The 56139-nt window shown below is 66.7% G+C and carries 53 protein-coding genes (2 of these 53 only partly in view); 18 read left to right on the top strand and 35 right to left on the bottom strand.

What is annotated here, in order from left to right:
- From oxc to WDC82_RS22080, 5 genes are all read right to left on the bottom strand, one after another.
- Positions 1–1534, bottom strand: the 5' portion of a protein-coding gene (oxc, locus tag WDC82_RS22100) for an oxalyl-CoA decarboxylase (protein ID WP_340119583.1). The gene continues 218 nt to the left of window position 1, outside the view; the window shows 1534 of its 1752 coding nt (coding positions 1–1534); the start codon lies at positions 1532–1534; the stop codon falls past the left edge of the window.
- Between the two features lie 127 nt (positions 1535–1661).
- On the bottom strand, positions 1662–2351 hold the full coding sequence (locus WDC82_RS22095; RefSeq protein ID WP_340119582.1) for a GntR family transcriptional regulator: 690 nt from the start codon (positions 2349–2351) through the stop codon (positions 1662–1664).
- Between the two features lie 348 nt (positions 2352–2699).
- Positions 2700–4070 (bottom strand): glutamine synthetase family protein, encoded by a 1371-nt coding sequence (locus WDC82_RS22090; protein ID WP_340119581.1) that lies wholly within the window; start codon positions 4068–4070, stop codon positions 2700–2702.
- A 223-nt stretch (positions 4071–4293) separates the two neighbouring features.
- Positions 4294–5805 (bottom strand): xylulokinase, encoded by a 1512-nt coding sequence (gene xylB / locus WDC82_RS22085; RefSeq protein WP_340119580.1) that lies wholly within the window; start codon positions 5803–5805, stop codon positions 4294–4296.
- Positions 5805–6602 carry an SDR family oxidoreductase gene (locus WDC82_RS22080; RefSeq protein WP_340119579.1) on the bottom strand — a complete coding sequence of 266 codons (798 nt, stop codon included), beginning with the start codon at positions 6600–6602 and terminating at the stop codon, positions 5805–5807. Before WDC82_RS22080 ends, xylB begins: the two co-directional genes overlap by 1 nt.
- A 181-nt stretch (positions 6603–6783) precedes the next feature.
- Between WDC82_RS22080 and WDC82_RS22075 the strand changes: the two genes are divergently transcribed.
- Positions 6784–8112 (top strand): glutamine synthetase family protein, encoded by a 1329-nt coding sequence (locus WDC82_RS22075; RefSeq protein ID WP_340119578.1) that lies wholly within the window; start codon positions 6784–6786, stop codon positions 8110–8112.
- Positions 8113–8121: 9 nt separating this feature from the next.
- On the opposite strand, the gene WDC82_RS22070 is transcribed toward WDC82_RS22075, so the two are convergent.
- Entirely contained in the window at positions 8122–9297 is a 1176-nt protein-coding gene (locus tag WDC82_RS22070) for a serine hydrolase (protein ID WP_340119577.1), read from the bottom strand.
- 251 nt (positions 9298–9548) lie between these two features.
- On the opposite strand from WDC82_RS22070, the gene WDC82_RS22065 reads away from it, so the two are divergent.
- Complete coding sequence (locus tag WDC82_RS22065; protein WP_340119576.1) at positions 9549–9932, top strand: HU family DNA-binding protein; 384 nt, start codon at positions 9549–9551, stop codon at positions 9930–9932.
- A 191-nt stretch (positions 9933–10123) separates the two neighbouring features.
- Here the strand turns inward: WDC82_RS22065 and WDC82_RS22060 are convergent, their stop codons facing one another.
- The 3 genes from WDC82_RS22060 to WDC82_RS22050 are packed head-to-tail and all read right to left on the bottom strand — an operon-like array spanning position 10124 to position 12114.
- Positions 10124–10552, bottom strand: a complete 429-nt coding sequence (locus WDC82_RS22060; RefSeq protein ID WP_340119575.1) for a hypothetical protein — start codon at positions 10550–10552, stop codon at positions 10124–10126.
- Between the two features lie 45 nt (positions 10553–10597).
- Complete coding sequence (locus WDC82_RS22055; protein ID WP_340119574.1) at positions 10598–11452, bottom strand: DeoR/GlpR family DNA-binding transcription regulator; 855 nt, start codon at positions 11450–11452, stop codon at positions 10598–10600.
- Complete coding sequence (locus tag WDC82_RS22050; protein WP_340119573.1) at positions 11449–12114, bottom strand: hypothetical protein; 666 nt, start codon at positions 12112–12114, stop codon at positions 11449–11451. The genes WDC82_RS22055 and WDC82_RS22050 overlap by 4 nt, the downstream gene beginning before the upstream one ends.
- Positions 12115–12409: 295 nt before the next feature.
- Between WDC82_RS22050 and WDC82_RS22045 the strand changes: the two genes are divergently transcribed.
- The 8 genes from WDC82_RS22045 (at position 12410) to WDC82_RS22010 (ending at position 20491) form a co-directional block, all read left to right on the top strand.
- The gene (locus WDC82_RS22045) at positions 12410–13558 is read left to right on the top strand and encodes a PotD/PotF family extracellular solute-binding protein (RefSeq protein ID WP_340119572.1); all 1149 of its coding nucleotides are present in this window, start codon (positions 12410–12412) and stop codon (positions 13556–13558) included.
- Positions 13559–13669: 111 nt separating this feature from the next.
- Positions 13670–14731, top strand: a complete 1062-nt coding sequence (locus WDC82_RS22040) for an ABC transporter ATP-binding protein (protein ID WP_340119571.1) — start codon at positions 13670–13672, stop codon at positions 14729–14731.
- On the top strand, positions 14731–15636 hold the full coding sequence (locus WDC82_RS22035) for an ABC transporter permease (protein ID WP_340119570.1): 906 nt from the start codon (positions 14731–14733) through the stop codon (positions 15634–15636). The genes WDC82_RS22040 and WDC82_RS22035 overlap by 1 nt, the downstream gene beginning before the upstream one ends.
- Positions 15636–16445, top strand: coding sequence for an ABC transporter permease (locus tag WDC82_RS22030; RefSeq protein WP_340119569.1), 810 nt, complete (start codon positions 15636–15638; stop codon positions 16443–16445). The genes WDC82_RS22035 and WDC82_RS22030 overlap by 1 nt, the downstream gene beginning before the upstream one ends.
- Positions 16442–17488 carry a 2-oxoglutarate and iron-dependent oxygenase domain-containing protein gene (locus WDC82_RS22025; protein ID WP_340119568.1) on the top strand — a complete coding sequence of 349 codons (1047 nt, stop codon included), beginning with the start codon at positions 16442–16444 and terminating at the stop codon, positions 17486–17488. The genes WDC82_RS22030 and WDC82_RS22025 overlap by 4 nt, the downstream gene beginning before the upstream one ends.
- Positions 17485–18123, top strand: a complete 639-nt coding sequence (locus tag WDC82_RS22020; RefSeq protein ID WP_340119567.1) for an isochorismatase family cysteine hydrolase — start codon at positions 17485–17487, stop codon at positions 18121–18123. The genes WDC82_RS22025 and WDC82_RS22020 overlap by 4 nt, the downstream gene beginning before the upstream one ends.
- Complete coding sequence (locus WDC82_RS22015) at positions 18120–18860, top strand: gamma-glutamyl-gamma-aminobutyrate hydrolase family protein (protein WP_340119566.1); 741 nt, start codon at positions 18120–18122, stop codon at positions 18858–18860. Before WDC82_RS22020 ends, WDC82_RS22015 begins: the two co-directional genes overlap by 4 nt.
- A gap of 83 nt (positions 18861–18943) precedes the next feature.
- Positions 18944–20491 carry a S41 family peptidase gene (locus tag WDC82_RS22010; protein WP_340119565.1) on the top strand — a complete coding sequence of 516 codons (1548 nt, stop codon included), beginning with the start codon at positions 18944–18946 and terminating at the stop codon, positions 20489–20491.
- A gap of 10 nt (positions 20492–20501) precedes the next feature.
- On the opposite strand, the gene WDC82_RS22005 is transcribed toward WDC82_RS22010, so the two are convergent.
- On the bottom strand, positions 20502–21107 hold the full coding sequence (locus WDC82_RS22005; RefSeq protein WP_340119564.1) for a superoxide dismutase family protein: 606 nt from the start codon (positions 21105–21107) through the stop codon (positions 20502–20504).
- 233 nt (positions 21108–21340) lie between these two features.
- Between WDC82_RS22005 and WDC82_RS22000 the strand changes: the two genes are divergently transcribed.
- Complete coding sequence (locus WDC82_RS22000) at positions 21341–22972, top strand: S41 family peptidase (RefSeq protein ID WP_340119563.1); 1632 nt, start codon at positions 21341–21343, stop codon at positions 22970–22972.
- A gap of 177 nt (positions 22973–23149) precedes the next feature.
- Here WDC82_RS22000 and WDC82_RS21995 read toward each other — a convergent pair whose 3' ends face one another.
- From WDC82_RS21995 to hmgA, 6 genes are all read right to left on the bottom strand, one after another.
- Positions 23150–24031, bottom strand: a complete 882-nt coding sequence (locus WDC82_RS21995; RefSeq protein WP_340119562.1) for a polysaccharide deacetylase family protein — start codon at positions 24029–24031, stop codon at positions 23150–23152.
- Positions 24032–24089: 58 nt separating this feature from the next.
- On the bottom strand, positions 24090–25415 hold the full coding sequence (locus WDC82_RS21990) for a TRAP transporter large permease subunit (RefSeq protein WP_340119561.1): 1326 nt from the start codon (positions 25413–25415) through the stop codon (positions 24090–24092).
- Positions 25412–25933 carry a TRAP transporter small permease subunit gene (locus WDC82_RS21985; protein ID WP_340119560.1) on the bottom strand — a complete coding sequence of 174 codons (522 nt, stop codon included), beginning with the start codon at positions 25931–25933 and terminating at the stop codon, positions 25412–25414. Before WDC82_RS21985 ends, WDC82_RS21990 begins: the two co-directional genes overlap by 4 nt.
- A gap of 31 nt (positions 25934–25964) precedes the next feature.
- A complete protein-coding gene (locus WDC82_RS21980; RefSeq protein ID WP_340119559.1) occupies positions 25965–27059 on the bottom strand; it encodes a TRAP transporter substrate-binding protein DctP in 1095 nt (364 codons plus the stop codon).
- 237 nt (positions 27060–27296) lie between these two features.
- On the bottom strand, positions 27297–28322 hold the full coding sequence (locus tag WDC82_RS21975) for a fumarylacetoacetate hydrolase family protein (protein WP_340119558.1): 1026 nt from the start codon (positions 28320–28322) through the stop codon (positions 27297–27299).
- Positions 28323–28334: 12 nt separating this feature from the next.
- Positions 28335–29648: a homogentisate 1,2-dioxygenase gene (hmgA, locus tag WDC82_RS21970; protein ID WP_340119557.1), complete on the bottom strand. Its 1314-nt coding sequence runs from the start codon at positions 29646–29648 to the stop codon at positions 28335–28337.
- A 126-nt stretch (positions 29649–29774) separates the two neighbouring features.
- On the opposite strand from hmgA, the gene WDC82_RS21965 reads away from it, so the two are divergent.
- From WDC82_RS21965 to WDC82_RS21950, 4 genes are all read left to right on the top strand, one after another.
- The gene (locus WDC82_RS21965; RefSeq protein WP_340119556.1) at positions 29775–30239 is read left to right on the top strand and encodes a MarR family transcriptional regulator; all 465 of its coding nucleotides are present in this window, start codon (positions 29775–29777) and stop codon (positions 30237–30239) included.
- Positions 30240–30364: 125 nt separating this feature from the next.
- Entirely contained in the window at positions 30365–31177 is an 813-nt protein-coding gene (locus tag WDC82_RS21960) for a transglutaminase family protein (protein ID WP_340119555.1), read from the top strand.
- 148 nt (positions 31178–31325) lie between these two features.
- Positions 31326–32234 carry a transglutaminase family protein gene (locus tag WDC82_RS21955; RefSeq protein ID WP_340119554.1) on the top strand — a complete coding sequence of 303 codons (909 nt, stop codon included), beginning with the start codon at positions 31326–31328 and terminating at the stop codon, positions 32232–32234.
- A 114-nt stretch (positions 32235–32348) separates the two neighbouring features.
- Entirely contained in the window at positions 32349–32702 is a 354-nt protein-coding gene (locus WDC82_RS21950; RefSeq protein WP_340119553.1) for a hypothetical protein, read from the top strand.
- 250 nt (positions 32703–32952) lie between these two features.
- Here the strand turns inward: WDC82_RS21950 and WDC82_RS21945 are convergent, their stop codons facing one another.
- From WDC82_RS21945 to hemP, 11 genes are all read right to left on the bottom strand, one after another.
- Entirely contained in the window at positions 32953–33639 is a 687-nt protein-coding gene (locus WDC82_RS21945) for an ABC transporter ATP-binding protein (RefSeq protein ID WP_340119552.1), read from the bottom strand.
- A complete protein-coding gene (locus WDC82_RS21940) occupies positions 33639–34421 on the bottom strand; it encodes an ABC transporter ATP-binding protein (protein WP_340119551.1) in 783 nt (260 codons plus the stop codon). Before WDC82_RS21940 ends, WDC82_RS21945 begins: the two co-directional genes overlap by 1 nt.
- Positions 34414–35406 (bottom strand): branched-chain amino acid ABC transporter permease, encoded by a 993-nt coding sequence (locus WDC82_RS21935; protein ID WP_340119550.1) that lies wholly within the window; start codon positions 35404–35406, stop codon positions 34414–34416. Before WDC82_RS21935 ends, WDC82_RS21940 begins: the two co-directional genes overlap by 8 nt.
- Before the next feature lie 3 nt (positions 35407–35409).
- On the bottom strand, positions 35410–36330 hold the full coding sequence (locus WDC82_RS21930) for a branched-chain amino acid ABC transporter permease (protein ID WP_340119549.1): 921 nt from the start codon (positions 36328–36330) through the stop codon (positions 35410–35412).
- A 177-nt stretch (positions 36331–36507) separates the two neighbouring features.
- Positions 36508–37680, bottom strand: a complete 1173-nt coding sequence (locus WDC82_RS21925) for an ABC transporter substrate-binding protein (RefSeq protein WP_340119548.1) — start codon at positions 37678–37680, stop codon at positions 36508–36510.
- Between the two features lie 182 nt (positions 37681–37862).
- Positions 37863–38651 carry a heme ABC transporter ATP-binding protein gene (locus tag WDC82_RS21920; RefSeq protein ID WP_340119547.1) on the bottom strand — a complete coding sequence of 263 codons (789 nt, stop codon included), beginning with the start codon at positions 38649–38651 and terminating at the stop codon, positions 37863–37865.
- Positions 38651–39739: an iron ABC transporter permease gene (locus tag WDC82_RS21915; RefSeq protein ID WP_340119546.1), complete on the bottom strand. Its 1089-nt coding sequence runs from the start codon at positions 39737–39739 to the stop codon at positions 38651–38653. Before WDC82_RS21915 ends, WDC82_RS21920 begins: the two co-directional genes overlap by 1 nt.
- A gap of 7 nt (positions 39740–39746) precedes the next feature.
- A complete protein-coding gene (locus tag WDC82_RS21910) occupies positions 39747–40664 on the bottom strand; it encodes an ABC transporter substrate-binding protein (RefSeq protein ID WP_340119545.1) in 918 nt (305 codons plus the stop codon).
- A complete protein-coding gene (locus tag WDC82_RS21905) occupies positions 40661–41731 on the bottom strand; it encodes a ChuX/HutX family heme-like substrate-binding protein (RefSeq protein WP_340119544.1) in 1071 nt (356 codons plus the stop codon). Before WDC82_RS21905 ends, WDC82_RS21910 begins: the two co-directional genes overlap by 4 nt.
- Before the next feature lie 35 nt (positions 41732–41766).
- A complete protein-coding gene (locus WDC82_RS21900; RefSeq protein WP_340119543.1) occupies positions 41767–43956 on the bottom strand; it encodes a TonB-dependent receptor domain-containing protein in 2190 nt (729 codons plus the stop codon).
- A gap of 148 nt (positions 43957–44104) precedes the next feature.
- Positions 44105–44212 carry a hemin uptake protein HemP gene (gene hemP, locus WDC82_RS21895; protein ID WP_370661573.1) on the bottom strand — a complete coding sequence of 36 codons (108 nt, stop codon included), beginning with the start codon at positions 44210–44212 and terminating at the stop codon, positions 44105–44107.
- Positions 44213–44585: 373 nt separating this feature from the next.
- On the opposite strand from hemP, the gene WDC82_RS21890 reads away from it, so the two are divergent.
- Positions 44586–44966 carry a carboxymuconolactone decarboxylase family protein gene (locus WDC82_RS21890; RefSeq protein WP_340119542.1) on the top strand — a complete coding sequence of 127 codons (381 nt, stop codon included), beginning with the start codon at positions 44586–44588 and terminating at the stop codon, positions 44964–44966.
- Positions 44967–45112: 146 nt separating this feature from the next.
- Positions 45113–46072: an EamA family transporter gene (locus tag WDC82_RS21885; protein ID WP_340119541.1), complete on the top strand. Its 960-nt coding sequence runs from the start codon at positions 45113–45115 to the stop codon at positions 46070–46072.
- An 8-nt stretch (positions 46073–46080) separates the two neighbouring features.
- On the opposite strand, the gene WDC82_RS21880 is transcribed toward WDC82_RS21885, so the two are convergent.
- The 8 genes from WDC82_RS21880 to WDC82_RS21845 all read right to left on the bottom strand — a co-directional run bounded on the left by WDC82_RS21880 (position 46081) and on the right by WDC82_RS21845 (position 55770).
- The gene (locus WDC82_RS21880; RefSeq protein ID WP_340119540.1) at positions 46081–47199 is read right to left on the bottom strand and encodes an FAD-binding oxidoreductase; all 1119 of its coding nucleotides are present in this window, start codon (positions 47197–47199) and stop codon (positions 46081–46083) included.
- A gap of 10 nt (positions 47200–47209) precedes the next feature.
- On the bottom strand, positions 47210–47782 hold the full coding sequence (locus tag WDC82_RS21875) for a hypothetical protein (RefSeq protein WP_340119539.1): 573 nt from the start codon (positions 47780–47782) through the stop codon (positions 47210–47212).
- Between the two features lie 69 nt (positions 47783–47851).
- Entirely contained in the window at positions 47852–48172 is a 321-nt protein-coding gene (locus tag WDC82_RS21870) for a hypothetical protein (protein ID WP_340119538.1), read from the bottom strand.
- Positions 48173–48230: 58 nt separating this feature from the next.
- Positions 48231–50681 (bottom strand): FAD-dependent oxidoreductase, encoded by a 2451-nt coding sequence (locus tag WDC82_RS21865; RefSeq protein WP_340119537.1) that lies wholly within the window; start codon positions 50679–50681, stop codon positions 48231–48233.
- 17 nt (positions 50682–50698) lie between these two features.
- Positions 50699–51574 carry a choline/ethanolamine kinase family protein gene (locus WDC82_RS21860; protein ID WP_340119536.1) on the bottom strand — a complete coding sequence of 292 codons (876 nt, stop codon included), beginning with the start codon at positions 51572–51574 and terminating at the stop codon, positions 50699–50701.
- Position 51575: 1 nt separating this feature from the next.
- Positions 51576–53606 (bottom strand): ABC transporter permease subunit, encoded by a 2031-nt coding sequence (locus tag WDC82_RS21855; RefSeq protein ID WP_340119535.1) that lies wholly within the window; start codon positions 53604–53606, stop codon positions 51576–51578.
- Positions 53603–54652, bottom strand: coding sequence for a betaine/proline/choline family ABC transporter ATP-binding protein (locus tag WDC82_RS21850; RefSeq protein WP_340119534.1), 1050 nt, complete (start codon positions 54650–54652; stop codon positions 53603–53605). Before WDC82_RS21850 ends, WDC82_RS21855 begins: the two co-directional genes overlap by 4 nt.
- A 152-nt stretch (positions 54653–54804) precedes the next feature.
- Positions 54805–55770: an ABC transporter substrate-binding protein gene (locus tag WDC82_RS21845; protein ID WP_340119533.1), complete on the bottom strand. Its 966-nt coding sequence runs from the start codon at positions 55768–55770 to the stop codon at positions 54805–54807.
- Between the two features lie 272 nt (positions 55771–56042).
- On the opposite strand from WDC82_RS21845, the gene WDC82_RS21840 reads away from it, so the two are divergent.
- A protein-coding gene (locus WDC82_RS21840; RefSeq protein ID WP_340119532.1) for a DeoR/GlpR family DNA-binding transcription regulator crosses the window boundary here: on the top strand, positions 56043–56139 show its 5' end (the start). The gene runs 677 nt beyond the window's last position; only the first 97 of its 774 coding nucleotides appear in the window; the start codon lies at positions 56043–56045; its stop codon lies off the right edge, out of view.

Genomic DNA, 56139 nt, shown 5'->3' with positions numbered 1-56139 from the left:
TCGTCGCCACGTCGGAACTGCCCGAGGGGTTGACGTCGGTGCCGCGGTAGATGCCGCCGTTGTTGAAGACAACCACGCAGATCGGCAGGTTGTAACGACAGATCGTCTCGATCTCCATGCCCGAGAAGCCGAAGGCGCTGTCACCCTCGACGGCGACCACGGGACAGCCCGTCTCCACCGCCGCAGCGACGGCCTGGCCCATGCCGATGCCCATGACGCCCCAGGTGCCGACGTCCAGGCGCTTGCGCGGCTTGTACATGTCGATGATGGAGCGCGCGAAGTCGAGGGTATTGGCACCCTCGTTGACCAGGATGACGTCCTGGTTCTCCGCGAAGATCTCCTTGAGCGCACCCAGCGCGCCGTGGAAGTCCATCGGCACGTTGTTGTTGCGCAGGCGCGGCGCCATCTTGGCGATGTTGCCGTCCCGCTTTTCCTTGATGGTGGAGGTCCAGTCCGTTGGCGGCTGCTTCCAGTTGCCGCCCATGCCGTCCAGCAGGGCCTTCACGCAGGAGCCGATGTCGCCGACCAGGGGTGCGACGATCTCGACGTTGCTGTCCATCTCGCGCGGCTCGATGTCGATCTGGATGAACTTCTTCGGCGCGGAGCCCCACTGCTTGCCCTTGCCGTGCGACAGCAGCCAGTTGAGGCGGGCGCCGATCAGCATGACGACATCGGACTCCTTCAGCACCAGCGAGCGCGCCGGGCCGGCCGACTGCGGATGGTCGTCGGGCAGCAGGCCCTTGGCCATGCTCATCGGCAGGTAGGGGATGCCGCTCTTTTCGACCAGCGCCCGGATGGCGTCGTCCTCCTGCGCGTAGGCGGCGCCCTTGCCGAGAATGATGAGCGGCCGCTTAGCGCTCTTCAGCACATCGAGAGCGCGCGCCACGGCGTCCGGCGACGGGATCTGGGCCGGCGCCGCGTCGATCACCTTGACCAGCGACTTGGCGCCCGCCTCGGCCTCCATGACCGAACCCAGCAGCTTGGCCGGCAGGTCCAGATAGACGCCGCCGGGGCGCCCGGAGACCGCCGCGCGGATGGCGCGGGCGATGCCGATGCCGATGTCTTCGGGATGCAGGACGCGGTAGGCGGCCTTGCAGAGCGTCTTGGCGACGGCCAGCTGGTCCATTTCCTCGTAGTCGCCCTGCTGCAGATCGACGATCTCGCGCTCGGACGAGCCGCTGATGAGGATCATCGGGTAGCAGTTGGTCGTGGCATGGGCCAGCGACGTCAGGCCGTTGAGAAAGCCAGGCGCCGAAACCGTCAGGCAAACGCCAGGCTTCTTGGTGAGGAAGCCGGCGATCGCCGCGGCGTAGCCGGCGTGCTGCTCGTGCCGGAACGACAGCACGCGCATGCCCTCGGCCTGCATGTAGCGGCCCAGGTCCGTGATCGGAATCCCCGGCACGTTGTAAATGGTGTTGATGTCGTTGAGCTTAAGCGCGTCGATGACGAGGTGAAAACCGTCGGTAAGCTCTTGCGGTGCGGCTTCGCCCGATCGGTTGTCCTGATCGAGCGTCTTCACTGCCGGATCGCTCATGCGTATCTCCATAGTTCCATGTTGCCTCCCAAGCGCACCGCTATTGACTGCGGCTTCCTGCCAATCGGACCGATCGGTCCACCTAACTCCGGGGGCCAAAGGCCCCTTATCTCAATCCAAGCGGTTCCTAATCCAGATAGTCGACGTTCGCTTCGATGTGCGCCGCCAGGTTCAGGGTGTGCTCGCGCGACAGGCGTTCCGCGAGTGTCGCGTCGCGCGCCTCGAGCGCTTCGATAATGTGCATGTGATCGATGATCGATCGGTTGGCGCGGTCCAGCTCGCTGATGGTGCGCGCGCGGATGCCCTTCATGTGCAGGAACAGCCGGTCGGCGGTCTCCTTCAGCAGCGAGCAGCCGCTGAGCTCCAGGATCTTCTGGTGAAACTCGATGTTGCGGTCGGAATACTCGTCGATGTGGGCCTGCACCTGGCCGTTGTTGAAGGAGACGAAGATCTTGCGCAGCGAGGCGATGTCCTCGTCGCTGGCGTGCTCCGTGATCAGGCGGCAGGCCATGCTTTCCAGCGCCGCCCAGAGGGTGATCATCTCCAGGATTTCCTTGCGCGTCTTGCGGACGATGAAAACGCCGCGGCGCGGAATGACCTGGACCAGTCCCTCCTGCTCCAGCCGCGCCAGCGCCTCGCGGATCGGCGTGCGGCTGATGCCGAGCTGCTCCGAGAGCTGGCGTTCGTCGAGCTTCAGCTCGGCGTCGTCGGCATAGATGTTCATCGAGGTGATGCCTTCACGCAGCGTCTCGTAGATATGCCCCTTCAGGCTGAAGGTGTTCTCGATCGGCTTGAATTCGAGCTTGCTTGGCAGCATGGCGATCTTTGTGGCGTGCAGCGGCATCTGAGCGGAATATGGATGTCCGCCCGCGAGGGCGTCTGGTTCTTGGTATACATTAGCCCAGAGACAGAGGGCCGACAACAAGAATCCCGTTACGGTCGAACCGGTAAGTTATCCACAACGCTGAGAATAAACCTCAGAATCACTCCACAACTCCTTGTTCCATTTGTTGTTAATTGGCATTTCCGTCGTATGGACGAACGGAAACGATAACGGCGGTGCCCCCGCTATTTCGGAGACCCCGCCGTCATCATTGCACCCATTGATAGGGTACGTCCCCTCGCATGCAGGCGTACAGCCGCCTGCCCCTCGTCGATGGAAGGCTCAATAACGCTCGAAGCCGCGCTTCAGCTCCCAGTCGGTGACGCGGCGGTCGTACTCGAACTGCTCCCAGCGCGCGGTGTGCAGGTAGTGCTCGACAACCTTGTCGCCCAGCGCGTCGCGCAGCATCTTCGACTTCTCCAGCGCCTTGATGGCCTCGCGCAGGGTCTTGGGCACGTCGCGCAGCTTCTTACCGCTGTAGGCATCGCCCATGTAGGGCTCCGGCAGCTCCAGCTTCTCCTCGATGCCGGCCAGGCCCGCCGCCAGCAGCGCCGAGAAGGCGAGATAGGGGTTCACGTCACCGCCACCGATGCGGCACTCGATGCGGATCGCCTTGGTGCCCTCGCCGCAGAGGCGGAAGCCGGCGGTGCGGTTGTCGAGGCTCCAGATCGCCTTGGTCGGCGCGAAGGTGCCGGCCTGGAAGCGCTTGTAGGAGTTGATGTAGGGCGCCAGGAAATAGGTGATCTCCTCGGCGTACTTCAGCTGCCCGGCGACGAACTGGCACATGGTCTTCGACATGCCGTGCTTGGCCTTGGGGTCGAGGAACAGCGGCTTCTTACCCGCCTTGTCCCACAGCGAAGCGTGGATGTGGCAGGAGTTGCCCGCCAGCTCGTAGTTCCACTTGGCCATGAAGGTCAGCGCCTTGCCCTTCTGGTGGGCGATCTCCTTGCAGGCGTTCTTCAGGATCACGTGGTTGTCGGCCATCGGCAGCGCTTCGTCGTAGCGCACGTTGATCTCTTCCTGGCCGGGGCCCCACTCGCCCTTGGAGTTCTCCACCGGGATGCCGCAGCCCTGCAGGCCCTTGCGGATCGCCCGCATCACCTCTTCCTCCTTGGTGGTCTGGAAGATGTGATAGTCCTCGATGTAGTAGCCCTCGGTCTTGAGATCCTGGTAATGCTTCCGGTGGGCGGTCTCGTAGGTCTCGTCGAACAGGTAGAACTCCAGCTCCGAGGCCAGGAAGGGCTTGTAGCCCTTGGCGTCGAGGCGCTCGATCTGGCGGCGCAGCATGGCGCGCGGCGAATGCGGCACCGGGGCATGCTCGTGGTGGTCCAACACGTCGCAGATCACCATCGCGGTGCCTTCCAGCCACGGCAGCAGCCTGAGGGTCGAGAGGTCCGGCTTCAGCACGAAGTCGCCGTAGCCGGTCGCCCAGCTGGTCGCCTCGTAGCCGGGCACCAGCTCCATATCGATGTCGTTGGCCAGCAGGTAGTTGCAGGCGTGGGTTTCGTCCTCCGCGGTCTGCAGGAAGAACTCCGCCTGGAAGCGCTTGCCGACGAGGCGGCCCTGCATGTCGACCATGCAGACGAGAACGGTATCGATGCTGCCGTTGGCGACGTTTTCCTTCAGCTGCGCAAGACTCAAAAGACCAGACATCGGAAAAGAACTCCGGTTCGGGATGATCCGGAAGGCGGACGCCCCCCGTTCGGGCTGTCCCAGCGGAGCCCCCCGGCCCCGGCGCGCCCCGCCAAAGCGTCAGGCCCGCCGACTGGAACAGAAATGACACCGCACAATAATCTGCCCTTCCGCGCCGGTCGAGGCCCGTTACGGAACGATCACCATGCCGGTTGCAACCCGGCGAGGCAGGCAGCGGGCGGCGCTAAACCGACTCGTGTTGTTGGGCGTGCAACCGGTGGCTCACCGGGGTGAGGCCCCGCCGCGCGGCGTCATAGAGGTCGAACATCCGGGCATAGGTCGCGTGGCGCCCCGCATCCGGGCGATTCTCCTCGAGGATCCTGGCGCAGCGCGCGACCGCCGCCTGCGGCGAGGCGAAGACGCCGCCGCCGACGCCGGCCACAAGGGCGGCGCCGAAAGAGGCATCGCCGTTCGCCGGCACCTTCACGGTCAGGCCGGTCACGTCGGCGATGATCTGGCGCCAGGTGGCGCTGCGCGCGCCGCCGCCCAGCAGGCGCATGTCGCCGAAACTGGCGCCCGAGAGATCCTTGGCCGTGCGCAGCACGTCGTTGAGAGCATAGGCGATGCCCTCGTAGCAGGCGCGCGCGAAGTGGGCCCGCGTGTGGCCCAGGGTCAGGCCGATGAAGGCAGCGCGCAGCTTGGGGTCCCAGTGCGGCGCCCGCTCGCCCATCAGGTAGGGGTGAAAGATGAGGCCGTCCGAACCGGGCGCGACGGTGCCCGCCAGGCGGTCCATCTCGGCGAAGGCCGTCTCCTTGGGCAGGTCGGCGAAGAAGGTGTCGCGCACCCAGCGGTGCGCCGTGGCGCAGGCATTGATGCCGGAGGCCATGTACCACAGCCCCGGCATGATGTGCGGATAGCAGGACACCGGCGGATGCACCTCCGGCCGGTCGCAGGCGAGGAACACCACCCCCGCGGTGGCCAGCTTGATGGCGCCCTGCCCGGCTTCTATGGCGCCGGCGCCATAAAGTTCTACCGTCGTGTCGTTGGAGCCGATGACCACCGGCGTGCCGGCCGCGAGGCCCGTCGCCCTGGCGGCAGCCTCGGTCACCTCCCCGGCGATCGCCTCCGGCGCGCCGACCGGCGGCAGGGTCGCCATGTCCCAGCCGATGAGGCCGCAGATGTCGGGCGACCAGCCGCGCGTCTCCACGTCGGACATGAGCGCGCCCAAGGCATCGGAATAGTCGGTCGTCCAGTCGGCGGTGAGACGGCTGCGCAGCCAGTCCTTGGCGATGTAGAGGCGCTCGGTCCGCGCGAGGACTTGCGGCTCGTGCTTCTGCAGCCAGGCGAGCTGACAGAGGGTCCAGGTCGGGTTGGCGCGGTTGAGACCGGTGGCGATGATCATCTCGCCGGCGCGCTCGTGCAGCTCGGCGGCCTCGGCGGTGCTGCGCTGGTCGTTCCACATGATGGCCGGGCGGAGCACCTCTCCCTTGGCGTCCTCCAGCACGGCGATGTGGGCGCCGGCAGAAATGCCGACGGCGGCGATGTCGCCGGCCGCGATGCCCGCCTTCTCCAGCACCTGCGGCACCGCCGTGCACAGCGCCTGCCACCACTCGGCCGGATCCTGCTCCGACCAGCCGGGCTTCGGGTTGTGGGTGGTGATCGGCGCCGCCGCCTCGGCCAGCGTGGCGCCGGTCTCATCGATCAGCGTCGCCTTCAGGCTGCCGGCCCCGAGGTCGATGCCCAGCAGGGCGGCCATCAGTGCGCACCCTCATCCAGGGGTGTCACATAGGCAGCGTGGATCCCGCCATCGACCGAATAAGCCGAGCCCGTCACGTAGCTGGCGGCGTCGGAGCAAAGGAACAGCGCCACCTCCGCCACCTCGACCGCCTGCCCGAAGCGGCCCATGGGCATGTGGACGCGGCGGCGCTCCAGCTTCTCCGGCGTGTCGAAGAGCTGCGCGGCCAGGGGCGTCGCGATGGGGCCCGGCAGCAAGGCGTTGGCGCGGATGTTGCGGCGGCCGTACTGCACGGCGATCTCCCGGGTCATGGCCAGCACGCCGCCCTTGGAAGCGGTGTAGGCCAGCTGCGGCACCGCCGCGCCCATGATCGCCACCAGGGAGGACATGTTGAGGATGGCGCCGCCGCCGGCGCGAAGCAACGCCGGCACGCCGAAGCGGCAGCAGTGGAAAACGCCGGTCAGGTTGATCGCGATGGTGCGGTCCCAGATCGCCTGGTCGGTGTCCTCGGGCCCGTTGTCGCCGGCCAGCATGACGCCGGCGTTGTTGAACAGAATGTCGACGGCACCGAGGCCGGCCTCAGCCTTGGCGATCATCGCCTCGACCGACGTGGGATCGGCGACGTCCACCGAGATGGCGACGGCCGTGCCGCCGGCCGCGGCGATGTCGCCCGCCGTCGCCTCGGCGGCCCCGGCATCGATGTCGGCCACCGCCACCGCCGCGCCCTCGCGTGCGAACAGCAGCGCGGACTCGCGGCCGATGCCGGCGCCGCCCCCGGTGATCACCGCATGCTTGCCTGCCAGGCGTCCCTTGCTCATTCGCTTCTCCTGCTTGCCGGATGATGGCGGCTGGACCGCCCGCGAGCGGCCGCTATGGTGTCTGCCGAAGTAGAGTCCGGCGCCAGAAAGAAGCGAAGGTAGCTTGCGCCACTTGGCAACTGCAACATAATGTTGGCAGTTGCCAACCTAAGAACGATGCAATGAACGAGGAGGTTTGACGATGGCGGGGGATGGGGTGAAGGAGATGATGGCGGCGCTGAAGAAGATGGGCGCGCGCTACGTCCGCTTCGAGTTGCCGGACCTGCACGGCACCAGCCGCACCAAGGTGATCCCGGTGGGCAAGGCGGAGAGCTACGCGCGCAAGGGTCTGAACTTCTACGGCGGCACCATCGGTCTCGACACCGCCTCCAACGTCATCGGCGGCACCGGCGTGAACGAAGAGGTCAGCTACCGCGACCAGATGCTGTTTCCCGATCCCGACACCCTGCGCGTGGTACCCTGGCTGGAGGACACCGCCAAGGTGATCTGCGACGCCTACTGGGAGCCCGGGGTGCCGGTCGGCGGCACGCCGCGCACGGTGCTGGCCAGCGTCCTGAAGAAGGCCGACAAGCTCGGCTACGACGTGATGATGGGCCACGAATTCGAGTTCTACCTGCTGGACCCCGAGACCAGGCAGCCGCTCTTCGGCGGCACCCACATCTTCAACGCCGTGCGCAACCAGTACGTCCCCTTCCTCGACGTCCTGCTGGACGTGCTGGAGGAAGCCGGCATCGACATCATCACCCACAACTGCGAATACTCGCCCTCGCAGTTCGAGATCAACTTCGGCCCCGGGATCGGCCTGGCCGGCGCCGACAAGGCCTTCACCTTCAAGAACGCAGTCAAGGAACTGGCGCACCGCAGCGGCTACCTCGCCACCTTCATGACCAAGCCGGCCAGCGACATGGCCGGCTGCGGCTGCCATGTCCACGTCAGCCTGATCGACCGCAAGACCGGCAAGAACGCCTTCTACACCAAGGGCGCCAAGGGCGGCATGAACCCGCTGATCCGCCGCTTCTCGAATGGCCTCCTGACCCACGCCAAGGCGATGCAGGCGGTGATCAACCCGACGCCCAACTGCTACCACCGCCTGAAGCCGCACACCTTCGCGCCGTCGAACATCTCCTGGGGCGTCGAGGACCGCACCGCCATGGTGCGCATCAAGGACGCCGGACAGGACAACTGCCACATCGAGATGCGCGCCGCCTCCGGCCTCTCCAACCCCTACCTCTCGATCGCCGGGGTGGTCGCCGCCGGCCTCTTGGGCCTGGAGGAGAAAAGCGACCTGCCGACGCCGTCCGAAGGCCCTTCGGAGGAGGATCCCAAGCACGAGAAACTCGCCGGCAGCCTGGAGGAGTCCCTCGCCGCCCTGAAGAAGGACAAGGCGATGCGGGAGATGCTGGGCGAAGATTTCGTGAAGGTCTTCACTGCCGTGAAAGAGGCCGAACTCGCGCGCTTCCGCAGTCACGTAACGGACTGGGAGCGCAACGAATACCTGGAACTGTACTGAGCGAAGCTTCTACGGCGTGCCCGCGGCCAGGCGTGCCAGCAGGCCGCGGTAGGGGCCGAAGAGTCTCTGTTCGTCCAGCGGCCGTTCGTCGTTCCACGTCGCGACGACGCAATGCACCCGTCCGTCCCGGCCGACCACGCGCGTCGAGAGGTTCAGCACGCCAGGCTCCGAGCCGCCCTTGTAGGCCACCGCCTGCCAGTCCTCGGCGTCGGCCAGGCCGGGATTGATGCCGACGCTCGGCAGATCGGCCGTGGCGTCCAGCAGGGTGCAGAGTTCTTTTGCCGACAGGAACCACTCGATCTCCGGCGTGGGCGTGGCGGTGAGGTCGCCGGCCGCCGGCAACGGCGCCTCGGCCAGGGTAGCCAGCAGAGCCCGGCGCGCCGGCGCATCGCCCGCGGTCCACTGCCGCCGCAGGGCCGCGCCCTTCGCCGCTTTCAGCACAAAGGCCTCTCGCGTGGTGAGAAAGGGTGCATTGCGCGGCGTCACCGCCTCGACCTGTTCGCGGCCCGCCAGCCGGATCAGCGCATCGGTCGCGGTGTTGTCGCTGATCGAGATCATGAGGTGCGCGAGGCTGGCGATCGTCAGCGGTGTACCCGCCGGCCAGGCCTGCAACTGGCCGCTCGGCAGCGAGCGCCAGGCGGGATCCAATTCGACGACCTGAGACCACGAGAGGCGCCCGTCGGCCACCGCGCGCCGCAGCGCGTCGAGCACCGCCAGTTTCATCGCCGAGCCGACGGCCAGGGGCGTTTCCGCCTGCTGGCTCTCGACGGCCTTGCCGTCCGACACGACGAGGAGAGACGTGCGGCCCGGCAACGCGCGGATGGCCGCGGCAAGGCTGGCGATACCGCCCGCCGGCGTCGCCTCGCCGAACCACAGTCCGGCGATCCGCCCGTCCCCGTCCAACGAGAGGCGCGCCCGCACCGTCCCCTTCGTGAAGTGCAGCGTGAAGTCCGTGCCGCGCGCTTCGGTGCGTTCCAGCAGGCCCAGATCCCGCTTCAGCGCGGCGACGATCTGCGCCACTTGAGCGGCCGGGACCTGCGCCAGAAACGACTCGGCGAATCGGTCTTCGGCGACCGATTCGTCACGAAACAGCGCTTCCAGAGTGGATTCCGGTGTCGCAGAGACTGCCATGGCCGAAGCAAGAGTGAACATCATCCCGACGACGAGAAGCAACGTCCGTAACATCATCACCTCTGCGCCGCGGCGCATTTTCGCAAGAAAAACATCATTAGATAACAACCAGATACATGACACAGTAACGCGAAAACCCCTATGAACAAAGGGAAGCGGCGCAGGGCGCCCTGGCGTCGCCGCATCGGCCCGGCCGCATCCGCCGCGTCCAATCCCTTGATTCCACGGCACACCGCATTTGACGTTCTCGCCGGGCCTGGCGTATCAGGCTAGACATTCCCTGCGCTTTTTAAGGACAGATTACGATGGCTAAAAAGCCCGCCAAGAAGACCCCGGCTAAGAAATCCGCCGCCAAGAAGTCGACTGCGAAGAAGACCGCTGCCAAGAAGGTGACCGGCAAGGCGACGCCGAACGGCATGAGCGACCGCCAGCAGCTGATGGACATCGTCCAGTCCGGCACCGGCTGCACGGTGGCGGCCTCGCGCGACACGGTGACCGCGCTGCTCGACACCATCGGCTCCTCGCTGAAGAAGAACGGCAAGGTCCAGCTCGCCGGCTTCGGCACCTTCATGGTGACCAGGCGCGCCGCGCGCAAGGGCATCAACCCGCGCACCGGCGAAGCCATCAAGATCAAGGCCTCTAAGTCTGTCCGCTTCAAGCCGGGCCGGACTCTGAAGGACTCGCTCTAAGCGGCGGCGCCCGGATAGCAGGCTGCCGAAAGGGAGCCTGCCCGTGGCGTATCCTTCGAGACGGCTGCTGCGCAGCCTCCTCAGGATGAGGCCGGAGCGTTGAGTGATTGACCTCATGCTGAGGAGCGAGCAACAGCGAGCGTCTCGAAGGACGAGGTCAATCGCGCCTCGGTGCCCTTCTCAGCGACCTGCTAGACGCGCTTCAACATATCGTTGAAGGGCTCGGCGACAATCTGATGCTCGTCCTCGTAGACGAGGTAGCCGGGATTGGCGCTCCTCACCATCTCCACATGATGACCGTGATCCCGCAGGATCTGCGCCAGTCGGTGCATTTTCTGCACGTGGTCCGCCGCGGAATCCTTGAGCCAGCTGATGCCTTTCGTGGCCCGCCGATAATGTCCCTTGGACGTCGACCGGCTGAACCGCTCGGGCACGGATAGCTCCGTGCCGAACCAATCGAGCAGTTCCAGCAGTTCATCCCGTTCCGGCGTGCTCAAAGAACCGTTTCGCTGCAGCCTATAGGCAGCGCCGAAGAGGCCGGCCCCTACACCGGTATCCGGATGCTTTTCCAAGACTACAAACCGCAGGTACATCGCGAGATCTTCCGCCGCCTGATTCATCGGCAGAGAGGATCACAGGATTTCATTGGAAGAACGTTAAGGCGCTCACGCCACCACCGTCGTGACGTCGGCGGTCTCGGCGGCTTCGGCGAGCGCCTTGGCCAGCGGCTTGTCGATCACCAGGTCGGTCAGCGCCGTCAGCGGCATGACGATCTCGAGCAGGCGGATGTTGAACTTGGTGTGGTCCGCCATGAAGATGCGCCGCTCGGCGCGCTTGAACATGGTGCGCTTGATCCAGCAGGCCTGGGAGTCGACATCGGTGATGCCGTGCTCGGTGATGCCGCCGGCCGAGGTAAAGGCGACGTTGGCGTGGAAGCGCTCCAGGTACTCGCAGGTGTCCTGCCCATAGACGCCCTTCTCGTGCGCCGAATAGGCGCCGGGGCAGAGGATCACCTTCACCCGGTCGGAGACGCCGACCGCCTCGGCGATGTCGAGGCCATTGGTGATGATGGTCGCCTCGATGCGCTGGGCGGCGATCTTCTCGGCCAGGTGATGGGTGGTGGCGCCGGAATCGATCATCACCACGTCGCCCGGCGCAATGGCCTGGATGGCCACCGTGGCAATGCGCTGGCGCTCGGAAACCATCGACGCAGTGCGCTCGCCAATGGTGGGCTCGCGGCCCATGGGCGCGGCGGCGCCGCCGTAGGTGCGCTCCACCAGGCCGCGCGAGGAGAGATCGTCGATGTCGCGGCGCACCGTTTCGGTGGAAACGTTGAAAGCCTCGGCCAGGTGCGAGATGCGCACCGTCGGGTTGGACTGCAGTTCGGCGATGATGCGGCGGTGGCGCTCGTCGCGGTCGAGGCGCCCGTTGCCCTTGACCGGTTTCAGCTCGGGACGGCCTTCGCCCTTGGCTTCGCCCCTGGCCTCCTCCCTGCTCCCAGTCTTGGCGGCTGCGCTCATGCAGCGGTTTCCAGCGCCGCCGCCGCAAGGATGTCCTCCAGCTGCGAGGCCAGGGCGCCCTTGCGCGGGCTGAAGGAGCCGTCGAAGGCGGCCGACCCGATGGTGAAGGCATCGGCACCGGCCTCGGCCAGCAGCCGGATGCGCGACGGCGTGTCGATGCTGCCGGCGATCACCAGCGTGCCCTTGGTGGCACGCCGCGCGGCGCGCACCAGCTCCAGCGGATCCGCTTCGGTCGCGCGATAGGCCAGGAGATCGACGCCGGCGCAGCCCATCGCCTCGAAGCGGCGGCAGTCTGCCTCGATGTCGCCGGGCTCACCGCCCAGCGCCGTCGGGTGGCCGACCGGACGGCCCGGAAAAGGCAGGTAGTCGATATTGCTGCCGTCGAGGATGTCGAGGATCTCCTTCGCCTCGGTGCCGCCCATCACGCAGTCGACGCCGATCCGGCGTGCCGCGCGCGCGGACTCCAGGCAGGCTTCCTTGGTCGCGGACACGACCTCCAGGTAGCTGATCGCGCCGGCATCCTTGATACGCCGGTTCAGCGCCACCAGCGTGTCGAAGTCGACCCCGATATCCTTGAACCCCATGTGCTTCACGCCCGCCCGGGCCACCGTCTCGAAGACCTCCAGGCAATCCTCGACCGTCTGGTCCGCCCGGGTAAACATGAAAATGAAATCAATCGCCGCTTGCTGCCGGGATCGTTTCGGGGCGTGCGTCATATAGGGCCGTTCCTCTGCCTGTCTGCCCCGCCGCTTTGACCCGCGGGCGTCCCGGTGCGAACCTTTTAAGGCGCCCTGGGACCGCCGCGGACCGGAGGCAGGTTCCTTCATTCGGTTATGACTCAAGTTCGTGGCGAGTACAACAAATCATGTTGGAATTACCAAATTTCACGTGGTACTTTCATCATCAATAAAGGTACAGGGATTACAGGGCACACGAGCAAACTCGGGAGGCGTGATCATGCAGTTCGACCGTCGCAGTCTTTTGAAATATTCAGCCGCCGCCGGCGCAGTTGGTCTGGCCGGAGGCCTCGCCGGCCCCTTCGCGAACAAGGCCTTCGCCGCGCGCGAGAAGGAGATGAACGTCCTCTGCTGGGAGGGTTACAACTCGGCCGACGTGCTCGACCCCTTCCGCAGTGCCAAGGGCGCCACCATCAAGGCGGAATCGCTGACCAACGATCCGACCATGATCAACCGCCTGCGCGCGGGCGAGACCAACGTGTGGGATCTGATCAACGTGAACAACCCCTGGGCCCGCAAGGTCATGCACCCGGAAGGCCTGATCACGCCGCTCGACCGCGCGACCTTCGAGCCCTACTTCGAGACCATGCTGCCGGGCTTTGAGCCGCCGTACAAATGGGCCATGAGCGAGGACGGCAACGATCTGCTGGGCATCGCGCAGCGCTTCGGCCCCTACAGCTTCGTCGTCAACACCGACAAGATCAGCCGTGCCACCGCCGAGGACCAGGGCTGGGACCTCTGGAACGACCCGGCCAACGCCGGCAAGTACGGCGTGCTGGAGTCCGACGACTGGAACGTCTTCGACCTCTTCCTGATCGCCGGCATCGACCCCTTCCGCGAGCACACGGACGATGAGTTCGCGAAGTTCGACGAGGCGGCGAAGAAGGTCTTCAAGGGTGCCAAGGTGGTGGGCGACATCGCCACCATGAACCAGGCGCTGGTGTCCGGCGAAATCGACTTCCACCTGACGGGCGGCACCTATTCGGCCTCGCCCGCGCGCTTCGACGGCTACCCGAACATCCGCGGCATCACACCGTTGAAGAGCGCGATTCCCGGCAAGGGCGGCGTGGCCTGGATCGAGATCACTTCGACGGTCAACAACCCGCAGCTGTCGCCGCTCGCCGCGGAATTCCTGGAGTACGTCCAGGATCCCGAAGTCGCGCATACCGTCGCCTTCGCCGAGGGCACCTTCAACCCGGTGACCCAGATGGGCAATCCCAAGTGCTTCGAGCTGTTCACCGCGGAGGAACTCGACGCCATCCAGTGGGACAGCCTGGAGGAAGAGATGGCACGCTCGGCGGAATACGATATCGTACCGGACTATGATCGGGCGCTCGACCTGATGACCGCGGCCAAGCGCGAGGCATAAGGCCAGCGTAGGATAGGCGGCCGGCCGCGGCCCGGGGTGAAAGCCATCGCCCCCGGGCTGCGGCCCCCGTTCGTTCCTGAAATGCGTCCGTCCCAGAAAGAGAAGCATTCCGTGGCCGAACCCATTCTCCGACTCTCCGGACTGACCAAGCGCTTCGGCGCGTTCACGGCGGTCAGGGAGATCGACCTCGACGTCGAAGAAGGCGAGTTCTTCACCATCGTCGGGCCCTCCGGCTCCGGCAAGTCAACCCTGGTGCGCATGCTGGCCGGCCTCGAGGAGCCGAGCGGCGGCGAGATCCTGCTGCGCGGCAAGCGCATCAACAACATGCCGGCCAACCGGCGGCCGACCTGCATGGTGTTCCAGTCGCTGGCGCTGTTTCCGCACCGCTCGGTCGGGCAGAACATCGAATTCCCGCTGAAGATGCGCGGCGTGGCACGCGAGGCCCGGCGCGAGCGCGCGATGGACCTGCTGCGCCTGCTGCGGCTGCCGGAATCCTATTACGGCAAGAACGTGACCCAGTGCTCCGGCGGCGAGCGCCAGCGTGTCGCGCTGGCCCGCGCCTTCGCCTACGACCCGGAGATCCTGTTCTTCGACGAGCCGCTCTCGGCCATCGACTACAAGCTGCGCAAGACGCTGGAGAAGGAGCTGAAGGACATCCACAAGGAGACCGGCAAGACCTTCATGTACATCACCCACAGCCTGGAAGAGGCCATGGTGATGTCGGACCGCATCGGCGTCATGCGCGCCGGCAAGCTGGTCCAGGTCGGCACGCCGGAGGATATCTACACCCGGCCGCGCGACAAGTTCGTCTCCGAGTTCATGGGCGAAGTGAACGTGATCGACGTGCGCCGCGGCGTCAACGGCCGCGCCAGCGGCGTCGGCATCCCCGGCGACTTCCTGCTGCGCGACGTACCCGCGGGCTTCGAGAACGGGCACTTGGTCGTGCGGCCGGAGTTTCTGCGCTTCATCGAGGCGCCCGGCGATGCGGAGAACCACCTGCGCGGCCAGCTCTACAACGAGTATGTCCTGGGCTCGCGCATCCAGTACCAGGTCCGCGTCGGCGAGCGCGTCTTCATCGTCGAGCGGCTGCGCCAGCAGGCCTTTCGCGGCGCCCTGGACGAGGAAGTCCTGATCGGCTGGGACGCCAAGGACTCGATCCTGGTCACCGACTGATGGCGGCGATCGCGACCACAGGGGCGGAAAGCCGCCGCACGACCGGGCTGCAGCGGCTGTCGCTGTCGAGCGGCGCGCGCTTCGCGCTGCCGGTCCTGGCGCTGCTCGCCGTGGGTTTCCTGGGGCCATTGATCGCGGTGATCGCCTTCAGCTTCGCCGAGCCGCGCAGTTTCGCCGTCTTCGGCACGCCGACCCTGGAAAACTACCGGACCATCTTCGACCCCGCCAACACGGTCTATCTCTCCTTCGTCTGGTCGCTGGTCTTCGCTGCCATCTCGGTGGTCGTGCTGGCCCTGCTGTGCTACCCCGTCGCCTACGGACTCGCCCACCTCTTCGGCCGCTGGGCCAATCTCATCACCCTGCTGCTGGTCTTCCCGCTGTTCATCTCCGAGAACATCCGCCTCTTCGGCTGGCTGCTGTTCTTCATCAAGAACGGCGTGCTGGACGGCACCTTGAAGAGTCTCTTCGGCCTGGAGCTGCAGTCGATCCTCTTCACGCCGCCGGCCATCGTCTTCGGCATGGTCTACGTCTACCTGCCCTTCATGCTGTTCCCCATGGTGCTCGGCCTCTCCATGGTGCCGCGCGAGGTGGTGGAGGCCGCCGGCGACCTCGGCGCCTCGCGCCTGCAGATCTTCCGCGAGGTCGAACTGCCGCTCGCCATGCCGGGCTTCATCATCGGCGGGCTGCTGACCTTCGTGCTGGCGGTCGGCGCCGTCGCGGAGTCCAAGGTGCTGGGCGGCCAGTCAGTCATCGTCATTACCCATGACATCGAGATCGCCTTCACCTATGCCCAGAACTGGCCGCTCGGCGCCGCGCTCTCGGTCCTGCTGATGCTGGTGGTCGGCGCGCTGGTCCTGCTGGTGCTGCGCTACCTCGATCTCGACCGCATCCTGGGGCGGCGCTGATGGGCAGGACCGGCACATCGCGCGCGAAAGGCTGGATCGGGGCCTGGACCCTGCTGGTCATCGTCTTCCTCTATCTGCCGGTCGTCTGCGGCGTGCTCGCTTCGCTGTCGCAGTCGCGCTACTTCGGCTTTCCCATCACCCGCTGGTCGACGCGCTGGTGGGAGCGCACGCTGGACTCGATCGAGATCGGCATCCTGATCCAGACCTCCGTCCTCATCGCCCTCATGGTCACGGTGGTCTCGGTGGTGCTGGCCTTCATGGGCGCGCTGGCCTTTGCCCGCTACGACTGGTCGGGCCGCAAGCTGTTCCAGCGCATCGTGCTGCTGCCGATCTTCTTTCCCCAGGCGGTGCTGGGCCTCGCCCTGCTGCTGTGGTTCAACACCCTGGGGCTGTCGCTGTCGTGGCAAACCGCGGTCTTTGCCCACCTGGTGTGGATCGTGCCGATCGTCACGCTCATCATCTCGATCCAGGTCTACAGCTTCGACGGCGCGCTGGAGGAAGCGGCACGCGATCTCGGCGCGACGCGCTGGCAGGTGCTGCGCGAGGTGACGCTGCCCGTGCTGTCGCCCGGCATCTTCTCCGGCGCGCTCTTTGCCTTCCTGCTGTCGTGGGGCAACTTCCCCCTCTCCCTCTACACCACCGGCGCCGATTCAACCGTGCCCGAGTATCTCTACGCCAAGATGGTCGCGGGCTATACGCCGGGCGTGCCGACGCTGGGCGCCCTGACGACCGGCGGCGCCGCCCTCATCATGATCGTCGGCTATCTTTCCTGGATCCTCATGCGGCGGACGCAAGGAGCGAAGTCATGACCGGCACCGTGGAACTGGAGGAAGGGCTGCGCGGCGCGCGGATCGCGCTGGAGGAGATCCCGCTGATCGACTTCGGCCCCTTCCTGACCGGCGATCTCGCCCAGCGCCGGGCGGTGGCCGAGCGGATCGGCCATGCCTGCCGCAACATCGGCTTCTTCTACCTGACCAACCACGGCATCGCCGACGCCCTGGTGGCGCGCAGCTTCGCCGAGGCCAGGCGCTTCTTCGACCAGCCGATGGAAAAGAAGCTGGAGATCGACATCGAGAAGTCGGCCTGCCACCGCGGCTATTTCAAGGTCGGCGGCGAAAACCTGGACCCGGCCAAGCAAAAGGAAGCCGGCGACCTGAAGGAAGGCGTGAAGATCGGCCGCGACCTCGGCGCCGATCACCCCCTGGTGGCCGCCGGCACGCCGCTGCACGGCCCCAACCAGTGGCCCGCGGGGCTGCCCGGCTGGCAGGGCTCCATGCAGTCCTACTTCGACGCCCTGGTGGGCCTCGGCAAGCAGATCATGCATGCCTTCGCCCTGTCGCTCGAGCTCGATGAGTGCTTCTTCGACCGCGAGCTGACCGACCCCATGGCGACCCTGGGGCCGCTGCACTACCCGCCCCAGCGCGGCGCCATCACCGAAAAGCAGATCGGCGCCGGCGCCCACACCGATTTCGGCTGCCTCACCATTCTGGCGCAGGACATGAACGGCGGCCTGCAGGTGAAGAACGCCGCCGGCACTTGGATCGACGCCACGCCGGTGCCCGGCGCCTTCGTCATCAACATCGGCGACATGATGGCGCGCTGGACCAACATCCTCTTCGCCTCCACTCAGCACCGGGTGATCAACACCTCCGGCGCCGAGCGCTACTCCCTCCCCTTCTTTTTCGATCCCAACTTCCATGCCAGGGTGGCCGCCTTGGAAACCTGCGTCGGCCCCGGCCGCCCGGCGGTCTTCCCGCCGACCACCAGCGGCCAGCACCTGCTGGACATGATCAACGCGACCTTCGATTATCACCGCCAAAAGGATCACGGGGAGAAGAAGGGCAAGCCTTGAACGCGAACTACGATTTCAGCCTTACCGTCGGACGCGCCGCGCTGCTGGTGGTCGACCTGCAGCGCGCTTTCTGCGAGCGCCGGGTCAGCGACGCCCTGGGCTTCGAGGGCAGCGACTACTTCTGGGACCGCGTCGACGACCTGGTCCTGCCCAACGCCCACGGCCTGATTTCGGCCGCCCGCCAGGCCGGCGTCGAGGTGATCTACACGGTGATCGAGGCGCTGACCCAGGACGGCCGCGACCGCAGCCTGGACCACAAGCGCTGCAACTTCCTGATCCCCAAGGGCTCGCCCGGCGCCGCCGTGGCGCCCAGCATCGCGCCCCAGGGCGACGAGATGGTGATCCCCAAGACCTCCTCGGGCATCTTCAACTCCACCAACATCGACTACATCCTGCACAACCTGGGGGTCGAGCGGCTGGTGGTTTTCGGGGTCTACAGCCACCAGTGCGTCGAGGGCGCGGTGCGCGACGCCTCCGACCGCGGCTACCTCGTGACGCTGGTGCCCGACGCCTGCGCCGCCAAGACCGCAGCCCAGGACGCGGCGACCATGGAAGGCATGAAGGCCTATGCCCGCCTCGCCGAGACGGCAGCGGTGATCGAGGAACTGCGCCGGATAGAGAGTGCTGCCGCATGAGGCGCCCTCTCGTCGGCGTGACCGCCGACCTCCGGACCTACAACAACTCCCTCATGCATACGGTGGGCGACAAGTACGCCCGCGCGGTGTGGGAGGCCTCCGGCTGCACGCCGATCATCATCCCGGCCATGGCCGAGAGCCAGGAAGTCCACGACATGCTGGACTCGCTCGACGGCCTGCTGTTCACCGGCAGCCCGTCGAACGTCCACCCCACCCGTTACGGCCGCGACCCCCACGAAAAAGCCGAGCCCTACGACCAAGCGCGCGACGCCATGACCTTTCCGCTGATCGACGGCGCGCTGGAAAAGGGCCTGCCGACACTCTTCATCTGCCGCGGCTTCCAGGAGCTGAACGCGGCGCTGGGCGGCACCCTGCATCCGCGCCTGCACGAGGTCGAGGGTCGCCTGGACCACCGCATGCCCAGGGTCGACGACATGGACGTGCGCTACGGCCTGCGCCACAGCATGACCTTCACCCCCGGCGGCCAGTTCGCCGAGATCGCCGGGGCGACCGAGATCCAGGTGAACTCGCTGCACGGCCAGGGCATCGACGAAGCGGCGCCGGGCATCGAGATCGAGGGCGTCGCCCCCGACGGCACGCCCGAGGCGATCTCGGTCCGGGGCGCCAAGCGCTTCGCCCTCGCCGTCCAGTGGCACCCTGAATACAAGCCGCTGCAGAACGACTTCTCCACCCGCCTCTTCCGCGCCTTCTCCGAGGCCGTCCGCGGCAAGGATTGAGGCTTTCCCAGCCAAAACCCTTGAAACCTGCACGCGAATTTGTCACTTCTGTGCAAGCGCAACACACAGGGGGCGGCAGGCGCATGCGGGGGATATTGGCTTGGGCGCTCGGCGCGCTTTTCCTGATGGGGCTCGGCGGGTGCGCCGGAAAGGACACGAGCTCCCTCTCGGAGAGCCAAGCCCGACGAACCATTCAAGCCGCACTGACGGACATCGAAGACATCTACTATCGCGAGACCAAGGCCGCGGAACTCGTTGGTGCCGGTCTTGAAGAGATTAACGTGCGATATCCCACGGTCGAGTTCAGCCGGCGGGGCGAAGCAATCGTTGCCACCGTCGAGGGGAACTCTGTCGACAGTCTCGCGATCCAAAACGACAAGGGAGCGTCGGAAAAGTGGGCCGAACAGCTGACGCCGATGCTGGTACAGATCGCGGCGATACTGAAAGGCGACGATAAGCCTGACCTCGAGGATTTAACCGACACTTTCCTGGGCGGCATCACTAACGACCTAGATCCGTTCACCGGCTACAAATCACGGCGTGAAGCCAGGACCGAACGCCAGCGGTTCAGCGGCAAGCCCGGCACCCTCGCCATCCGTGTGAAGCGCGAAGCCAGAGGTCTGCGGATCGTGCAGGTCTACATCGCGGACGCGCTTGGATCGGGCCTGTTGCGCCAGGATGACTTAATCGTAGAGATCGACGGGGTTCCTACGATCGGGATAAACGAAGATACTTTCCAAGGCCTCATCCGTGGCGCTGTTGGCAGCCCCGTCGTTGTCAAAATCCTGCGTTCCAATGACGAGGTGCCGGTAACCGTCCCGTTGCAGCGTGAAAAGGATGATGCCAACGCCGTCGCCGTCTTTCGGGAGGGCGACATCCAACGGATTGTCGTGGTGCGATTTCATGGGCGTATGATCAACGATCTGCGGGACCTGTTGTACGACCTGAAGAACGATCTGCAACCAGCCAAGGGAATCATCCTCGATCTGCGAAACAATCCCGGGGGCCTTCTCGATTCCACCGTCTCTGCCGCCGACTTCTTTCTCAGCGAGGGACGCATCCTCACAACCCAAGGGCGCCATAGCGACAGCCATCAGAACTTCGTTGCCTCGTCGGCACCGCCGGAGATCGATCAGCCGCTGGTCGTGCTGGTCGACCAATCCTCCGCCGCCGGCAGTGAGATCGTCGCGGCAGCCTTGCAAGACAACGGGCGAGCCGTCGTGGTCGGTACAGCCACTTTCGGCAAAGGGACCATTCAAACGTTCCTGCCCATGCCGAATCAGGGCATATTCGGCATAACTTGGACCGAGATATATACGCCAGCCAACTACCGCCTCGAGAAACGCGGCGTCATGCCGACGGTCTGCACCGGCGGTGATGTGACGGCTGAGGCGATCCTGGCAGATCTGCGGCGGGGTGCGGGCGTCATCGACCAGGCCACCCGCACCCAGGACATCGACCCGGACGACGACGCGGCCGTCGCGGCCTTCCGTTCCCTCTGTCCGCCGCGCAGCGACGGAGACGACATCAGCCTGGAGGTGGCCGAAGCCATCCTCGCGGACCCGGCGCTCTATGCTGGCGTCCTGGGGCGAGAAAGGCAGACACTGCACACCCGTACCGCCGGGAACTAAACCCGCACAATCACCCCGCTGGCCCTTTCAGGACACCGCAGGCGATGCGGTCGCCGGCGGCGCCGGCCGGGTCGGTCTCGTAGTCGTCGGCACCCTCGTGGATCACCACCGCGGCGCCGTCGTTGTCGAGCAGGCTGTCGCCGACTTCCAGGCGGGTGTTGAACATCTCGAAGGACAATTCACCCGAGGCGGGCACGTAGATGTTCGGCAGGTCGCCGACGTGGGGCCCGGCCTGGGAATCGAAACCGTGATTGGCCATAGTCGGGTTGTAGTGGCCGCCGGCGGACTTGAAGGGCGGCTCGCATTCGCCGGTCTCATGGATATGGAAGGCGTGGGTGCCTTCCGGCAGGTTCTCCAGATGAACGATGACCGAGGTCCCGTTCTCGCGCTGAGCGAGTTCGACGGTGCCCACCGGCTCGCCCTCGGCGTTCATCAGCGCCGCGCTGGCCGCGTCGCCGGGCCCGGCCCAGGCGGTCGACGCGAGCGCCAGACTAACCGCCAGGACTGAAGCGCCCGCCAGCCCTCCTAGGACCACAGGATTGCGAAGGTCAAATCGTTCTTGGCGGGCGATGGCGGCCACGCGCGCGATGCGCCGGGACCGGTTTCGTGGGCTCATGGCACTGCCTCCTTAATCGCGTCATCCCTCAGGGAATTCTTAGGATGAACGCCGGAATATCGCCCCAGTTCCCGGCCGCAGGTCGCCCACCGCGGGCCGGTTCCGCCAGAGCCCCAAAGCGTGAGAATCCGGGCTACGCCCTCCCCAATCCCAAGCCGAACGACAGAGAGGTGTTTAAAACTTTAAAGGGAACTGCCATGCTGTGAGGCCAACCGCGATACGGATGCCGCGCTATGGATCTCTTCAGAATTTCCGCCCGTTGCTTGCTCGTCGCTTCTGCCCTCACTCTCTCGGCTTGTGCCGGCGGCCAGGCGGGTCAAAGCCTCTCTACTGCCGAGAGCCAAGAGGAGTTCGCTGCCGCGATCTACCAAGCGATGCAGGACCGGGCGCTGAACCCCGGGCTGCCGCCGAACACAACTGCCACGCAGTTCACCATCGGCATCGGCCTGCAGGTCCTGTCCGACGTCCATTTGGCGCCGCTCAACACCTTCGATCTGGTGGCGGCAGGCTTTGCAAACCTTGCTCGTACGGATCCCGATTTCGACGTCTCCATCGGCGACAGGGACATCGAGATCAGCACCCGCGGCAAGCGGCTCCACTGGTTCGCCCTGCCGCCTGAGAGGGCCTTTCCCGAGTGGGGGCTGGAGGTCGATAGGTCGATCCAGGAATACCTGAAGCAGCGCACCAGCAACGCTGGACTGACCCCTGACGCACTCTACGATGCATTCCTGGAAGGCGTGGCGACAGCTTCCGGGCCGTTCACAGACTATGCGACTCGCGACGACGTGCGCCTCCAGGAAAGCTTCCTGGCCGGCGAAGCCGCCGACGTCGGACTCGGCCTCCAAATTACGGACGCCGGCGCGGAGATCCGGGCCATCCTGGATGTCGACCTCTTGGACGTTGCCCTGCTGAAACAAGGCAACACGGTCGTCTCGATTGACGGTCATGCCGTCACCGGCCTCGGCTGGATCGCCGTCGAAAAGCTGCTTCTGGGGCCCGCGGGAACCAGTGCGGCTCTGAGCATCGTGGAACCAGGGAAAGACACGGCCACGACTGTTTCTGTCAGGCGGGTGACGGTGAACCCACCCCCTTTACGCAGGACGCGGGTCGGGAACGTGCTCCACGTAGAGATCGTCCAGTTTCATCCGCGTACGGCAATCAGTCTTATAGACGCGCTGAAGCAGGCTTCGCAGAATGGCCCAGAGATAGAGGGAGTTATCCTGGATTTCCGCAGCAATCCCCAGGGACTGTTAGACAGCGGCATCGCCGTCGCCGACATTTTCCTCGAACACGGCAAGATTCTATCCACCTGGGGCAAACACGAGAACAGCCGCCAGGTTTTTGAGGCGCGCGGAAATGCCACGACAAACCGGCTTCCGCTCGTCGTACTTATCCGCGAGGAAACCGAAGGGGTCGCTGTCGTGGTCGCCTCAGCGCTGCAGGATCTGGAGCGCGCCGTGGTCATCGGACAGGCATCAGGCGGCTCCGGGCCCATCACCGGGGGCATGAGGCTGCCAAACGGCGGAGCCTTCAATTTTCCGATCGCGGATGTATTCGCCTCTTCCGGCTACCACCTCAACTGGCGCGGTGTCATGCCCACGATCTGCACCAGCGGTGCGGCCTCGGCGGCGGCTGTAATCGAAGCGTTGCGCCGGGAACAGCGAATGATCGATCACACGACCCGCACGCGAGACGTCGACACGGAGGACCCGGCAGCGATTGCGGCCTTCCGCTCCCACTGTCCAGGGCGCCGCGGTGGTGCGGATGTCGATCTCGCAGTGGCGCAGGCCTTGCTCGAAGACAGCGCGCTCTACGCCGAGGTCCTCTCGGCCAGCAACGTGAAAGGGCAGACCGCGGCGCGCTGACCAGCGTCGCCTCGGTCGCATCCAGGCGAGCCAGGGCGATGACATCGAACTACGGCGATCGCGTCGCCGAGATGACCTCCTCCGCCCGCGCGCGGCCCAGGCAAACGGCGTCGACGCGCCGGCACGATGCCGCCTGCGATCCTCAGGCCCATGAGCGGGTAGACGAACAGACGGCATCTAGATGGCAAAATCGTTATCGATCACATGCGCCGCGATGGCGCCGGGCGTGGTAAGCCAGATGTCGTCGCGTTTGGCGGCGATGTGCTCCAGCGCGCGGCGCAGGTGGCGCAGCCGGTAGGGCTGGCCGACGAGGTAGGGGTGCAGGGCGATGCCCATGACCAGCGGCTGCGCTTTCGACTGCTCCAGCATCTCCTCGAAGTTATCGACGATGAGGTCGGTGAAGTCAGACGGGCTCAGGCGATGCAGCGGAATCGCCGGGATGTCGTTCACCTCCTGCGGATAGGGCACGGCGAGAATGCGGCCCTGCCGCGTCTTCACCCAGATCGGCTGATCGTCGCCGCACCAGTCTAGGATGTAGCGGTACCCGGCCTCCTGCAGCAGGTCCGGCGTCACCACGCTCTCGGAGATCCACGGGCCGAGCCAGCCTTCCGGCGCCCTGCCTTCCGCCTCGGTCAGCACCTGCGTCGCCTCGGCGATCAGCGCGCGCTCATCCGTCTCGTCGAAGGCGGCCTGACGCTCCGAGTTGGTGCGGCCGTGGCCGATGATCTCGTCGCCGCGCGCGCGGAAGGCATCGACGACCTGGGGGCAGTAATCGTAGATCGCCGCGTTCACCAGCACGCCGGCCGGCAGCGCCAGGGCGTCGAAGATCTCCAGCATGCGCCAGACGCCAACGCGGTTACCGTAGTCGCGCCAGGCGTAGTTCAGCACGTCGGGCTCACCGAAAGCCGGGGCCAATTTGGCGCCGAGGCCCTCGCCGAAGGCGAAGTGCTCCAGGTTGAGGCCGAAATAGACCGCCAGGCGCTTGCCGTTCGGCCAATCGTAGTCCGGCCGGTCGGTGATCGCCCGATAGCCGTAGCGCCCGTGCGTCGGCAGCGTCATGTCCCCTCCCCCAATGCCTATCTTGCCTGGGCGCTTCGTCCCTGGATCGGCTGTCCGCCTACCAGCCTATCGCGTCGGGCAGCCAGGTGGCCAGCGACGGCCAGAAGAACAGCACCGCCAGCGCCAGCAGTTGGATGCCGATGAAGGGCACCGCGCCGCGGTAGATGTCCCCCGTGGTGATGCCGGGCGGCGCCGCCCCCTTCAGGAAGAACAGGGCCCAGCCGAAGGGCGGCGTCAGGAAGGAGGTCTGCAGGTTCAGCGAGATCAGCATGGCCAGCCAGACAGGATCGACGCCTGAGGAGGCGAAGAACGGCAGGAACAGCGGCAGGGCGATGTAGGAGATCTCGATCCACTCCAGGAAGAAGCCCAGGATGAACAGCAGCACCATCATGAAGACGATGGCCGCCGTGACGCCGCCGGGCAGGAAGGCGAACATGTCCTGCACCATGTCCTCGCCGCGCAGCCCCCGGAAGGCCAGCGAGAACACCTGGGCCGCGATGAGGATGAAGAAGATCATCGCCGAGATCCGCGTCGTGCTCTGGCTCACCTCGCGCAGCATGCCGATGGTGAGGCGCCCGTAGAGCGCGGCGATGAGGATCGAGAGGAAGGCGCCCACGGCGGCCGCCTCGGTCGGCGAGGCCAGCCCGCCGATGATCGAGCCCAGCACGCCGAAGATGAGCACCAGCGGCGGCGCCAGCACCCAGGTGGCGCGCCGCACCAGCGCCGCACCGCTCAGCGCCGCGCGTTCCTCGGCGGGCAGCGGCGGGGCGACATCCGGGCGCAGATAGGCGAGGCCCAGGATGTAGATGCAATAAAGCGCGGCCAGGAACAGCCCGGGCAGCATCGCCGCGGCAAAGAGCGTGCCGACGGACTGGGCGGTGATGTCGGCCAGCAGGATCAAGACCAGGCTGGGCGGAATGATCTGGCCCAGAGTTCCCGAGGCGCAGATGGTGCCACAGGCAAGGCTCTTGGAATAGCCGCGGCGCAGCAGCACCGGCAGGGTCAGCAGCGTCAGGGTCACCACCGTCGCGCCGACGATGCCGGTGGAGGCGCCCAGCAGCACCCCGACGATGATGATCGCCATGGCCATGCCGCCGCGCAGGCGCCCGGCCAGCACGCCGACGATGTCGAGCATCTGCTCGGCAACCCGGCTGCGCTCCAGCATCACCCCCATGAAGACGAACAGCGGGATGGCGATGAACTCGTATTTGGTCACCACCCCGAAGATGCGCGCCGGCAAAAGGTTGAAGAGAAAATCGCCGAATCCCAGCATGCCGAAGACGAAGCCGGCGAGCGCGATGCCGATGCCGACCGGCATGCCGATGGTGAGCAGCACGAAGAAGCCGAGGATCATGCCCACGGCCAGCCATTCGTTGGGGGTCATTGCCGATCCTCCCCGCGCGGTCCCGCCAGGAAGAGCGCACCGTGGCGCAAGGCCATGGCCGTTGCCTGGATGATCATCACGGCGAATCCGGCCGGGATCAGCGCCTTCAGGGCGTAGCGGGCGGGGATGCCGCCCGGATCGGGCGACTGCTCGCCGGTGAGCCAGGACTGGCCGACGTAGTTCATCGAGTAGCGGATGATCATGATCGACACGCCGATCAGCACCAGGGCCGAAACGAAGTCGACCAGGTGCTGGCTGCGCGGGCTCATGCGCTCGTACAGCATGTCGACGCGCACATGCTCGCCGTGGCGCAGCGTATAGGTGATACCGAACAGGGCGATGACCGCCAGCAGGTGCCACTCGGCCTCCTGCAGCCAGACGGTGCCCCAGGAGAACAGGTAGCGGCTGGCCACGTTGAACGTGACCAGCAGCACCAGCAGCAGGGTGACCCAGGCGGCGGCCCGACCGATCAGGTCGGTGACCGCCTCAAGGGCGTCTGCCAGACGCAGTAACGACATGGATGCTTGGATGTCCTCGATGCGGGCGGGATCAGGCGTTGCGAAGCTGGCTGTGCCAGACCTCCTCGCTGATCTGCGCCCACTTGTCGTGGGTTTTCTTGAAGTCGAAGTAGGACTTCATCACCTTCGCGAAGGCCGGGTCGCCGCTTGCGAGTTCCGCGTAGACGCCTTCCATCTCCTTGTGGAGCGCGGCGACCACGTCGGCCGGCAGCACCCGCGTCTCGGTGCCGGTGGCGACCATCTCGTCCAAGGCGGTGGCGTTCACCGCTTCGGCTTCGCTGTGCATCAGCAGGTTGGTCGTCGCGCAGGCGTTGTAGACGATGGCCTGGAGGTCGGCCGGCAGGCTTTCCCAGGCCGCCTTGTTGATGGCGAACTCGGTGACCGTGCAGGGCTCGTGCCAGCCGGTGGTGTAGTAGTACTTGGCCGCCTTGTTGAGGCCGAGCACCTTGTCCTGAGCCGGGCCGACCCATTCGGCCGCGTCGATGACGCCGCGCTCCAGCGCTGGGAAGATCTCGCCGCCCGGCAAGAGGCGCACGTCGACGCCCAGCTTTGCATAGGCGCGGCCGGCGAGGCCCGGGATACGCATCTTCAGGCCCTCAAGGTCGGCGACCGAGTTGATCTCCTTGTTGAACCAGCCGGTCATCTGCACGCCGGTATTGCCGCAGGGGAAAGCCACCAGGTTCAGCGGCGCGTAGACTTCGTGCCACAGCTCGATCCCGCCGCCGCTGTAGAACCAGGCGTTCTGGCCCTGGAACGACATGCCGAAGGGCACGGCGCCGAAGAACTGCGCCGCCGGTACCTTGCCCGCGCCGAAGTAGGACACCCAGCCGTTGCACTCGACGATGCCCTGGGAGGCGGCGTCGAAGCCTTCGAAGGCCGGCACCAGTTCACCGCCATGATAGATCTGGATGTCGAGGCGCCCATCCGACATCGCCTTGATGCGCGCGCAGAGATCGCTCAGCGAGCCCGGCCCGACCGAGTACATCGGCTGGCCCGGCGGGAATGCCGTGGTCAGCTTCCACTGGAATGTCTGCTGGGCCCGGACGACAGCCGGTGCCGCGATGGTGGTCGTGGCCGCCGCCGCGGTCGCCACCGTACCCTTCGTTAGAAACTCCCGACGCTTCATCGTGAACACTCCTCCTGTTCAGTGATTGCCTCACGGCACGCCTCGGGGGTTCCCTCCCTGTTTGTTCGCATTACTACGTTTTTTCTTGCGCGAGGGCTCAGTCGACCAGCGAATTAGAGTGCTGGCAAGAAAAATCAACGCTCCGGCAAGAGCATCCGTGGTCGAATTACACTGAAGCACCGGGAATAATCGATATCGACTACTCGGCGCGATCTCGGCATTACCTGAGCGTGTGGTTCAGGACGCCTTCTCGACCCGCTGATCGATCGCGCCGAAGATCGAGCGACCCCGGCGGTCCAGCATCTCGATGCGCACGCGGTCGCCCGACTTCAGGAAGGGCGTCCTGGCGCTGCCATGCAGGAGAGTCTCCACCGTGCGCTGCTCGGCGATGCAGGAATAGCCGCGCCCGCCCTCGGCGATGGGCTTGCCCGGGCCGCCCTCGGCGTCGCGGTTGGAGACGGTGCCGGAGCCGATGATGGTGCCCGCGCCGAGGCGCCGGGTCCTCGCCGCGTGGACGATGAGCGCCGGAAAGTCGAAGGTCATGTCCTCGCCCGCCTCGGCCTTGCCAAAAGGCTCGCCGTTGAGGCTTACCAGCAGGGGCAGGTGCAGCCTGCCGCCGTACCAGGCGTCACCCAGCTCGTCCGGTGTCACCGCCGTCGAGGAGGCGGCGGAGGACGGCTTCGACTGGAAGAAGCCGAAGCCCTTGGCGAGTTCCGCCGGGATGAGGTTGCGCAGGCTGACGTCGTTCACCAGCATGACCAGGCGGATCGCCGCCGCCGCCTGCTCGCGCGTGGCGCCCATCGGCACGTCGTCGACGATGACCGCCACCTCCGCCTCGAAGTCGATGCCCCAATCCTCCCCGCCATCCTTGTCGGCCAGTGCGATGGGGTCGCGCGGGCCGAGGAAGCCGTCGGAGCCGCCCTGGTACATGAGGGGCTCGGTCCAGAAGCTCTCCGGCATCTCGGCGCCGCGCGCCTTGCGGACCAGCGCCACGTGATTCACGTAGGCCGAGCCGTCGGCCCACTGGTAGGCGCGCGGCAGCGGCGCCTTCAGGTGGTTGGCATCGAAGGTGAAGGCATCCTCGCGGGCGTGGCGGGCCAGGGCGTCGGCCTCGTGCGCCAGCTTCGGCGCCACATCGGCCCAGTCGTCGAGCGCCGCCTGCAGGGTATGCGCAGACTCGGCCATCACCGCGCGCTCCAGGTCGGCGCGCACCACCAGCAGCCGGCCGTCGCGGGAGCCATCCTTCAGGCTGGCAAGCTTCACGATTTCAAATCCTTACGGCTTCCCATTGAAGTGCTTTTGCAAGCCTCGCCAACAGTCCTGGTAATCGGTATCCAGGGTTTCCAATCGCGCGGCGAATTCAGTGATTTGCTGCGGCAATCTCGTCTCGAACATGAAGGCAAGCGTCCCGCTCTGCTTCACCGGCTCCAGGGCCTCGGTCGAGGCCTTCTCGAAGGCCGCGCGGTCGGGCCCGTGGGGGAGCATGCAATTGTGAAGGCTCATGCCGCCGGGGACGAAGCCGCCGGGCTTGGCGTCGTAAACGCCCTCGATGAGGCCCATGAATTCCGACATCACGTTCATATGGTACCACGGCGGGCGGAAGGTGTTCTCGGCCACCATCCAGCGTTCGGGAAAGATCACGAAATCGACATTGGCCGTCCCCGGCACCGCCGTCGGCGCCGTCAGCACGGTGAAGATCGAGGGGTCGGCGTGATCGAACAGCACTGTGTTCACCGGGCAGAAGCGCTTCAGATCATACTTGTAGGGCACATAGTTGCCATGCCACGCGACGACGTCGAGCGGCGACTGGCCGAGCGCGCAGCTGTGGAAGGCACCGCCCCACTTCACGGTCAGGGTCGAGGGCTCCTCGCGGTCCTCGTAGGCGGCGACCGGCGCCAGGAAGTCGCGCGGGTTCGCCAGACCATTCGCGCCGATCGGCCCGAGGTTCGGCAGGGTCATCGGCGCGCCGTAGTTCTCGCAGACGTAGCCTCTTGCCCCCTTGCCCTTGGGCCCGTCCAGCGGCGCGGCGCGGAACTTCACCCCGCGCGGGATGACCAGGGCCTCGCCGGGGCCCGCCTCCAGCACTCCGAACTCGGTATCGAAGCGCAGGCGGCCCTGCTGCGGCAGGATCAGTAGTTCGCCGTCGGCATTGTAGAAGTACTCGTTCTCCATCGCCGCGGTAACGAGGTAGATGTGCGCCGCCATGCCGGTATGGGTGGTGATGTCGCCGGCGGTGGTCATGGTGCGCAGGCCGGTCAGGAAGGTGAGGTCCTCGCCTTGAGGGATTGGCACCGGCCCCCAGCGCAGCGGCCCCAGCGGCAGGCGGTCGAAAGCCGGGTCCGGCGGCGAGATCCAGTAGTGCAGATCGCGCCGCTGAAACCGCCCGATGTGCTTTACCGTGGGGCGGATGCGATAGAGCCAGGAGCGCCGGTTCTCCGCCCGCGGCGCCGTGAAGGGCGAGCCGCTCAACTGCTCGGCATAGAGCCCGTAGGGGCAGCGCTGCGGCGAATTCTGCCCCTGCGGCAGGGCACCGGGCAGCGCCTCGCTGGCGAATTCGTTGCCGAAACCCGAGAGATAGCTGAGCGGCATGGCGGGCTCTCTTTTCTCCGTGAGCGGGACCGTCCCCGGGGACAGACGGTTGACGGCCCCCCTTGTGATAGTTACAGATGTAACTATCAAGCCTGCCTCCGGAAGCCTTTAGGGAACCTGAAGCCCATGGACCTGCGCCTCGAGACCTTCCTGCCCTACCGCCTGAACCGGGCCGCCGCCGTGTCCAGCAAGCATTTTTCGCGCATCTACCAGGCGGAGTTCGGCCTGACGGTGCCGGAATGGCGGGTGCTGGCGACCCTCGGCCAGATCGGCACCGCCAGCGCGACGGAGATCGGCCAGCACTCGGCCATGCACAAGACCAAGGTGAGCCGGGCCGTCACCGCCCTGCAGCAACGCCGCTGGGTCACGCGGGAAACCGACGGCATGGACCGCCGCATCGAACACCTGACCCTCACCGCCGCCGGCCAGAGCGCGTTTCGCCGCCTCGCCCCCAAGATGCTGGCCCATGAGGACGCGCTGATGGACCGCCTCAGCGCGCGCGAGCGCGCCGATCTGCTGCGCGGCCTCGCCGTGCTGGAGAAGGCGTTGGGGATTCCAGTGGCGGAGACCCTAGAAGAAGAGGCAAGCTGACGGCGACGCGGCGTCCTGGAACGATTCCCCGGTGGAACCGTTGACCTAGAGTACCTCGACGTTTAGACGATCGCGATAAGGTGCGAAGACCCCCTTTTCCCCATTCTAAGGAGCACGGCACCACCATGAAAATAGAGGCCGGCTTCACCCTGGGTTACGACTGTCCGCAGCCGACACCGATGCTGCTTACGCTGCGGGTGCACCCCTCGAGGCAGCCGGACCTTCTGAGCAGCGACAGCCTCAGCTTCGATCCGCCGCTCCCCTCCGCCGACTATACCGACAGCTTCGGCAACATCTGCACGCGGATCGTGGCCCCCGCCGGGGTCACCAAGATTTCCTGCGGCTTCGAGATTCTCGACAGCGGCGAGCCGGACCTCACGCCCGAGGGGGCCGTGCAGAATGAGATCATGGATCTGCCGGACGACGTGCTGCTGTTCCTGCTGGGCAGCCGCTACTGCGACACCGAGCGTCTCGCCGACCTGGCCGGCAAGCTGTTCAACGACACGCCGCCGGGCTGGGCGCGGGTGCAGGCGATCTGCGACTACGTCCACCAACACATCGAGTTCAACTATATGCGGGCGGACTCTTGGCGCACGGCCTACGGCGGCTACAGCGAACGCACCGGCGTCTGCCGCGACTTCGCGCACCTGGCCATCACGCTGTGCCGCTGCATGAACATTCCGGCGCGCTACTGCACCGGCTACCTGGGCGACATCGGCGTGCCGCCGGACGGCCAGCCGATGGACTTCAGCGCCTGGTTCGAGGTGTACCTGGGCAATCGCTGGTATACTGCCGACGCGCGCCACAACAAGCCGCGCACCGGCCGCATCCTCATGGCACGCGGCCGCGACGCCACCGACGTGGCGCTGGCCACCATCTTCGGCCCCTCCCTCATCGCCGGCTTCGACGTGGTGACGGAAGAAGTGCCGGAGGCCTGACCGCGCCGGCCGGCCCGTCCCGGGGGCAGAGTTCGTCCACAACTTTGCTCCGGAACATTGTTATGCCAGACGCGTTTTCCCCCGCGGCCGGACTTCCGGCCACGGCAGACCAGGGTGTCTGCTCGGACCAGCTGGAGGGACGCGTAGCATGCGGATCAAGGCAGGATTCAGGATCGGATTTTCGTGCCCGCAGGAAACTCCCATCCTGCTGGCGCTGCGCACCCACCCGTCGCGGCGCCACGACCTTCTGAGCGAAGACGGCCTGGTATTCGATCCCGGCCTGCCGTCGCACAGCTACCTCGACAGCTTCGGTAACCTCTGCACGCGCATCGTCGCTCCCGCCGGCGACACCCTCATCCACACCGAGTTTCTGGTGCGCGACAGCGGGCAGCCCGATCCCGTCGTGCCCGACGCGCGCCAGCACGCTATCGAGGAGCTGCCCGATGATGTCCTGGTCTACCTGCTGGGCAGCCGCTATGTCGATACCGACCACCTGGGCGACATCGCCGGCGCGCTGTTCACCGACGTCGCACCGGGCTGGCCCCGGGTGCAGGCGATCTGCGACTTCGTGCACAATCACATTGCCTTCGACTACGCCGCCGCGGACGACCGGCGCACCGCCTACGGCGGCTACCAGGACCGCACCGGGGTGTGCCGCGACTTCGCGCACCTCGCCGTCGCGCTGTGCCGCTGCATGAATATCCCCGCGCGCTACTGCACCGGCTACCTGGGCGACATCGGCGTGCCCGCCGACCCGGCGCCGATGGACTTCAGCGCCTGGTTCGAGGCCTGGCTCGGCGGGCGCTGGTACGCCTTCGACGCCCGCCACAATGTGCCGCGCATCGGCCGCATCCTGGTCGCAACGGGCCGCGACGCGACCGACGTCGCCCTGTCGACCAGCTTCGGCGCCGCCCGGCTCACCACCTTCGAAGTGCTGACGGAAGAGGTCGCCGAGCCGGCGGCACCCGTGACCTCCCTCGACAGCCACCCGGCGCGGCGCCGCCGCCTGATGCCGCCGCGGCGGCTTCCCGCCGGTACGCGGGCGGCCCCGCGATAAGAGAGCCGACCCGCCGTCGAGGCAAAATCGTGGCCCTCTGTCGCAGCCTTAATCTCGCCATTTTGGTGGAGCACAGAAGGGGCGGCGTTTCGATCCTTTTGCAATGAGGCCACTTTGCTTCCGCCGCGCAATTCGCTTTGGCAGCAGCCGGGCAGTACCCTGTGGTCGTTGGCGCTGACGTTCTGGCTCGCCGCCGGCGGTCCGGCGGAGGCGGAGGACCTGTCCTGGGCCCTCGACGTCGCGCGCGGCCATATCGCAACAGAATACGCTTGGCCCGAATCAGATTACCATCTGCGCATTGCCCGCGAAGACCCGGACCGCGTTGCCGTCTACGCGCATCACATGGACGACAACGCGATGGGAAAACTGACCAGCGAAGGAACCATAATGGCGGGTGGCGGAAAGTCGTTCGAAATGGTCATCAGCCGGAAGACTCATGGCGTCATCTTGGAATGGTATTTCCAGTAGATCGCCACCTCTCTCCTGTCACCCTCGGGCTTGACCCGAGGGTCCATTCGGCCGTTCGCACGCTCCGATCCGTAATCGACACGGATGCCGGGTCAAGCCCGGCAATGACAGTGGGGGCATCGCACGGTCGCAGCCAAATTATAGCTGTCGTCCCGGCACTTGATGCCGGGACCCATTGCCGTGGCCGGCTTTTCCTGCACTGATGGCAATGGATCCCGGGGTCAAGCCCCGGGATGACAATGGACAGTAGTCAGACGCCCAGAAAGCGATCCTGCAGGGCTGCGTCGGCGGCGAGCTCGGCGGCGCTGCCGTGCCAGACCGAGGCGCCCTTTTCCAGGATGACGCAGGCGTCGGCCAGCGGCAGCAGGTCCTTCAGGTTCTTGTCGACGATGAGGATGGCCTGCCCCCTGCCCTTCACGTCGCGGATGGCGGCCCAGATCTCCTGTCTTATCACCGGCGCCAGGCCTTCGGTCGCCTCGTCGAGGATGAGCAGGCGCGGGTTGGTCATGAGGGCGCGGCCGATGGCCAGCATCTGCTGCTCGCCGCCGCTGAGCGTTCGCGCGATCTGGCCGGCACGCTCGCCCAGGCGCGGAAACAGCGCCGCGACGCTCTCCAGGTCCCACCCTTCCCCTCTTGCCGTGGCAACGAGGTTCTCGCGCACCGTGAGGTTGGGAAAGCAGCGGCGTCCTTCCGGCACCAGGCCGATGCCGAGCCGCGCGACGCGGAAGGCCGGCATCCCTGCAATGGCGCGGCCGCGGAAGATGACGCGACCCGCCCTGGGCGGCGTCAGGCCGCAGAGCGAGCGGATCGTGGTGGTCTTGCCCATGCCGTTGCGCCCCAGCAGCGCAACCAACTCTCCTTCGCCGACTTTCAGGTCGACGCCGAACAGGGCCTGCGAGGCGCCGTAGAAGGTTTGCAGACCGCTTGCCTCCAGCATCACGCGCCTCCCGCTTTCTCATGCAGGTGGTCGCCGAGGTAGGCTTCGCGCACGGCAGCGGAGGCGCGGATCTCCTCCACCGTGCCCGTCGCGATGATCTGGCCGTAGACCAGCACCGAAATGCGGTCGGCCAGTGCGAAGACCGCGTCCATGTCGTGCTCGACCAGCAGCATGCCCGCCTCGTGCTTCAGGGTCGCGAGAAAGGCGGTCAGTTCCTTGGTGCCTTCGGGCCCGAGCCCCGCCATGGGCTCGTCCAGCAGCAGCAGCCGGGGGCTCAATGCCAGCGCCAGCCCCACCTCCAGCAGGCGGCGCTCGCCGTGGGAGAGCGCGCCGACCGGGTCCTCGGCGCGCAGCGTGAGCCGCACGCGATCCAGCACGCCCAGCGCCTCGGCACGCAGGCCCTCATCCCGCCGTACCGATGCCCAGAATCCCGCCCAGGAACCAAAGGCCCCCGTTTTACGGGCCTGCAGCGCCAGCATGACGTTGCGCAGCACCGAAAAACCGTTTGCCAGCGAAGACACCTGGAAGGTGCGCCCGAGGCCGAGGCGCGCGCGCCGCGCCACCGGCCAGGTGGTGACGTTCTCGCCCAGCAGCATCACCCGGCCGGCGTCGGGCTTGAGGCTGCCGGCGACCTGGGCGATGAGGGTCGACTTGCCGGCACCATTGGGGCCGATGAGGGCATGGATCTCGCCGGGCATGACGGTGAGGTCCACGCCGTCGGTGGCCTTCAAGGCGCCAAAGCTCTTGTGCAATCCCTCCAGCTTCAGCAAGGCGTCAGTCATGGCGCGCCCTCCCCGCCAGCAGGCCAACGACGCCGCCGCGCGCGAAGAGCACGACGCTCAAGAGGATGAGGCCCAGCACAAGCTGCCAGCGGTCGGTCCAGCCGCCGATGAAGCTCTCCAGCAGGATGAAAAGCGCTGCCCCGGCGACGGGCCCGAAGAGGCGCCCGACGCCGCCCAGGATGACGAAGATGATGATCTCGCCGGAGAGATGCCACGACAGCATGGAGGGACTGACGAAGCCGTTCAGCTCGGCAAAGAGCGCGCCGGCGAGGCCCGTCACCATGGCCGAAAGCGTGAAGGCCGTGAGCTTCACCGGATAGGGCGCGATACCGAGGGTGGCGAGGCGCTCGGGGTTCATGCGGGCGCACTGCAAGGCCGCGCCGAAGCGCGAGTCGACCAGCCGGTGCATGCAGAACAGCGACGCCAGCAGCAGCGTGTAGCAGACCAGGAAGAAGGTGAGCGGGTCGTCGGCCTCGATGCCCGGCAGGCCGCTGCGCAGGTAGATGGAAAGGCCGTCCTCGCCGCCGTAGGTCGGCAGCGAGATGGCGAAGTAGTAGATCATCTGGGCGAACGCCAGCGTGATCATGATGAAGTAGACGCCCGTCGTGCGCAGCGAAATGGCGCCGATGGCGAGCGCGACGGCGGCGCTGACCGCCATGGCGACCAGACAGATGACCAGCATGTGCTCGCTGCCGCCGATTTCGAAGGGCCAGACCAGAAAGGCAGAGCCCTCGAAGGCGTGCAGCGCGGCGATGCCGGCGACATAGCCGCCGAGGCCGAAGAAGGCGGCGTGGCCGAAGCTCACCATGCCACCGATGCCGAGCGCGAGGTTGAGGCCGACGCCGGCCAGCGCGAGGATGGCGACGCGGCTGGCCAGCGCCACGTAGAAGGGCTCGTCCAGCGCGAAGGCGATGAGCGGCGCCGCCAGCAGCAGCAGCGCCAGCGCGGCGTTCACCAGCATTTCGCGATTCAGCGCGGCGCCCATGCCTCAGGCATCCACCGGGAAGAGGCCCCGGGGCCGGAAGGCCAGTACCGCCGCCATCAGCAGGTAGATCGCCATGGCCGACAGCGCGGAGCCGACCGAACTCGCCTCGGAGGCCGGTAGGAAGAGGCCAAAGAGCTGCGGCAGGAAGACGCGGCCCAAGGTGTCGGTGACGCCGACCAGGACGGCGCCCAGCAGCGCCCCCTTGATGGAGCCGATGCCGCCGATGATGATGACCACGAAGGCGAGGATCAGCACCGGCTCGCCCATGCCGACCTGCACCGACTGCAGGGCACCGACCAGGCCGCCCGCGAGGCCCGCCAGCGCCGCGCCGAGGGCGAAGACGGCGGTGTAGAGGGTGCGGATGTCGACGCCGAGGGCACCGATCATTTCGCGGTCGGACTCGCCGGCGCGGATCTGCATGCCCAGGCGCGTCTTGGCGATCAGCAGGTAGAGCCCCGCCGCCGTCGCCAGTCCCACACCGATGATGGCCAGGCGGTAGGCCGGATAGCCGCCGCCGCCCGGCAGCGGCACCGCACCGGACAACGCCTCGGGGATGTCGAGGTAAAGCGGACGGTCGCCGAACACCCAACGCATGAGCTCGGAGAAGATGAGGATGAGCGCGAAGGTCGCCAGCACCTGGTCCAGGTGATCACGGTCGTAGAGCCGGCGGATGACGAGGATCTCGACCAGCGCGCCGGCCGCCGCGGCGGCGAGGAAGCCGCCGCCGAGGCCGAGCCAGAAGGAGCCCGTCTCCCCCGCGATCCAGGCGCAGAAGAAAGCACCGACCATGAAGAGCGAGCCGTGCGCCAGGTTGATGAGCCCCATGACGCCGAACACCAGCGTCAGCCCGGCGGCCATGAGGAACAGCATGACGCCCAGCTGCACGCCGTTCAGAAGCTGCTCGATGAGAAAGGCTGCGGACAAGAAACAAGGTCCCGCTTGAGATGTCGGCCTTAGGGCCCGGTCGACCTCGTGCTTCGAGACGCGCGCTCAAGCGCGCTCCTCAGCATGAGGTCGACCTTTTCGTCCTCCGACCTCATCCTGAGGAGACCGCGAAAGCGGTCGTCTCGAAGGATGGGCAATCCACGCGCTGTCAGCCGCTCACATCTTGCAGTCGTCGACGTAGGCGTGCGAGCGCTGCTTCAGGCCGACGCCGATGATCTTGTTGGTCAGCACGTCGCCCTCCTTCACCACCTCGCGGACGTAGATGTCCTGGATCGGGTGATGGGTGGCGTCGAACTTGAAGCTGCCGCGCACCGAGGCGAAGTCCGCCGCCTCCAGCGCCTTGCGGAAGGCGTCCTTGTCTTCGATGCCCGCCTGCTTCCAGGCCGCGACGATGAGGTTCGCCGCGTCGTAGCCCTGGCTGGCATAAAGCGACGGCAGGCGGCCGTATGCCGCCTGGAAAGCCTCGACGAAGGCCTTGTTGGCGGCGTTGTCGAGGTCCTTCGACCACTGCGAGGTGTTCTTCACGCCCAACGCCGCATCGCCGACGGCGGCAAGGATGCCCTGGTCGAAGGAGAACGCCGGGCCGAACAGCGGCACCGTGAGGCCCGACTGGGCGTACTGCTTCACGAAGGCGATGCCCATGCCGCCGGGCAGGAAGAAAAACACCGAGTCCGGATCCGCCTCGCGGATCTGTGCGATCTCGGCGGCGTAGTCGGTCTGGCCCAGCTTGGTGTAGATCTCGCCCGCGACATCGCCGGTGTAGAAGCGCTTGAAGCCGGTCAGCGCGTCCTTGCCCGCCGGATAGTTCGGCGCCAGGATGTAGGGCTTCTTGTAGCCGTTCTCCTGGACGTAGCCGCCCATAGCCTCGTGCAGGTTGTCATTCTGCCAGGCGACGTTGAAGTAGTTCGCGTCGCAGGCCTTGCCGGCCAGCGCCGAGGGGCCGGCGTTGGGGCTGATGTAGAAGACGCCCTGCTTCACCGCCGCGGGCACCACCGCCATCGCCAGGTTCGACCAGATGATGCCGGTCAGGATGTCGACCTTGTCGCGCTGAATGAACTTGTCGGCGATCTGCTTGGCGATATCAGGCTTCTGGGCGTCGTCCTCGATCATCACCTCGATGCCGCTCTCGCCCGACTGCTTCAGCGCCAGCATGAAGCCGTCGCGCACGTCGATGCCGAGGCCCGAGCCGCCGCCGGACAAGGTGGTGATCATGCCGATCTTGAGGTCAGCCGCCTGGGCCGGGACCTGCGCGGCGCCGAGTGTCAAGGCGGCACCCACGGTAGCGCCGGCGGCCAGGCCCAATGCCAGGCCTTTCAACGAATTCCTCATAAACTGCCTCCTGTTTTCCCCGTCGGTGCTTGGGGCCTGCCGCCCCTTCACGGCACCTTGTGGTTGTAGCCCGGAGCCCTGCCCCCGAACCCAGAAGGATATACCGCGTCCGGCCGGCTTCCGCCATAGGGGCGGGCCGACTGCGTTTTGCCCCTCTCCCCTTGCGGGAGAGGGATATGGAGTCAGACCGGCACCACCTGTGGGCAGCCCCGGGTGGGGTGGCGGGTGATGTGGACCGGCAGATCGAAGGTCCCGCGCACCAGATCTTCGGTGAGCACGTCTACCGGCGTGCCCTCGGCGGCGAGGCTGCCGCGGCTCAGCACCACCAGGCGGTCGGCGTACATCGCCGCGAGATTGAGGTCGTGCAGGATCGCCAGGACGCCGATGCCACGCTGGGCGGCGCGCCGGGCGGTCTTCAAGGTCGCGTGCTGGTGCGCGAGGTCGAGGCTGGAGGTCGGCTCGTCGAGCAGCAGGTAGCGGGGCCGGTCGCCGCCGTCGGTCTGCGCAAAGTCGATCTGCGCCAGCACGCGGGCCAGCTGCACCCGCTGGCGCTCGCCGCCGGAGAGCGTGGTGTAGAGACGGTGGGCCAGGTGGCTCACCTCCGCCTCGGCAAGACAGGCCACGGCGATGGCGAGATCGTCTGCTCGCGACGACGCCCCGGCATGGGGCGAGCGGCCGAGCAGCACCACCTCCAGCACCGGAAAGCCGAAGGCGAGTTCAGAATGCTGCGGCAGCACGGCGCGGCGAAGTGCCAGGGCCCGCGGCGGCCAGTCGGCAAGCGCGCGCCCCTCCAGCGCCGCTTCCCCCTGCTGCGGCCGGAGGGTGCCGGCGAGGACCGCCAGCAGGGTCGACTTGCCGGCGCCGTTGGGCCCCAGCACTGCCACCACCTCGCCGGGCGCCACGGCCAGCGACGGCCCGCGCAGCACCTCGGCGGCGCCGAAGCGCACGTGGATGTCGTCGGCGCGCAGCATCACCAGCCGCCGCCCCGCCGCCGGCGCAGCAGCAGCCAGATGAAGAACGGCCCGCCGATGCAGGCCATGAGGATGCTGATCGGTAGTTCCGCCGGCAGCACCACGGTGCGCGCGAAGAGATCGGCGATCAGCAGCAGTGTGGCGCCGAACATCATGCAACACGGCAGCAGCAGGCGGTGGTCCGGCCCGGCCAGCAGACGCACCACGTGGGGCACCACCAGGCCGACGAAGCTGATGACGCCGGTCAGCGCCACCGCCGCCCCGGTCACCAGCGCCGCGAGCACCACGATGGCGCGCTTGGTGCGCTCGACCCTAAAACCCAGGTGTCCCGCCTCGCTCTCGCCCAGCAGCAGCGCGTTCAGCGGTCGGGCAAAGAGCAGCAGGGCCAGCGCGCCGATGACGAGGAAGGGCGCCCCGGCGCCAAGGCTGTCCCAGGTGGCGCCGCCCAGGCTGCCCAGCAGCCAGAAGTTCAGGTCGCGCAGCTGCTGGTCGTCGCTCATGAAGACCATCAGGCCGACCCCGGCAGCGGTTATCGCGTTCATCGCGACACCGGCCAGCAGCATGATGGCGACGTCGGTGCGCCCATCTCGGCTGGCGATGTGGTAGACGATCAGCGTCGTCGCAAGGCCGCCACAGAAAGCCGCCAGGGGCAGCAGCAGGGACAGCGGTACGACGGCCGTGACCATCACCAGGCTGCCGCCCAGCACGATCACCGCGGCGGCGGCCAGCGCCGCACCGGTCGAGACGCCGATCAGAGCGGGGTCGGCCAGAGGATTGCGGAACAGGCCCTGCAGCGCCGCGCCGGAGATCGCCAGGGCGGCGCCGACCAGGACACCGATGAGGGCGCGCGGCAACCGGATGGCGAGCAGCACGGCTTCCTGCTGGGCGGTAAACGGCCAGGGCAGTTCGACGCCGATCTGCGCGGCGAGAATGGCAAGGGACTGCCCGGGACCGATGGCAACGGCGCCATAGCCGACCGCCAGCAGAAAAGCAGCGGCAAAGGCGGCGCCGAAGAGCGACAGCGCCAGCAGGCCGCGGCGCTGCCGGGCCTGTGCGAAGCGGGAAACGTCCAGTGCCACGGAACTCATCGGCCGCCTATTGGGGGACCGCCGGCACGGCCACCGACGGATGCAGCTGCTTGCCGAGTTCGGCGGCGGCTTCCGCGGTGCGCGGACCGAAGCCGAGCAGCAGCAGGGTATCCATGACCACCACGCGTTGGTTCTTGGCCGCCGGCGTGAGCGAAATCTCCGGCACCGACAGCAGCCCCTCCATGCCGCCGAGCAGGTCGAGCGAGCGCCCGCCGATCAGCAAGACCTCCGGCGCCGCGGCGACGGCGGCTTCCGGCGACAGCGGCTTGTAGCTCTCGAAGCCGTCGATGGCATTGGTGCCGCCGGCCAGCGCGATGATCCCCTCCGCCGCAGTCTTGCGCCCGGCGGCGACCGGCGTACGGCTCTTGCCGATGCTCAGGAGGAACAAAACGCGGGGGCGCTCGGTCACCTCGGCGAAGGCCTCACGCACGGCGGCCAGTTCAGCGCCTACCTTGTCGCGCAGCGCCCGTCCCGCCTCTTCGACGCCCAGCGCCGCCGCCACCATGTCGATTTTCTCCAGCACCCCTTCGGGCGTGTAGTCGTCGGGGACCACCACCACCGGCACGCCGGCGTCGCGCAGCTGGTCCAGCGCCGCCGGCGGTCCGGCGTCCTCGATCGCCAGCACAAGGTCCGGGCCGAGCGCCAGGATCGGCTCGGCCGAGAGCTGGCGCATGTAACCGACGTTGGGAAGCTCCGTGGCCGCCGCCGGATAGAGGCTGGTCGTGTCCACCGCGAGCAAGCGATCCTCTTGCCCGAGGGCGTAGACGATCTCAGTCACCGCACCACCGACCGCGACAATGCGCTGGTTGGCGGTAACGGTCACCTGCTTGCCGGTGGCGTCGACCAGCGTCTCCGCCTGGGCAGCGCCGACACCGAAAACAAGCGCCGCGGCAACGGCGGCGACGGCCAGGAGCACCCGGGTCATTGCACTGCAACTCCCTCGGGCTGAAACGAGTCGATCAGCGCACGCCACTCAGCCAGCTCGGCCTGACCCTCGTGACGCTCGCCGAACATCCAGGCGATCTGCCCGCCGTCACCGTCATAGATCTCCAGCGAGGTGACGATGCCGTCGCGGGTCGGCTTGCGCACCACCCAGGTCTCGGCGATGTGGTCGTCGCGCAGATGGAGATTGAAGCCGGGGTCGAGCACGTTGAACCACGGACCGACCTGCTTCAGCTTCTTCACCGGGCCGGTATGAATCTGCACCACGCCGGGGCTGCCGACGAAAATCATGATCGAGAGCCCGCTCTCGGCCGCCTGTTCCAAGCCCAGGCGGAAGCTGCCGGAATCAACGCGGTAGGCGAGGTCTTCACCGACCAGCCGAAAGGCCTGCAGCCGCCCGACGCCGAGGTCAACCAGCATCGCGCGGAAATCGTGGACGTCCTGCAGCGCCTGCCAGCGATCGCGCAGGGCACCGCGGTCGATCAGGTCGTCGGGGCGGTCGCCCGGCGGCGGCGTCTTGGCCGCCACCTTGATCGCCGGCGCCTGGTCGGCGTGGAGATGCCTGGCGACGAGCTTCTCATATGCCGCCGCGTCGCTTTCCTCGCGCAGGTAGACCTTGTGGACGGCGAGACCATCGATGTCGAAGAACTGCAGACTATGGCGGACGGCCCCGTGTGCCTCCTCCGCCACCGCGAAGCCGAAGTGCCAGTGGCTGAAGAAGAGGCGCAGATCGACGTCGCGGTTCAGCACCAGCCCCATGTTCTGAAAGGCGGAGACCTTGTCGAAGGCGCCGACCTTCTCGTGCACGGCGCTTTCGTTACGGGTCAGCACCATCACTGTGCCCAGCCCGGGCAACTCCCTCAGCAGATCCGGCCAGGGCCCGTCGAGACGGCGCACGCCCGCGCCGCAGCGCGCGGCGACCAGCTCGGCTTCCGAAACGCCGAGCCGCGCGGCGGCGTCGCGGGCGCGCAGGCCCGGCTCCGCCTCCTTCAGCACCGCGAAGCGCTGCATCAGTTCTTCGCCGGCCGGGCGGTGTTCACTCATATCCATGCGTACTTTCTCCTGATACGGCCGCTGCCTTTGCCTCACCACGTGAGGGAGTAGCTGACCAGTCCCTTGAAATTGATGCCCTGCTCCGGTACGCCGACGAAGACGCGGTCGTAGTTCTCGTCGAAAAGGTTGTCGACGCCGAGGTCGACGCGCAGGCCTCTCAACAGACCTTCGCTCGGTTGCCAGGCGAAAAAGATGTCGTGCACGTCGTAGGCGTCGCGCTCCTCAGACTCGTCGTCCACTTTGTCGAACTTCGCGGCGAAGGTACTGCGAAAGCCGAAGAGAGAGTCGATCTCGGGAACCTTGACACCGCCCATGAAGGTGAAGCGGTCGGGCGTCAGCACGCCCAGCTTCTCGCCGGTATCGCGGTCCTCGCCGTCGATCCGCGAATAGCCCGCCGAGGCGATGAAGCGCGGGCCGTCGTAGTAGGCCTCGATCTCGTCACCCCACAGCTTGGCCTTGGGGACGTTGGTGGAGGTCGTCGTGCCGTCGCACTGGCCGAGGGCGGGGATACAGCCGACGAAGAAGTCTTCCCGCTGCTCGACGGAAAGATCGATGAAGTCCTTGCCCCAGATCATGAAGTGGGAAGCCTTGAACTCCAGCTTGTCGCGGTCCTCGAAGACATCCTTGAAGCTCATGCCGGCGCCGAACTCGACGGTCTGGGTCCGCTGCGGCTTCAGGTCAGGGTTGGCGACGAAGCGGTTCACCACCGTGTTGCCAGGCCCAAGCGGGATCTCGAAGTGCGTGCCGCTCATGTAGAGCTCGTCGACATGGGGCGCCCGGAAAGCGTGGCCGTAGCTGGCGAAGACGTTGAACCACTCGGCCGGCAGGTAGCTCACGCCGATGCGCGGCGAAACCGCCTGGTCCTCGTTGCTGTCGGCGAGATCGCTGGACGAGCGGTAGGAGTCGAAGCGCACGCCGGGAATGATCAGCACGTCCCCAGGCAGCACGCCGAAGGGCTCGGCAATGGCGAACTCGCCCTGGGCGAAGAGGCCGAAGAAGGTGGTGGTGGCGTCCGGCACGCCCTCGCGGTCGCCGCTGGCCGAGGCGCCGTTCTGCTCATCGCGATTGAACTCGCCGCCGTAGGTGAAGGTCGCGCCGATATCGTCGGTCAGCATCGCCCGCGAGCGGTTGTCGAGCCGGAATCCTATGGTGTCGACGTCGCGCTTCAGTTTCTCGCCGAGCGGCCCGGCGCCGAGGTCGTCGAGGCGCAACTCGTCGACCTGCATATCCGTGTAGTAGGCCACCGCTTCGATCCCGAGCAGGTTGTCGGCGGGGTTCTGGTAGCTGTAGGCGAGCCGGTAGGTGTCGGAACGGATTTCCTTGTCGACAATATCGTCGCTGCCCAGACCCTGGCCGTTGCTCGGCTCCTCCGCATCGTTGCGGAAGGTCAGGAAGGAGCCTTCGATCGTGTGGTGCTCGGCGAACGTGTAGCTGGCCTTGCCGAGCCCGGAGAGGATGTCGTCGTCGCTGTTGTCCAGCTCGCTGCCGTCGCCCAGCTCGATGGAGCCGGAATCGCGCTTGGCGATGTTGGCCACCAGGTCGAGCCCTTGGACGGGCGTGGCGACGCCGGTGAAGCTGCCGTAGGTTTCGCGGTTCGCGGTCTGGTAGCCCGTTGACACCTTGGTGCCGACGGTTTCGCCGGGGGCCAGAATGTCGCCGGCATCGATGGTGCGGAACTCGATGACGCCGCCGGTGCCGCCGCTGCCATAGAGCGAGGACGCCGAGCCGCGCAGCACCTCAACCGATTTCAGCACGCTGGGATCGATGAAGAAGCGGCCATCATGGCCGGAGTTGTAGTTCTGCCGCGCGCCGTCGAAGAGGACGACGACGTCGGGGCCGGAGAAGCCGCGGATGCTCGGCACCTCGCCGGTGCGCCGCGGGCCGCCGGAGAATTCCACACCCGGGACGAAGCGCAGGATGTCGTCCGGCGACGAAGGTTGCAGGGTCTCAAGCTGTTGCGGACCGATCACCGTGACCATGCCCGGATACTCGAAGGCCTTGATCGGATTGCGCGTCGCCGTCACCGAGATAGTGTCGAGCTGTGTCGCCTCGACCCCACTTTCTTCCGCCTCCGGCGCGGCTTCTTGCGCCAGTTGCCCTGCGGCCTCGGCGCTCAGCGCCGGCTCGCTCCCTTCAACCACGGCCTGCCCCTGTGCGGCACCGCCGGACAGCAGCGCGATGACGGTGAGACTCGTGCCCCAAAATGAATGTCGACCAACCATGCAAACTCCCCCATGCCCCCTTGCGGGGCTCTTCAAGGTCGTCCGGGCTGGCTGCCGATAACGCAAGCATTGGGTGGCTGGCTGGGACTCTTCGGATGTTCAAGGATGCGCGGCACCGCCGGGGCTCTGGCGGCCCCGGCGACCGCGCCTACTTCGTGAGGATCAGTTTCCCCTTGCTGGTGCAGCGCAGGCGGTACTCGTCGCCCTCGTGGACGATGATGACCTCCTGGGCATCGGCGAGCAGGTCGCGACTCAACAGTCGGCGTAGCGCGGCCCTGGCCGGACGTCCGCCCTCTCCTGCTGCTCCCTGCGACTTGGCGCTCATCAAGATGACTTCTTGCCCCGTGCAATAGGGGGCCGGCGCCGGCCGGGAAGGCCGGTATGCCCTTCTCGCCTGCCGCGGCGCTGCCGCGACGGCGAAGCTCCCTTTCGGGGGCGCCCCACTGGCACCCTTGATAATGCGAGTGACTCTCATTTGCAATATAAAAGCGCGTGGCCGCAGGGTCTTAGGACGGCGAATTCGGCCTCGACCGAAGGGCCCAGGTCCCTACAATCAGGCCCCGTCAATGAAGCCGGGCCATGAGCCGGCCACCGGCGGCGGCAGAAGATCGAACAAGGGGAGACCATCCGTGGACAAAGAGCGTTTCGAACTCGGCCTCAAGCAGCGCAAGGCGACCCTGGGCGACGCCTACGTCAGCAAGGTGCTGGACCAGGCGGACGACTTCAGCCGCCCCTTCCAGGAGGCGATGACCGAGTGGTGCTGGGGCTTCGGCTGGGGCGACCCGGCCATCGACCCCAAGACCCGCAGCCTGATGAACCTCGCGATGATCGGCGCCCTGGGCAAGATGCACGAGTGGGAAACCCACTGCCGCGGCGCCCTCACCAACGGCTGCAGCGCCGAGGAGATCCGCGCCGCCTGCCACGTCATCGGCATCTACTGCGGCGTACCCCAGGCGATGGAGTGCTTCCGCGTCGCCCGCAAGGTGCTGGAGGAAGCGGGGAAGATCTGACGCCAGCCGCGACGGGAGTTCCCTTGTCTGTCGCAGGACGGTCACCCCAACCATAAACCGTCACCCTCGGGCTCGATCCGAGGGTCCATTCCTCCGCCCGCAGCATCCTGCGGGCGTCGAAATGGATTGCCGGGTCAAGCCCGGCAATGACTTCAAAAAAAATCGGCCGCCACGTCCCCAAGGAACCCTTCTTCGTGATCGAGCTCTGGATCCCCATCACCGTCTTCGCCGCCTTCATGCAGAACCTGCGCTCGGCGCTGCAGAAGCACTTGAAGGGACGCCTCTCGACCGGCGGCGCCAGCTACGTGCGCTTCTTCTATGCCTGCCCCTTCGCGCTGATCTACCTGGCCGGTGTGCACGGGGTCGGCGGCTATCCGCTGCCACAGGCGAACGCGCTGTTTCTGCTCTACTGCCTGCTCGGCGGGGTGAGCCAGATCGCCTTCACCTTCCTGCTCGTCTACCTCTTCTCCTTTCGCAACTTCGCGGTCGGCACCGTCTATTCCAAGACGGAGATCATCCAGGTGGCGCTGCTGGGTCTGATCCTCCTGGGCGACACCATCAGCATCGTCGGCATCTTCGCCATCGCCCTCGGCATGGTCGGCATCCTGGCGCTCTCGGTCGCCGCGAACCAGAACGTCACCTGGAAGGCGCTGGCGACCGGGCTGCTTGAGCGCACGACGATGATCGGCCTCTTGTGCGGCGCCTGCCTCGGCGCCTCGGTGGTGTTCTTCCGCGGCGCCGCGCTGGCGCTGCCCGACGGCGCGGTCATCATACGCGCCGCCTTCGCCCTCGCCGTTGCCCTGGTCATGCAGACGGTGATCATGGGCGGCTACCTGCTGCTGCGCGAGCCCGGCCAGATGAGCGCGATCCTGCGCCATTGGAAGCCATCGCTGGCAGTCGGGGTCACCGGCTTTCTCGCCTCGGTCGGCTGGTTCACCGCCTTCACTCTGGAGAACGCCGCCTACGTGCGCGCGGTCGGCCAGATCGAGCTGGTCTTCACCTTCATCGCCTCGGTGGTGTGGTTCAAGGAACGCACGACCCGCCTGGAGCTGTTCGGCGTCGCGCTTATCCTCGCCGCCATCCTGCTGCTCATCTTGGGGCGCTAGGCGCCCCGTTATCCCGCGCCGCGCAGCCGGTTCGGCGCCAGGGCGGTTACCGCGCGCATCGGCAGAACGGCCTCGCCGCTGTTGCCGGTGAGCAGCGCGGCGGCGAGGCGCGACAGCGCCGGCGCGGTCTGGATGCCATAGCCGCCCTGCCCCGCCAGCCAGAAGAAGCCCTCGGCAGCCGGGTCGAAGCCGACCACCGGCGTGCGGTCGGGCGCGAAGGTGCGCAAGCCGGCCCAACTCCGCTCGACCCGCGTCACCGGCACGGTCACCGCCTGCTCGTAGCGGTCGAGGCCTTCGGCCAGCACCATGTCGTCGGGCCAGGCGTCGTGCGGATCGACGGGGTCCTCGTCGGCCGGCGAGACCATCAGCTTGCCCGCCTCGGGCTTGGCGTACCAGGTTTCCGACATGGAGCAGACCGCCGGCCAGCGGGTGACGTCGCGGTCCTCCGGGGCCGGCAGGATGGCCGCGGAACGACGCAGCGGCTGCAGGCCGAGGCGCCGCAGCCCCGCCAGTTCCGCCGTGGCATCGGCCCAGGCGCCCGCCGCGTTCACCACCACCGGCGCCTCGAAGTCGCCGGCCGGCGTGCTGAGCCTCCATACACCACCGGCCCGCGTGATCTCCTCCACGCGGGCATCGGTCGCCAGCGTGCCGCCGTTGCGGCGCAGCAGGCGCAGATAACCCTGCAGCAGGCGGTCAACGTCGATGTCCTCCGCCGTGTTGTCGTAGCAGGCGCGCACGATGCGCTCGCGCTTAAGAATGGGAAACAGGCGCACCGCCTCATCGGGAGATATCTCATCCGTGCTGCTGGCCGCCGCCATGTGCGCCTCGAAGCGCGCCTCCTCCTCGGCGGTGGCGATCAGCAGCTCGCCGCGCGGCGTTAGCAGCGATGACTCGGCGAGATCCCCAGGCGGATCGGCGAACTCGCTCTGGCTGGCGGCATTGGCGGCGCGCACGGTCTCGTTGCCGTAGTTGCCGATGAAGATCGCCGCCGAGCGCCCGGTCGAATGGCGCCCGGGGGCGTCCTCCGCCTCCAGGACGATCACGGAGGCGTCGGGAGAAACCCGGGCAGCTGCGCCGATACCGGCCATGCCGCCGCCGATGAAGAGAATGTCTGCTGTTGTGGTCATAGTCCCGCCCTTATTGACCCGAAATGGGCATGTTCTGTACGCCGGCGGGCACTTCGAAGAGTTCTCCTGGCTGGGGGCCACGCTTCAAATCCGTCAGCTCGATGACGAAGCGGGCTTCAGCGCTCTCGTCTTCCATGCGCAGCGGAATGCCATCTTCCGTCGCCCAAATGAAGATGGTCCTGCCTTCCACCATCACGCGGTACTTCGTCGCCGCCTCTCCGGCCACGGTCTCTCGGCCGATCTCCTCCGGCTGAAGGTTGGCGTAGTCGCGCGCGCTAGGCATGGCCTTGCGGCTGCCGGGCTTCACTACCATGGCCATGCCCAACTGCGGCATCATCATATAGAGACGCCCTTCGTCCTCGCGCCGGATGAAGACCTGCGGCTGGTCCTGTAGGATCATCTCGAAGCGCTCCTTGCCGCCGTCGTACCACACCGGTCCGCTGAGCACGCCGCCATCCTCGAAATATAGGTTGCGCGTCGCCGAATAGGCCACGTCACGGCGCAGCCAGTCGGTAGGCTGCGCGGCGGCGGCGGCGGCGGTGAGGAAAATCCTCAAACAAAGAACCGCAGCGAGAAATCGCATGAAACAAGTCCCCGTGAAGAGTGCGACTGAAGCCTTACGAGCGAAAGATGAATGCCCGCTTTGAACGGACTACCTGATTTGCAGGTCAGTGATGGCGGCTGCATCTCCCCGCCACCATCTCAGATCCATCGGTCTGCTTGGATCGTACTGCTCGTTCGGTATCCAGGTGACATTGCACCCCAATCTACCTGCTGACGCCAGCGTGCAAAAGTCGTCTTTGACAAGCCTCGGCGACGCGACGACGTGGCGGTAGGTCTTGCCCGCATGCTCCAACGGCTCGTCCAAGAGGAGGAGCGCTGTCTTCCCGTCCTCGGCAACTGTGACGATCGTCGCCGCCTGGTCCTCTTTGATAAAGTCGTTGCCGATGACGATCACTTCTTGGCCAGTCACGCTACCTCTCCTCGCCCAGCAGAATTGCGCCAAGCTTCCTTCGCATTCCCAACTCAGCTCAGGCCTTCACCCGCGCCATTTCCGGATCGTAGAGCGCCTGGGTGTGGAGGCTGCAGGGCACCCGCTCGGCGGCGACTTCCAGCTCGTAGCGGCCGGCGGCGAGGAACGCCTCGTCGACGCCCGCCGGGTTGCGCACGTAGCCGTAGCCGATCGGCTTGCCCACCGTGTGGCCATAGCCGGCGGAGGTCAGCCAGCCGACACGCTGGCCGTCGCGATAGATGGTCTCGCGGCCCAGCAGCACGATTTCCGGATCGTCCACGGTGAAGCAGGCCAGCATCTTCTTCACCCCGCCGGAGACCTGCGCCTCGATGGCGGCGCGGCCCTTGAAGTCGATGTTCTTCTTCAACTTCACCGCCCAGCCGAGCCCGGCCTCCACCGGCGTGTGGTCGGGGCCGATGTCGGCGCCCCAGGCGCGGTAGCCCTTTTCCAGGCGCAGCGTCTCAATGGCGCGGTAGCCGGCGTTGACGAGGCCCTGCTCCCTGCCCGCCGCCATCAGCGCCTCGTAGACGTTCACGGCGTACTCCGTCGGCAGGTGCAGCTCCCAGCCCAGTTCGCCGACATAGGTGACGCGCAGGGCCAGCACCGGACAGCCGGCGATGCCGATGCGCTTCGCCGTGCCGAACTTGAAGGCCTCGTTGCTCACGTCGTCACGGGTGACGGCCGCGAGGATGTCGCGCGCCTTCGGGCCCATGAGCGACAGCACGGCATTGGCCGAGGTGACGTCGAAGAGCTGCGCGTTCATGCCCTGCGGGATGTTGCGCTTGATCCAGTCGAAGTCGTGGGTGGCGAAGCCGGTCCCGGTGACGATGTAGAATTCGTCGTGCGCCGTGCGGGCGACCGTCAGGTCGCACTCGATGCCGCCCTTGTCGTTCAGCATCTGGGTGTAGGTCAGCGAGCCGACCGGCTTGGCGACGTTGTTGGCGCAGATCCACGACAGCGCGTCCTCGGCGTCGGGGCCCTTCAAGACGAACTTGGCGAAGCTCGACTGATCGAAGAGCACCGCCGCCTCGCGCGCCGCCTTGTGCTCGCGGCCTACAGGCTCAAACCAGTTCGGCCGCCCGAAGCTGTAACGGTCCCTGGCCTCCTCGCCCTTCGTCTTGTCGGCGTACCAGTTGGGCCGCTCCCAGCCCAGCTTCTCGCCGAAGCAGGCGCCCTGCTCCTTCAGAAGGGAATAGAGCGGCGAGCGGCGGCAGGGCCGCCCGCTGTCGTGCTCCTCCGACGGCCAGGCGATGGTGTAGTGCTTGCCATAGGCCTCCAGGGTGCGGGTGCGCACCCAGTCGGTGTCGAAGTGCGGCCGCCCGAAGCGCCGGATGTCGACCGGCCAGAGGTCGTAGGGCGGCTCGCCGGCGTGGACCCATTCGGCCAGCGCCTGCCCCGCGCCGCCGCCGGCGGCGATGCCGAAGGCGTTGAAGCCGGCGCCGACGTAGAAGTTCTTCAGCTCCGGCGCCTCGCCGAGGATGAAGTTGCCGTCCGGCGTGAAGCTCTCCGGCCCGTTGATCAGCTCGCGCACGCCCGCGGTTTCCAGCGCCGGCACGCGGCCCAAGGCCAGCTCCATCAGCTGCTCGAAGTGGTCGAAGTTGGAATCCAAGAGCGAGTAGTGGAAACCGGCGGGAATGCCGTCGACCGCCCAGGCGATCGGGTTCGGCTCGTAGCCGCCCATCACCAGGCCGCCGACCTCCTCTTTGTAGTAGGTCAGGCGGTCGGGATCGCGCAGGGTCGGCAGCTTGGAGGGCACGCCTTCGATGGGCTCGGTCACCATGTACTGGTGCTCGACCGAGACCAGCGGCACGTTCACCCCGACGCTGGCGGCGAGGCTGCGCGACCACTGCCCGGCGCAGCACACGACGACCGCGCAGTCGATGCGACCCTTGTCGGTCACCACCGCCTTCACCTTGCCGTCCTCAATCTCGATGGAGAGGACGGCGGTGTCCTCGAAGATCTTCACGCCGGCCTGGCGCGCGCCCTTTGCCAGCGCCTGGGTGATATCGGCGGGATTGGCCTGGCCGTCGGTCGGCAGGAAGGCAGCGCCGACGACATCGTCGACCTGCATGAGCGGCCAGAGATCCTGCGCCTCCTGCGGCGTCAGCAGGTGCATCTCCAGGCCGAAGGAGTGCGCCGTGGTGGCCTGGCGCTTCACTTCGAGCCAACGCTCTTCATTGCACGCCAGCCGGAGGCCGCCGTTCATCTTCCAGCCGGTGGCGAGCCCGGTATCCGCTTCCAGGGTATCGTAGAGCTTCACCGAGTTGCCGAGCAGCTGGGTGATATTGGCGTTGGAGCGCAGCTGGCCGACCAGGCCGGCAGCATGGAAGGTGGTGCCGGAGGTCAGCTTGTGGCGCTCGATGAGGACCGTGTCGGTCCAGCCGAGCTTGCCCAGGTGATAGGCGGTCGAACAGCCGACAATGCCGCCGCCGATGACGACCGCCTTTGCCGTGGTAGGGAACTCTGCCATCTATGTCCTCTATATGCTCAGCTCTGCTGAAAGTCTTTAACCGCGGCCTGAAACCGGGCGAGGTTCTCGGCGGTGTAGGCCGCATAATCGAATTCGATATCGGAATGAATCTCGGAGACCATGGACCACATGGTCTCGCGCAAAAGCGAGGCGCACTTCATCGCCTGGTAGCGGCGGCGCAGCGCGTCGTCGGCGGGACGCTCGAAGTAGGTCTCCAGCATCCAGTCTTCCTGTTCGCCAGAAAGCCCGTTGTTGGAGGCCAGCCCGCCGAGGTCGAACAAGGGCGAGTTGAAGCCGGCGTAGTCCCAGTCGATGAGCCACAGCCGCGCCCCATCATCGAGGAAGTTCGCCGGCAAGAGGTCGTTATGGCCGAAAACCATCGTCACCTCGCCGACCGCTTCCTCCAGCTTCTGTGCCAGGACCAGCAATGCCGGCAGCAGGCTCAGGTGCGCGCTGTTGCCTTCCTTCAGGGTCCACCCGTAGTCGCGGATGACGTGGAACACCCAGAACGCCAGCGCCGGCCCGCGCAGGAACTTCGGCAGCTCTCGGTGCACCTTGGCAACCAGCGGCAAGGCCTTCGCCAGCGTCGCCTGCTGCTGCAGGTCCTCCGCCGCCAGGGTCCTGCCGGCGATGTAGTCGATCACCAGCACGCCCGGCTCACTGTGCACCACCCGGGGCGAGATGCCGGCGGCGGCCGCCGCGCGGCTGGCCGCCAGCTCGTTGAAGCGCATCACCTGGTGGATCGGAATGTCGTCGCCGACCCGCACCACGTATTTCCGTCCCGCGTCTTCGACCAGGAAGTTCACGTTGGTGATGCCGCCCGACAAAGGCTCGGGGTCGACCTTCCCGTGCCACAGATCGAGACCGATGACCTTCTCGCGCGGATCGCTCATGTCAGTGGCCTCCGGCGGGGGCGAGGCCGAGGCGCGCGCGGGCGCGCTGGGCGCCGGCGGCGATCAGGCGGTCGGCGATGATGGCGATGCAGGCGACCGAGACGCCGGCGACGATGCCGCGCCCGGTATCGGCCTTGGTCAGGGCGATATAGACCTCCTGGCCCAGGTCGCGGGTGCCGACCAGGGCGGTGATCACCAGCATGGAAAGCGCCAGCATGATGGTCTGGTTGATGCCCAGCATGATCTCCGGCAGCGCCAGCGGCAGCTTGATGCGCCACAGCAGCTGCCAGCGGGTGCAGCCGGACACCGTGCCCGCCTCGATAAGCTGCGGATCGATGGCGCGAATGCCGTGGGCGGTGTAGCGCACGGCCGGCGCCAGGGCATAGAGCACCACGGCGATCATCGCCGAGAAATCGCCGACGCGGAACAGCATGACGACGGGGATCAGGTAGACGAAGCTGGGCAGGGTCTGCAGGGTGTCGATGAAGCCGCCGATGACCCGCCCGCCGCGCTCGTTCTGCGCCGCCAGGATGCCGAGCGGAATCCCGATGGCCGCGGCGATCAGCACGGAGACGCCGCAGAGGTAGATCGTCACCATGGCGTCTTCCCACAGCCCGTTCACCAGGATGAAGGCGGAAAGCGCGAAGCAGAGCAGCGCCAGCTTCCAGCGGCCGAGATGCCAGCCTGCGACCACCAGCAGCAGCATGAACCACGGCCAGGGCACGCCCAGCAGGAAGCGCTTCACCGGCACCAGCAGGTTCAGCAGCATGAAGGTCTTCACCGCGTCCAGCGCGTCGAAGTAGTTCACGTTGATGGTCTTGACCAGGCGCTCCCAGAACGCGCCGGTGGTGATCTCAGCCGCCGCCGGATAGCTCTGGATGAAGGGCAGTGCGAGGCCCAGGAGGCCGGTCACGACAATCACCGCCAGCGCCACCAGACTATAGGGATGGCGCTTTACGAAGGAGCGCCTCTCAGCACTATGCTCGGGCGGCGGGCGGCCGACGAAGGCCTGGCTCAGGCGGTCGAGGGCAATGGCCAGCACGACGATGGCGGCGCCGGCCTCCAGCCCGCCGCCGATGTCGAGGCGGCGCAGCGAGGTCAGCACGTCGTAGCCGAGACCGCCGGCGCCGATCATCGAGGCGATGATCACCATGTTCAGCGACAGCATGATGACCTGGTTCACACCGACCATGAGCCCCGGCATGGCCGAGGGCACCATGACGCGCCAGGTCATCTGGCGCGGCGTGCAGCCGACCATGGTGCCGAACTCGCGGACCTCCGAGGGCACGCCGCGCAGCGCCAGCGTGGTGATGCGCACCATCGGCGGCATGGCGTAGATGATGGTGGCGACCAGGGCCGAGACTGGGCCAAAGCCGAAGAGAAAGAGGATCGGCACCAGGTAGGCGAAGACCGGTACCGTCTGCATGAGGTCCAGCACCGGCGTCAGGATGCGGTCGAACCAGCGCCAGCGGTAGCCGGCGATGCCGAGGAGCAGCCCGCCGCCGACGCCCAGCGGCACGGCGATGAGGATGGAGGCCAGCGTCACCATGGCACTGTCCCACTGGCCGAAGACCGCCAGATAGAGAAAGCAGAGGCCGACGAAGACGGCGAGGCCGATGCTCCTGGCGTAGTGGCCGATGGCGGCGACCACGAAGATGACGGCGATCCACGAGAGCGGCGGCAGCCATTGCACCGCCTCGTCGCCGAGACCCTGCACGAAGCCGGAGACCAGAAGCGCCTTGGCCAACTCGTAGGGCTGCTGCAGCAGCCAGGCGATGCCGCGCGTCAGGTCGGTGAAACTGAAGAGGCCGAAGCTGGCGTCCTCGACCAGCCATTTCATGAAGGCGGAGATGTCGGTCTTCATGGAAATGCGCAGCTCGCTCGGCACCTTCAACAGCCAGCGGGCGTCGAGCGCCTTGGTGAGCGTACCGCTGGTGTTGGCCAACACCACCGTCGCGAGGCCGAGGAACAGCCAGGTGACGGCGACCGGCGACAGCGCCAGGGTACCGAGCTTCGGCGCGCGCGCGGTCATCGCCGGCGCTCCCCGCTTGAACGATCGCGGCCGATCAGGGTGTCGATGACGGCGCGGCGGTCGAGGCTGCCGATGACATCGCCGCCGGCATCGGTGACGGCAAAAGGTCTGTCCGCCGCTTCGACGCGGTCGGCGACCGCCTCGATGCGCTCACCCACACGGACCTGTCCGGCCACCTCCCCCCTCGGAGCGCCGGGCTGCATGACCGCGCCGACGGTCAGCACCTTGGCGCGCGGAATGTGGCGGGTGAACTCGGCGACGTAGGCGTCCGCCGGCGCCAGCACCAGCTGCTCGGGCGTGTCGACCTGGATGACCGCGCCGTCCTTCATGATGGCGATGCGGTCGGCCAGACGAATCGCCTCGTCGAAGTCGTGGGTGATGAAGACGATGGTTTTCTGCAGCATCGACTGCAGGCGCAGGAACTCGTCCTGCATCTCGCGACGGATCAGAGGGTCGAGCGCGGAGAACGGCTCGTCGAGAAACCAGATCTCCGGCTCCACCGCCAGCGAGCGGGCGATACCGACGCGCTGCTGCTGGCCGCCGGACAGCTCGCGCGGATAGTAGGACTCGCGGCCTTTCAGGCCGACCAACTCGATGATATCGCGCGCACGCGCCTCGCGCCGCTCCCGGGCGACGCCCTGGACTTCCAGAGGAAAGGCGACGTTCTGCAGCACGCTGAGGTGCGGCAGCAGGGCGAAATGCTGGAACACCATGCCCATCTTGTGGCGGCGGATCTGGATCATCTCGCGCTCGCTGGCGCGCAAGAGATCCCGCCCCTCGAAGAGAATCTGGCCCGCCGTCGGCTCGATGAGCCGCGAGAGGCAGCGCACCAGGGTCGACTTGCCCGAACCGGACAGTCCCATGATGACGAAGATTTCGCCCTGGCGGACCTCGATGTTGGCGTCGCGCACGGCGCCGACCAGGCCGGCGGCTTGGATCGCCGCCAAGCCGGGCGTTTCCCGCTGCTGGGCCAGGAAGCGCTCCGCCCCCTCGCCGAACAGCTTCCACACGCCGCGGCATGCCAGCTTGACCGGTCTTTGCTGCATCACACCCTCGAAGTTCCCCTAGTCCGGGGAACCATGAGATACCCGGCGGCCCAACTCAACGGACGAACGGACCCGATCATGAGAAACGGCGGCCGGAACTGCCCGGACCGAGGTCCCGGGCGGCAGTCCCGGCCGCCAGCTGCGGAAACGGCTTAGTTGGCGATCCACTGGCTCCAGGTCGACTCGTTCTTGGCGACCCAGTCAGCGACCACCGCGTCCAGGTCCTTGCCGTCCAGATCGACGGCGGCGACCATGGCGCCCATTTCCTCGTTGGAGACCTTGAAGGCCTTGATGGCCTCGTAGGCGCCCGGCCACTTGTCCTTCACGCCGGCCCAGGACACCTTCCAGATCGGCCCGCGCGGCTTGCCGCAGTCATAGGCCATGTCGGGATTGCTGCCCCACGACGGATCGCCGTAGCACTCGGCGGTGTACTTGGGGAACTCGACCCACTCGCCCTCGTACTTGATCGGCGCCCAGTGCGGCGCGTAGACCCACAGCAGGATCGGCGCCTTGCGCTGGTAGGCCGATTCCAGTTCCGCAAAGAGCGCGGCATCGGTGCCGGCGTGCACCACCTCGTAGTCCAGTTCCAGAGCCTCGACGCGCTCGTCGTCGAAGCCGCCCCAGGTGACGGGGCCGCCAAGGTAGCGGCCCTTGGGCGCCGTCTCGGCGGTGGAGAAGGCCTCGGCGCAGTCGTTCAGCGCCTCCCAGTTCGGCAGGCCCGGGCACTGCTCTTTCATGTAGGAGGGGTACCACCACTCCTCGATCGCCTGCATGCCGGTCTCGCCGAGGTTCTCGACGTTGCCGGTGGCGGTCGCCTCGTCCATCGCCTCGCGCCCTGTGGTCTCCCACATTTCCATGGCGACGTGCAGGTCGCCGGTCTTCAGCCCGGCGAACTGGGCGATGTAGTCGGCCTGCACGTACTCGACGTTGTAGCCGGCCTTCTGCAGCACTGAGCCCATGATCTTCGTGGTGATCAGCTGGCCCGTCCAGTCGTGCAGGGTCAGTTTGATGGGATCCTTCGATTCCACCTCGGCCTGCGCCGCGCCGGCGGCACCCAGGCCGACCGCGAGAGCCATACCGGCGACCAGCAAAACCCCGGCGCCGGGCAGCCTCGTCATTTCTGTCCGCATGCTTCCGTCCTTCCCGTTCCGATTCTTTATCTTTTGCCTCAATAGACCCCTGCCCCGGCCGGCCCGCGGCCAGGAAGCGGCGGTATTGTCCAGCCGATAACCCACATCTGTCAACGTTGGATATGTGGTTTTGTGGGTTTGACGGGTTTTTGCAGTTGCCGCTCCGCCGGGGATTGAGAATACTGGCAGCGCTGCCACGGGGGCCGATCCGATACCGCCGTGGCGCTTCCCAATTCCTGGCCCAGGGGATGGTCAGCCTCATGCATTCGACGCACCGCGAAATGGAAATTCTCGACGAGCTGAAGGTCTCCGGCTCCTGCCGTATCCAGGACCTCGCCCGCCGCCTGGAGGTTTCCG

Origin of the sequence: Pelagibius sp. 7325 (assembly GCF_037652055.1) — a bacterium.
In the GTDB taxonomy this organism is placed as follows: Bacteria; Pseudomonadota; Alphaproteobacteria; order Kiloniellales; family Kiloniellaceae; genus Pelagibius.
Note: the sequence above shows the minus strand (reverse complement) of the source record. Positions and strands in the feature narration are given on the sequence as shown.

Excerpts from the sequence above, each read along its gene's own strand:
- WDC82_RS22095 (WP_340119582.1), bottom strand. The coding sequence starts at position 2,351 with ATGCTGCCAAGCAAGCTCGAATTCAAGCCGATCGAGAACACCTTCAGC.
- WDC82_RS22090 (WP_340119581.1), bottom strand. The coding sequence starts at position 4,070 with ATGTCTGGTCTTTTGAGTCTTGCGCAGCTGAAGGAAAACGTCGCCAAC.
- xylB (WP_340119580.1), bottom strand. The coding sequence starts at position 5,805 with ATGGCCGCCCTGCTGGGCATCGACCTCGGGGCCGGCAGCCTGAAGGCG.
- WDC82_RS22080 (WP_340119579.1), bottom strand. The coding sequence starts at position 6,602 with ATGAGCAAGGGACGCCTGGCAGGCAAGCATGCGGTGATCACCGGGGGC.
- WDC82_RS22075 (WP_340119578.1), top strand. The coding sequence starts at position 6,784 with ATGGCGGGGGATGGGGTGAAGGAGATGATGGCGGCGCTGAAGAAGATG.
- WDC82_RS22070 (WP_340119577.1), bottom strand. The coding sequence starts at position 9,297 with ATGTTACGGACGTTGCTTCTCGTCGTCGGGATGATGTTCACTCTTGCT.
- WDC82_RS22065 (WP_340119576.1), top strand. The coding sequence starts at position 9,549 with ATGGCTAAAAAGCCCGCCAAGAAGACCCCGGCTAAGAAATCCGCCGCC.
- WDC82_RS22060 (WP_340119575.1), bottom strand. The coding sequence starts at position 10,552 with ATGAATCAGGCGGCGGAAGATCTCGCGATGTACCTGCGGTTTGTAGTC.
- WDC82_RS22055 (WP_340119574.1), bottom strand. The coding sequence starts at position 11,452 with ATGAGCGCAGCCGCCAAGACTGGGAGCAGGGAGGAGGCCAGGGGCGAA.
- WDC82_RS22050 (WP_340119573.1), bottom strand. The coding sequence starts at position 12,114 with ATGTTTACCCGGGCGGACCAGACGGTCGAGGATTGCCTGGAGGTCTTC.
- WDC82_RS22045 (WP_340119572.1), top strand. The coding sequence starts at position 12,410 with ATGCAGTTCGACCGTCGCAGTCTTTTGAAATATTCAGCCGCCGCCGGC.
- WDC82_RS22035 (WP_340119570.1), top strand. The coding sequence starts at position 14,731 with ATGGCGGCGATCGCGACCACAGGGGCGGAAAGCCGCCGCACGACCGGG.
- WDC82_RS22030 (WP_340119569.1), top strand. The coding sequence starts at position 15,636 with ATGGGCAGGACCGGCACATCGCGCGCGAAAGGCTGGATCGGGGCCTGG.
- WDC82_RS22025 (WP_340119568.1), top strand. The coding sequence starts at position 16,442 with ATGACCGGCACCGTGGAACTGGAGGAAGGGCTGCGCGGCGCGCGGATC.
- WDC82_RS22015 (WP_340119566.1), top strand. The coding sequence starts at position 18,120 with ATGAGGCGCCCTCTCGTCGGCGTGACCGCCGACCTCCGGACCTACAAC.
- WDC82_RS22010 (WP_340119565.1), top strand. The coding sequence starts at position 18,944 with ATGCGGGGGATATTGGCTTGGGCGCTCGGCGCGCTTTTCCTGATGGGG.
- WDC82_RS22005 (WP_340119564.1), bottom strand. The coding sequence starts at position 21,107 with ATGAGCCCACGAAACCGGTCCCGGCGCATCGCGCGCGTGGCCGCCATC.
- WDC82_RS22000 (WP_340119563.1), top strand. The coding sequence starts at position 21,341 with ATGGATCTCTTCAGAATTTCCGCCCGTTGCTTGCTCGTCGCTTCTGCC.
- WDC82_RS21995 (WP_340119562.1), bottom strand. The coding sequence starts at position 24,031 with ATGACGCTGCCGACGCACGGGCGCTACGGCTATCGGGCGATCACCGAC.
- WDC82_RS21990 (WP_340119561.1), bottom strand. The coding sequence starts at position 25,415 with ATGACCCCCAACGAATGGCTGGCCGTGGGCATGATCCTCGGCTTCTTC.
- WDC82_RS21985 (WP_340119560.1), bottom strand. The coding sequence starts at position 25,933 with ATGTCGTTACTGCGTCTGGCAGACGCCCTTGAGGCGGTCACCGACCTG.
- WDC82_RS21980 (WP_340119559.1), bottom strand. The coding sequence starts at position 27,059 with ATGAAGCGTCGGGAGTTTCTAACGAAGGGTACGGTGGCGACCGCGGCG.
- hmgA (WP_340119557.1), bottom strand. The coding sequence starts at position 29,648 with ATGCCGCTCAGCTATCTCTCGGGTTTCGGCAACGAATTCGCCAGCGAG.
- WDC82_RS21965 (WP_340119556.1), top strand. The coding sequence starts at position 29,775 with ATGGACCTGCGCCTCGAGACCTTCCTGCCCTACCGCCTGAACCGGGCC.
- WDC82_RS21960 (WP_340119555.1), top strand. The coding sequence starts at position 30,365 with ATGAAAATAGAGGCCGGCTTCACCCTGGGTTACGACTGTCCGCAGCCG.
- WDC82_RS21955 (WP_340119554.1), top strand. The coding sequence starts at position 31,326 with ATGCGGATCAAGGCAGGATTCAGGATCGGATTTTCGTGCCCGCAGGAA.
- WDC82_RS21945 (WP_340119552.1), bottom strand. The coding sequence starts at position 33,639 with ATGCTGGAGGCAAGCGGTCTGCAAACCTTCTACGGCGCCTCGCAGGCC.
- WDC82_RS21940 (WP_340119551.1), bottom strand. The coding sequence starts at position 34,421 with ATGACTGACGCCTTGCTGAAGCTGGAGGGATTGCACAAGAGCTTTGGC.
- WDC82_RS21935 (WP_340119550.1), bottom strand. The coding sequence starts at position 35,406 with ATGGGCGCCGCGCTGAATCGCGAAATGCTGGTGAACGCCGCGCTGGCG.
- WDC82_RS21925 (WP_340119548.1), bottom strand. The coding sequence starts at position 37,680 with ATGAGGAATTCGTTGAAAGGCCTGGCATTGGGCCTGGCCGCCGGCGCT.
- WDC82_RS21920 (WP_340119547.1), bottom strand. The coding sequence starts at position 38,651 with ATGCTGCGCGCCGACGACATCCACGTGCGCTTCGGCGCCGCCGAGGTG.
- WDC82_RS21915 (WP_340119546.1), bottom strand. The coding sequence starts at position 39,739 with ATGAGTTCCGTGGCACTGGACGTTTCCCGCTTCGCACAGGCCCGGCAG.
- WDC82_RS21910 (WP_340119545.1), bottom strand. The coding sequence starts at position 40,664 with ATGACCCGGGTGCTCCTGGCCGTCGCCGCCGTTGCCGCGGCGCTTGTT.
- WDC82_RS21905 (WP_340119544.1), bottom strand. The coding sequence starts at position 41,731 with ATGGATATGAGTGAACACCGCCCGGCCGGCGAAGAACTGATGCAGCGC.
- WDC82_RS21900 (WP_340119543.1), bottom strand. The coding sequence starts at position 43,956 with ATGGTTGGTCGACATTCATTTTGGGGCACGAGTCTCACCGTCATCGCG.
- WDC82_RS21885 (WP_340119541.1), top strand. The coding sequence starts at position 45,113 with ATGACTTCAAAAAAAATCGGCCGCCACGTCCCCAAGGAACCCTTCTTC.
- WDC82_RS21880 (WP_340119540.1), bottom strand. The coding sequence starts at position 47,199 with ATGACCACAACAGCAGACATTCTCTTCATCGGCGGCGGCATGGCCGGT.
- WDC82_RS21875 (WP_340119539.1), bottom strand. The coding sequence starts at position 47,782 with ATGCGATTTCTCGCTGCGGTTCTTTGTTTGAGGATTTTCCTCACCGCC.
- WDC82_RS21865 (WP_340119537.1), bottom strand. The coding sequence starts at position 50,681 with ATGGCAGAGTTCCCTACCACGGCAAAGGCGGTCGTCATCGGCGGCGGC.
- WDC82_RS21860 (WP_340119536.1), bottom strand. The coding sequence starts at position 51,574 with ATGAGCGATCCGCGCGAGAAGGTCATCGGTCTCGATCTGTGGCACGGG.
- WDC82_RS21855 (WP_340119535.1), bottom strand. The coding sequence starts at position 53,606 with ATGACCGCGCGCGCGCCGAAGCTCGGTACCCTGGCGCTGTCGCCGGTC.
- WDC82_RS21850 (WP_340119534.1), bottom strand. The coding sequence starts at position 54,652 with ATGCAGCAAAGACCGGTCAAGCTGGCATGCCGCGGCGTGTGGAAGCTG.
- WDC82_RS21845 (WP_340119533.1), bottom strand. The coding sequence starts at position 55,770 with ATGACGAGGCTGCCCGGCGCCGGGGTTTTGCTGGTCGCCGGTATGGCT.